This is a genomic window from Salipaludibacillus keqinensis (genome assembly GCF_003226325.1).
Lineage (GTDB): Bacteria > Bacillota > Bacilli > Bacillales > Salisediminibacteriaceae > Salipaludibacillus > Salipaludibacillus keqinensis.
Genome location: NZ_PDOD01000005.1, coordinates 172,151 through 229,821, shown reverse-complemented (window position 1 = coordinate 229,821; position 57,671 = coordinate 172,151). Strand labels below are relative to the sequence as shown.

Here is a 57,671-nt window from a genome sequence, read left to right as displayed (position 1 = left end):
CTGATTGAAGATGAAATACTGCTTCCAAGACAATCATGTTCTTTTTTCCAATAATGCTTGTTCGGTAATCAAGTCCGAGCTCTTCTTTCTTGAGTGTAAGCAATTCGCCATCCTCACTCACGGCAATGACATGATCAATGACATCTTTCACTTCTCCACCGTAGGCGCCAGCATTCATCACCATAGCACCTCCAATGGAACCGGGAATGCCACAGGCAAACTCTAACCCTGATAATCGGTGATTTAAGGCGATCTGCGAAGCTTCTTTAATATCTGCTCCACCTTGAGCTTTGACCTTTTCTCCTGTAACAGTGATGTCCGTTAAGTTTTTCATATGCATGACGAGTCCTCTTACACCGCCATCACGAACAATCATGTTCGATCCATTTCCAAGAAGCATAAATGGGATCTCGTATTCATTTTTCAATCGAACGATCACCGCTACTTGTTCATACGTTTCTGGTAAGACAAACAGATCTGCTTTGCCACCTATTTTCGTCAGAGTATGGTGGCTCATCGGTTCGTTTCTTAAAACGATATCTTGCGGGCAGATCTTTATTAATTCTTCATAAAGTTTATTTAAGTTCATATAGTTTCCCTCTTTACCTTTGAATTTCAATTTATATTCTACATTATAAGAAGGAAAAACGAAAAGGTTAATTTTTCGTACCGTGTTGACATATCCTACCTTTACGATTTATACTTCTCGTGAAAGAAATAAATAATTCCTCGTTAGGTGAGGCTCCTGTATGGAGACACGCTACTGCCCAAAAACGTCCAAAGACGCCAATGGGTCAACAGAAATCATCGACATAAGGTGATATCTAACGTAGCTGGACGTTGTCCTATGCCATACAGTGCTAAAGCTCTACGAATGGAGGCAGAAGCATGATGCTAGTTCATTATGGCTTGTTTAATTTGGTCTTTCACACCTTCATTCACAATGAAGGTGTTTTTTATTTTTAAACAATGCCACCTAGCAATGGTGAAATCATAGAAAGGAGTGATGCGGAATGGACTCGGCTCCCGATCCCAGGTTTAACAATGTGAAAAAAGTAAAATTAACTAATAAAGGGACACCATTCGCATGCTCTTTTGGATACATGGTGCTTCCCTCTTAAAGGAGGCTCTAGCCATGGTGAAATTAACAGAACAAAACCGTGATCAGTACGCTGAATCCGTTTTAAAATCATTAGATTCTGAAAATATCCAGCAATTCCGGCAATTATTCTTTGAATTACATCCTCAAGATCAATTAGATGTCTATTTAAGCATGAGTGAAACTCAACGTAAAAAGATTTATGAATTTCTTTCGCCAGATGAGTACGCTGAAATCTTTGAAGAGTTGGAATTAGAAGATCAAAAAGAGTTTTTGCAAGAACTAAATGAACATTACGCACAAGATGTGATTTCTCATATGTCAACTGACGACGCCGCTGACTTTCTAGCTGAAATTCATCAAACAAGAGCTTATGCCATTATCGATGGCTTAGAAGAAGAAGAAGCCAAGGACATTAAAGAGCTCCTTAGTTACGAAGAAGAAACAGCCGGATCAATCATGACGAAAGACTTCGTTAATTTAACTGCCTCTTCTACCATTCGAGAGGTAATCGATCTTCTGAGACATGAGGGGCCGGACGCAGAAACGATCTATTATTTATATGTAGTAAACGACAACCACGAATTAGTAGGTGTTGCATCATTACGAGATTTAATCACCGCCGAACCTGACTCATACGTGAAAGATATTATGAGCACTCGCGTTGTGTCGGTTAAAACGGGCGAAGACCAAGAGGATGTCGCCGCACTATTTAAAAAATATGATTTCCTAGCCGTACCTGTTATTACAGAGCAGAAAAAACTCGTTGGTATTATTACAGTTGATGATATTCTCGATGTTATGGACGAAGAAGCATCAGAAGACTTAGATGAATTTGCCGCTTCACGCGGTGCGACTGATTTGAAGATTACTCCCTTTAACGCAGCCAAAAAACGAGCACCATGGATTATTCTATTGATGTTTTTTGGGATGATTTCAGCAAATATTATTGCCCAATTCGAAAAAACATTGGAAGCTGTCGTATTATTGGCTGGATTTATCCCGTTGATTATGGGCTCTGCCGGAAATGCAGGGACGCAATCCCTGGCTGTAGCTGTCCGTTCACTTGCTTTAGGGACCTTAGAGAAAAAAGGCCTCGGCAAAATGATTCTTCGTGAATTTAGCACAGGGATTTTATTAGGAACTATTTGTTCGGTGGTTTTACTCATTATTATTCCATTCATGCACGGAAGTTATTTTTTAGCCTTTATCGTGGGGCTCTCCATCTTTTTATCTTTGAGTATGGCTACCGTCATTGGTACCGTTGTACCGTTGATTATAAACAAACTAAAACTAGATCCCGCCATCGCATCTGGTCCATTTATCACCACCGTCAATGATATTGTCGGATTAATGATTTACTTTACAGTTGCTACTGCTATGTTAACGTATTTATGATCTTCCTCTTGGTTTATAGTGAAGACAGCTTTTTATCATAGTGTATTAGCTACTAGATTGCTAATCTGAATTTCCCCTTATGATATAGTGTAAACAACTAATTCGAGAATAAATGAGGTGTTCCTTTTGTATACTGTGTTCTCAACGTTTGATGTACCGCCAGAAAAAGCAGATGAAGTCATAGACATATACAAAAACCGTTCGAAAATCGTTGACGAAGCGCCAGGCTTTGTTGACTTCTTTCTTTTGCAAAACGACAAAAATGCCGGTGAAATCACTGTTCAACTATTATTCGAATCAAAAGAAAGCTATTTAGAATGGGTTCGTGGAGAAGATTTCAAAAAAATTCATGACTTAGAAAAAAAATATCCAGACCAAGAATTAGCCAGTATTATTCCAAAAGTGGGCCAATATAAAATCGTTGCTAGGTAAATTATAACTAATGAATTCATAAGAAAGGGCCGACTTTGATTAGTCGACCCTTTCTAATTTATCCGAATATAAATAATAAAATAGACACAGTGAAGCAATAAATTGCAAAGTATAATAATTTACCCCGTGCCACCACATCAATAAATACTTTAATGGCAAAAACCGAAACAATCAATGAGGACACAAAGGCGATGATATACAAACCTAAGAAATCATTGGACACAACTGTTTCTACAATCGTTGACGTTTCTAAGACTAAACTCCCTAAGCTAACCGGAATAGATAAGAAGAAAGAGAATTTAAGGGCTGTTTCAGCCTCTACTTTTCTAGCAAGAGCCGCTACTACAGTAGCTCCGGATCTGCTGATTCCAGGAGCCAAGGCTAATGTTTGAGCCAGTCCAACAATAATGGCGTCAGCATAGGTAATTCCATCATCGTTTTTATGACCTTTCAAGTTCCGAATCAGCCATAAGGCCGTCGCCGTAATCATCAGCGCAATCGCTACATAATAGATGCCTGTTAACTCTCCCCCAATAAAATCTCTGAAGAGCCCTCCCACAACCACGGCAGGTATCGTTCCAACAATTAATAACAAAGCCAACCGGAAGGAAGTTTTCGTTTTATCTGACGGTTTTCTTACGTGGTTTAACGTATCCCTGATCATGTCTAATAAATCCGTTTTATATACAATAAACACCGCAAGTAACGAGGCTCCATTTAGAAAAACCTCAAAATGTAAATCAGGAACATCGATCCCAAAAAAGTAGGAAACAATCCTTAAATGACCACTGGAAGAAACAGGAAGAGGCTCTGTGGCCCCTTGGACTATTCCGAGAAAAATATATTGCAAAATATCAATTAAATCCATAAACAAACCCCTTTTTAACCATGATGAATCTATATATATTAATGATAAATTTAAAGCAGATTTTATCTTAACACACTTTTCTTAAGTACGCGGTTACACCCTAGTAAATTTACAAGGTAATTGTGGTGAAACTTCGTTTCTGAGCTTCCTATGGTTATATTAAAGAATTTAAATATCTCTCCTTTGAGATAAATCTAAAGCAATTACACCCTATAACTTTCACCGTTCGGACTCCTTACCTTTACAGGATGGCAATCAATCAAATAGATGAAAAATGCCGTTTAACTACCTTAACAGCAAAATATTTCACTACATCCCTTCTTCCTCCAGCCTATTCAAATATTATAAAAATCCCCACCATTTTCAGGTGGGGAAATCAATTAACACTCTTTATTTAACAAATTTCGTTGCAAATGCTGTATAAACCGCTGGCACGATCACGACCGTCAGTACTGCTGAAAACAGTAATCCGGATATAATCGAGATAGCAAGTGGCACAAACAATACATCGCCACTAAAGGCTACGGGCGTTAACGCTCCAATCGCCGTAAAAGCAGTTAGTAGGATCGGTCGTAATCGAACTCGTCCTGCCTCTACTACAGAATCTTCTATCGACATTCCCTCGGCTCGTCGTTGCTTTATAAAGTCGAGAAGTACAATCGAATTCCTTACGACAATCCCTGCCAAGGAAACGATGCCCATTAATGCCATGAAACCTAGCCCTGTCTGAGTCAAAAACAATCCAATAACCGCTCCTGCTCCTGCAATATGAACGGTACTCATGACCAAAAACGGAATGGATAAAGAGTTAAATTGGATCGCCATGACAATATAGATCAAGAACAAGACAACTAAGAACAGGGTAAACAGTTCAAGAATGAAATCAGTTCTTGCTTCAGTTTCGCCCCCAAGACTCACTGTGTAATCACTGCTGACAGATTCACGAACATCATCTGTTATCGCTTCAATCTCAGATTCCAACACGTCATCATTATCATTGGAAGGAAACACTCTCACGGTAATTGTTCGAACGCCGTCTTCACGTAATATTTGAGGAATTTCTTCCCCTTCTGACGCCTCTAATAAGGTGTCCAATTCAATCAATTCAGGCGGTCCTCCAGCGTCATCTCCACCTGCTTGGCTTGGTAAAACAATATCAGACAAGTCTAATTCTTCGTTTTCTCCTACTTTGTCTAACGCTAGTTGAAGATCAATAGCATCTTGCGCGGTTCGGAAGGTCATTAACGGAATACCGTCCGTTCGCAAACCAATTTGTTCACTAATCTGATTCATCGTAATGCCATTTTCCTCTAGTTCCTCACGAATCGGTTCATAAACGACAGTGGGACGGAGTGGACCCATATCATCTAGTACCGTGCCACTTTCAGGCAATTCACCAATGCGTTCCTGAAGTTCATTACTAAGATCAATCAACGTTTCCACTTCAGGTCCTTGAAGTTTGATGGCAATAGGCGCACCTACCGGCGGTCCTGATTCAATTGTCGTCAGTTCTATCTCAGCTTCTGAAAATTCTTCTTGTAATGGTTCTGTCCATCGAGAGATTGTTTCCACGGCTGATTGCTGTTCGCGATCCACACGCAGCAATAAGTTCCCCGTTTCCTCACTACTGTTTGAGATCCCGTCACCGAATAACGGTGGGAGACCTTCCCCGGCATATATCGCCGTCTCAAAAATATATTCATCTTCTGATAAAACAAAGTCTCTCATGTCTTGCAACGTGGTTTCAGTCTCTTCAATGGTGGTTCCAGCTGGCATTCTCACTTCAACAGTAACCTCTTGCCTGTCGGTGGATGGGAAAAATTCCACAGGAATAAAGGGAATCAAGCCATAGAAACTCGTTGTCAAAACAAACCCCACAATGGCTACTTTCCACGGATGACGAACGACACGACGCAAGATGGAATCACTGTACCAATTGGATAAAGAGTCAAACTGTTTACCGAATACCCCATCCTTAGGAGCACGCCTAGACTTGTTCTTTTTACGCACTTGCTTCTTCTGACGCCATGCTAAGAAAATGGGAACAAAAGTTAACGCTACGATGGTAGATGCTAAAATTGTCATAATTAACACGGTTGGCAACGCACGGATGAAGTCACCATTGCCCCCGGAAATAAATACAAGCGGTAAAAAGGTAAATACGATCGTCAACGTCGACGTGATAATCGATACGCGAACTTCTTTACTTCCTACAAGAGCTCCTTCTAATGGAGACAACCCTTCTCGGTATTTATTCCGGATATTGTCTCCCACGACAATCGCATCATCCACTAAGATCCCCAATGCGATAATCATTCCAATGATCGAGATCTGATTTAAATCTACATCGAAAAATGGCAATGGAATTAACCCTATTAAAACAGCTGTCGGGATTGCGAGCGCGACAATAACTGCTGAGGACACATTCAGTCCGAGAAGTGTCACGACAACGACTGATAAAGCAGCTAACGCAAATGATAACGCTAAGTCTCCGAAGATCTCGTCGACGATCGTTTTTTGTGTATAAAATAAATCTAATTCCATCTCAGCAGGGAGTTCTTCTGCTAAACTCATGACCCTTTCATCTACGCGGTCATGAAGATCAGGAATATTGACACCACTTCCAGGAATGACGGTAAATGACACCGCCGGCTCTCCTTCATAAGTAATTAAGTCTTCAGGTGTGTCAGTCGTTCTTCCTACTTCTGCTATATCTTCTAGGTACACCGGGTTATCTTCAGGATCCAACCCAACGAAAATAGAGCCAATCTCCTCTTCTTCCTCCAATGTCATAAGAGCCAATTGGACATTCTGATTATCTACTTGCTGAATCCCTAAAGGTTGAGTGTTAAGTTCTTCCTCGATCGCTTGAATGACGTCGGGAAATTGCAATCCATTACTAAACATCTCTTCTGAATCTACATCAATGAGGAAATGTTGGTCTGGAAAACCTTTTACTACTGTGCTATCTACCCCTTGGATCGACTCCACTTCGTCTTGCCAGTCATGGAGGATATCTTTTATTTCATACAATTCTTCTCGGTCCTCATATAAAATATGATAGCTAGATAATGCACCTAAACCTGCTGCTTGTGAGAAATCAGGTGTGACCGCTTGATCTGGCAGCTCACTTTCAGCGCGAGAAACGGCTTGTTGAATCTCTGTGAAAACGTCATTTTTATCTGCTCCATCATCCAACTCAATCGTTATGTTGGAAAATCCTGATGTAGAAACGGAATTCATGTCACTAATCCCATCAATGTTCTCGATTGCATTCTCTAATGGAATCGTCACTTGCTGTTCTACTTCTTCAGGTGTTCCGCCTGGATAGGCCGTGGACACGTTCCCAATATCAAATGAAAATTCAGGAATCTCCCGCTGCGGTAATTGAAATAACGTTAATACTCCCACCACCACTAGGATAAAAACAAACATCATCGTAATTTTAGGACTTCGTATAATTGCTTGGAACATGCTGTCCCCTCCTCATTTATGACACTTGTGTCATTTTCATTCAAAAAAAAGTTAGTTTTTTAAACCTGTCATTAATAATTGATAGACTTCTTCCACCCATTGACTCTGGCTTGTATGATTGATGGGAACTTGAATGGTCGCCATCACTAAACCCACCATCGTCTTCATTTGAATATCAGTACGAAGCTCTCCTCGTTCCTGACCTTTCACCAAAGTACGTTCAATCTTTAGTTTCATTTCCGTAAACATCGCAAACATTTTCTTAATATTTTCTTGCACTTGAGGCGTGGCATGTTGATCTATATAGGGCATAATTTGAAGCATTTGGTGCATATGAGCATACCTAGACCAAAGATGAATCAAATATTTTACTGGCTGTTCTTCCATCTCTGCCTGTCCCATGTTCTCTACTACTTTCTCAAGGAGATGAACCATATACGCAGTGATCAGTTCTTCTTTCTTTGTGTAATAATTGTAGATCGTACTTCTGGCGACCCCCATCTTTTCAGAAAGGGCTTTGAAATGAAAACCTGCATATCCTGACTCTAATATAAGCTGTTCAGTTTCATGGAATAACTGCGCTTGGTCTATCGTTTTTTTACGGCTCATGCTTTGTCTATTCTCCTTTACTCATCAAACCTTTCCTGATTTTTGAAATGACTCGATATCGTTATATACCCAATATTATATCAAACTTAACATGTTTGTATAATATTTTTTTAACTTTTGTTTAATCGCTAAATTAACAAAACATTTTTACTATTCTCCTTTTGAGCATTGTTATTGCTTCAATCCCAAGTTACATGCTATGTTTTTTATGCACTAAAGCCTATATTTTAAGAGGAGGAACATCATATCATGAATTTTTTAGCAAAGCATATTCGAGGGACGTTTCTACTATCCGTTCTTTCGATGACATTTATACTTACGGCGTGTGGAAACAACGAAAATAACGAACAAGCTGGGGAAAATGACGAACCTACTCGTTGGGATGAAATTCAAGAAGAAGGGGTGTTGGAGGTAGCTACTTCTGGAACGCTCTATCCAACATCATTCCATTCTGATGAGACAGACGAATTAACAGGATTTGAAGTTGAAGTCACTCGTGAAGCCGCGGACCGTTTAGGTCTTGAAGCAGAGTTTACTGAAATGGGCTTTGACGGTATGCTCACGTCAATTAATAATGGACAAGTAGATATCGCCGTCAACGATATTGATATTAACGAAGATCGTGAAGAGCGCTTCTTGTTTACGGATCCTTACAAATTCTCTTATGGCTCGATGATCGTTCGTCCAGATGATTTTTCAGGGATTGATACTCTTGAAGATCTTGATGGAAAACGTCATGGTGGAGCGGCAACAACGATTTACATGCAAATCGCCGAAGAGTACGGAGCTGAAGGGGTTACTTACGAAAATGTGACCAATGATACGTACCTTCGCGACATTGAAAACGGACGTCTCGACGTCGTTATGAACGACTATTACTTACAATCACTGGCTATTGAAGCCCTTCCTGAAATTGATGTGGCCATCCATCCTGATTTATTTTATCACCCTAATAATCAGGCGATGATCATGAATCTAGACAACACAGAACTTCAAGAAAATCTAAACGAAGTCATCAATGAGATGCTTGAAGACGGCACCATTCAGGAACTGTCTGAACAATTCTTTGGCGGTCAAGACGTGTCTGAAGAGCCAGACATCGATTTTGCAGACGAAGAGTAAAGGAGAATCACGATGGGAGATATTCAGTGGGAATACATCTTTGATATTCAATTAGCGATCGAGTCCTTTCCTTATATCATGCAGGGGATATGGTACACCCTTTTCATCTCGCTAGTCAGTATGGTGATTGGTCTTGTGATCAGTTTGTTTCTAGCGATTGCCCGAGCATCTGAAAAGGTTTGGTTTCGTTGGCCTGCAAGACTGTATATCTCGTTCATGCGGGGAGTTCCCATTCTGATCATCCTATTCTTGCTTTATTTCGGATTTCCGTTCATTGGGGTTGAATTCAACGCGGTTACAGCTGCTGTGATCGGTTTCAGTTTAAATAGTGCCGCTTACATGGCCGAAATTAACCGTTCGGCGATTTCAGCAGTACCAAGAGGCCAGTGGGAGTCCGCTCAATCTCTCGGATTTTCCTATTGGCTTATGATGCGGCGCATTGTATTACCACAAGCGTCCCGGATTGCCGTTCCGCCTTTAACAAACGTCTTGCTGGACTTGATCAAAGCGTCTTCTTTGGCGGCAATGATTACTGTTCCGGAAATATTCCAAATGTCCCGAATTGTCGCCGGACGAGAGATGGACTATATGACGATGTTTATCTTAGTGGCGCTGATTTACTGGGGAATTTGTTCAGTCATGACCGTGCTTCAGAATTACCTAGAGAAGCGATACGAAAAATATGGTGATATTTAAAGTAAAATGGCAAATAATATGACACTATTTTTTCCAATAAAATATTCATTATATATTATTTAAAAAGCTTTAGAGAAGCCTTCTCTAGAGCTTTTTTAAAATATATCTGAAAATACAGTTTTCGATTTCTCTTAAACTATGTAAATTTTTCGTAAATTTAGTTGACTTTAGTCTCTCAATCAACAATAATTTTACATGGAAGGACACATAATCGACAAAATTATGATGATGCTTTCTAAAAAATAATTTATATAAAAAGTGGAGGGTTTAAGCTTATGAAACGTATGGGTTATGCATTAGTTTTAGGTGGGGTTATGTCAGCTTTAGTTGCTTGTGGTAATGGGGACAACGAGAATAATAGTACGAATGTCAACAACACAGGCGGTAATGACAATGCTGTAGAGGACAACAACGACGATAACAATAACGAAGCATCCGCTACAGATGACGTGGACGAGCTAGTTATGGGCTTCATTCCGTCCCAGGACGCGTCTGAAATAGCTACTACTGCTGAACCATTAGAACAATTCCTTTCTGAAGAACTAGGTGTGGACGTTCGAGCAGAAGTTATGGTTGACTTCAGTGGCTTGATTGAAGCAATGAGAACTCAACAAGTTGACATCGGTTTCCTTAATCCATTCGGTTTTGTACAAGCTGAAGATCGTGCAGACGTAGAAGTTATTTTAAAGTCTATTCGTAATGATAGTGACTCATACGTGGCTCAATATACAGTACCGGCTGACTCTCACTTAGAAGACATAGATGATTTGTTAGAAGAAGAAGGTTTAGTTTGGGCTTTTCCAGATACCCTTTCAACTTCTGGTTATCTCTTCCCAGCAAAACAATTGATGGACATGGGCATTGAAAACTTAGAAAACCACTTCGAACAATTAAGTGTTGGTGGTCACGACAATGCAATGATGCAACTGCTTGACGGTCAAGCTGACTTTGCAACTACTTTTGAAGATGCACGTGATACATTAGCTGACGAATTCCCAGACATCCATGATGATCTTCGCGTCATCGGCTATACAGATGAGATTCCTAACGACACAATCTCTGTAAGAAGTGAATTATCTGATGCCCTTAAAGAAGAAATTACAGAGGCATTTATGAGCCTAAACGAAAATGAAGAAATGCTTGAAGTCATGCATGAAATTTATACTTGGGACGGCGTTGCCATCGCTGAATCCTCTGATTATGACATTGTTAGAGACGTATTCGCTGAGTTCGAAGACGACCTTTCTAACTAATAAATAACCTAATTAAACTTTTTTAAAACGTTTTTATCTATAATAGAAGGTGTCTGTCGTCACTGAGAGTGGTATTCACAGTTGCCGACAGTCCCTTCTTCTTTTGTGTTTCCGGGCTGAAAGTATTCTAAATGATAAAAGTTACATAGTGGGAAGGTGACCAGATTGATCGAATTTAAGAATGTATCGTTAGTCTATCCTAACGGGCACCAAGGTTTAAAAAATATTAATCTCAAAATCAATGACGGTGAGTTTGTCGTTGTCGTTGGAATGTCCGGTGCTGGAAAATCGACGTTAATTAGAAGCATAAATCGTATGGTAACTCCTACTGAAGGCGAATTACTATTAGACGATCAAGATATACTCTCTTTTAAAGAAAAACAGCTAAGAAAATTACGAACGGAAGTCGGTATGATCTTCCAAAGTTACAACCTAGTAAAACGTATGTCTGTGCTTCGCAATGTCATGGCTGGTCGACTAGGTCATACAGGTACTCTTCGCAGCATGCTGGGATTATTCCCCCAAGAAGATCTACAATTAGGCATGTCAAACCTTGAACGAGTTGGCATTCAGGAAAAAGCCTATGTACGAGCAGATCAGCTTAGTGGCGGTCAGCAGCAGCGTGTAAGTATTGCACGTGTGCTCACCCAGCAACCTAAAGTCATTTTAGCAGATGAACCCGTAGCAAGTTTGGATCCTCCAACATCTCATAAAGTCATGAAAGACCTACGTCGAGTAAGTAAGGAAGACAACTTAACTACCCTTGTCAATCTTCACTTTATCGATATGGCTCAAGAGTATGCTGATCGAATTATTGGTTTGCGTGATGGTGAAGTGGTCTTCGACGGACCAATCGATCAGGTAACAGATAAGACTTTTGAAGAAATTTACGGTCGTCCGATCAAAGAAGATGATCTTCTCGGAGGAGATGAGAGCTAATGTCGAACAAGGATATCGTTCAACCATCCGCACAAAAGCGCCATCCTCTCACTCCTAAAGGGTTCAAATGGTACTTAGGATCAGCACTATTTCTCGTTGTAGGATTATATATTCTTGCTGCTTATCAAACGCAAGCGTTTCCTGACCGGGTTATTGAAGGGTTGCCCATCATGTTTTACTTCGTAGTGGATGACTTGTGGCCTCCAAACTGGAGTTACCTGCCTCGTGTTGCTATGAGTTTATTAGAAACATGGAATATGGCTCTTTTCAGTACAACATTAGCAGCCATTTTTGCTTTACCGATGAGCTTTTTAGCAGCCAGTAACATCAACCAAAATTCTTATTTTTATCAATTTATCCGTAATTTTCTTAACTTGTTACGGACGATCCCTGAGATCATCCTTGCTGTGTTGTTTGTCGCTCTCGTAGGTATTGGTGCTGTTTCAGGTATTCTCGCGTTATTTGTCTTTTCACTTGGAATCTTAGCGAAATTAGTCAGTGAAACGATTGAAGCAATAGATCCAGGTCCAGTGGAAGCCATTAGAGCCTCAGGAGGAAATGTATTCCAAGTGATCACATTTGGCGTTATGCCACAAATCTTGCCTCAATTTGCTTCTTATTCTCTATACGTGCTAGAAATCAACGTGAAAGCCTCCGTTGTTCTTGGTTTTGTTGGTGCTGGTGGTATCGGGATCATTCTTCGTCAGCAATTAAGTATGTTTAATTACGATAACGTGGCAACGATCATCTTTATGACATTTTTGACGATTACAATCATTGACTTAATCAGTAATCGCGTAAGGGAGCGATTAGAATAATGAGTACACAACCAAAAGTATCCTTACGTAAAGCAAAAACCAAAAAATTTAAAGTTTATTTTTACACTACCTTGTTGATCTTAAGTGCTTTTTACATTGTTGCATTTTCTACGACATCCTTTTCCGTTTCAGGATCGTCTGCCTCCCCTTTAGAAACTTTAAGACGAATCTTCATCGTTCCTTTAACAGATATGGACTATATCGTTCAATTCCCGGTCTATATTGGGTTTATGATGGAGACTATCTTCATTGCCTATGCCGGTGTGACGGTAGCAACGATTTTGGCCATTCCGGTTGGTTTTCTTGCTGCACGTAACATGACGAAACGATTTTCATACTTTGGGAAAGCTCTCTTAAACGGAATACGTGCAGTACCAGAGCTCATCTTTGCGATCATCTTTGTAGCCGCTGTCGGAATCGGGCCTTACGCTGGTGTGCTTGCCATTAGTATCAATTCAATAGGAATGTTAGGGAAATTGTATGCAGAAGTGATTGAATCCATCGATACAAGCAATGTGGACGCGATTAAAGCAAGCGGTGGAAACAGAATCCAAGCAATGTGGTACGGAGTCCTTCCGCAAGTTTTACCTGAATTTTCATCTTATTCGATTTATCGGTTTGAAATTGATGTCCGTGCCTCGACAGTATTAGGTATTGTCGGCGCTGGGGGTATTGGTGCCCCACTAATTTTAGCTACCTACCAGCGAAACTGGGAAGACGTGGGGATGATCTTGATCGTCGTAGTCGTTTTCGTTAGTATTATTGATTTAATTAGTGGGAAAATCCGCAAAAAACTCGTATAAACTCAAGAAAATTCACGAGCCTGACTCGTATGGAAACATGAGAAGATGAGGACCCGTTAGTGGACCTCATCTCTATTTTTATAAAAAGGGGTATGATTTATGGAGTATCAAGAAATTTACCGCTTAACTAAAGAGTGGGCTTATGAAGCCGGGGAAATATTAAGAGAGGCTGTCTCACAAGAAATCACGGTAGAATATAAGACATCTGCCGCTGACCTTGTTACAGAAAAAGATAAGGAGATTGAAGCCTTTTTCGCCAATAAAATTAATGAAACCTTTCCACATCATTTTCTATTAGGAGAGGAAGGGGTGGCATCTAATCAAGCTGATTATGATCCCCATAATGAAATAGTCTGGCTAGTGGATCCGATCGATGGAACGACCAATTTCGTTCATAATAAACGTAACTTTTGCATCTCTGTCGGTGTATTTGATCGAGGGCAGCCTATTGTTGGGGTTGTATACGATCCAATGGCTGATCAATTGTTTCACACACTTAAAGGTAATGGGGTCTTCATAGACGATGAATTTATAAAGCCTTCCACAATGGCTCCGACTTCTGAACAAGCCTTGATTAGTATGAATCATTTATGGTTAGCTCCAAATGAGTATCTTCATGAACAACCTCTTCAAAAGATGGCAACAGATATTCGTGGTTTTCGGTGCCTCGGGTCTGCCGCACTTGAACTGGCAAACGTAGCAGTCGGTCGATTAGATGGAGCGATTTTCATCGGACTTGGTCCATGGGACTTTGGAGCTGCTTATGTCTTGTTGAAAGAACAAGGGATTCACATCACTACGGTGGATGGTGAACAAATCGATGTGTTCCATCCATCCTCAGTATTAACTGCCAAGAAGGAGTTACACCACTCCATTCGATCCAACTATATTCGTACGAAAAAATAGGATGGGAACATTTTCTGGAATTGCGTTCTGCGCTTTAAACCGTGAAAGGACTGAGACACGAAATGAAGAAATTATACATATTTGATTTAGATGGAACCCTTTACGAGGGGAAAGATCACTTTGATTATTATGCTCAGTTGCTTATGAATGATGTCCCCCTAAGTAAACGTTCTTCGTTCATGGAAGACTATGAGAAAATGAAAGCTGGAGATCATGTGGTAGCCATCGGCAAAGCATATGACGTGAAACGAGACCTAGCTGTCACTGTGGACCCGATTACGCTTACTGTTGTGGAAGCTCACAAGTGGAATGGTCAAAAAGTAGAAAATATCGAAAGCATTTATGGAAACAAACCGGTTCAGTTTGATTTTGAAGAATTAGTTGCTATCGGGGATGGTTGGTGGCTTCCATTTGCTAGCGCCAAGCATTACGGTGTAGAAAATTGTCACCCACGTTATATGCAAACGAAAGAATATATGGTCAGTGACCAGTTTAGCTTAGATGCCATCCCAGGTCTTCGAGAGTTTCTCTTACATGTGCAAAAAACGGATCACATTCTTTTAATGACGAACAGTGATAAAGAAGATGTTCTTCGTCTGCTTCACGAGCTAAATTTAACAAATGTTTTTGACCATGTGATCTCATCGGCAAAGAAACCTTCCCGTACGAAGGAATTTTTCAAGGAGCTACAAGGTATTTACGATCTTCCATATGATCGACTTGTCTCTGTCGGCGACAACTTCTTAAATGAAATTGCTCCAGCGTTATTATTGGGCATGCAAGCTGTCTATATTTCTGAGCATCCTCATAAAACAGAACACAAAAATCTTCTTCAAGTTCCTAGCATCACTGATTGGATGGAGCAAATGGAGAGATAAGCTCTCACTGGGCGAGCAGGTCGTGAATTTTCCGATCTGCTCGCCTTTTATGTTCTTGGAATACACTTTGATTTGTCATTTGAGAATAGGAGATTAGGTTTCGTGAATGGCCTCGTGAGTTTTCAGCATATCGGTAGAAAATTGCGGGTATAAGATAGAAAAAGAGTCGATAAATGCTTTTATCGGTAGAAATTTTCGAGCGCCGCTAGAAAATGAGTCAATAAAAGAGTTTATCGGTAAAAATTCTCACGTCCTGCTAGAAAAAGTGTCGATAAATGCTTTTTTCAGTAAAAACTCTCGAGTGCTCCTCGTAAAAGAGTCGCTCGTATATATTTCCATCATTTGCTTGGAAATTACTTCTCTAATCGTCCCCATTTTTAAAGCCACCTTCCGAATGGAGAACTTGACCAGTAATCCACGCCGATTGTTCACTAGCGAGGAATAGTGCTAGTTTAGCTGCGTCTGAAGGTTCTCCAAGACGGCCTGTCGGAAACCTTGGTAGCAATTCTTTTTTGACTTCGTCGTTCATCCAGCCAGAATTAGTCGGTCCAGGGTTTATCGCATTGATCGTAATTCCCTTAGCCGCCAAAGACGAAGATAACGTGTAAGTCAGCGTTTCAACCGACGATTTCGTCAACACATACGACAGCTCTTCTGGCATTTGTCCTCTCGACCAACCGGTAGTAATATTGATAATTCTCCCTTCATTTTTTGAAAATGACTGAACAAATTTTTGAGTTAACAACGTCACAGCTCGTACATTAATAACGTAATGTTGATCTAGTTTTTCAGCTGTAATCGTATCGATATTATCGTTTACTGAGAAGCAAGCATTGTTCACAAGAATGTCCGGGGATGACCCGAAACGATCTTTGGAAAAATCATATAATACGTCAATCGATTTCGTCTCAGTTAAATCTAGTTCCACCATTTCACACTTTACCCCGAATGATTCCATTTCTTGTTTAATCGTTGAAGGTTCGTCTTGTCCCACTCCCCAGGGCATAGTGTCATCGTAATTCGTCCAGTATGTAAACAAAATATCTGCACCGTTTCGGGCAAATTCTCTGCATATAGCCGCGCCGATCCCTCCCGTTCGGCTTACGCCTGTAACTAGAGCTAACTTTCCTTCCAATGCTTTCATCTCTACATCCACTCCTTCAATAACATATTCGACACTTTCGATAGGAAGCCCCTTCTTTCGGGAACAAAAAAACAAGATAGACTATGTCCACCTTGTTTTTTCATCTATTAAGATAATGCGCTCGTTAATTGAGGGACGATTTGCTTTTTCCGAGACACGACGCCTTCTAGTGTCGCTTGGTTGTCATCTAACTTTACATTGAACGCTTTCTCAACAGCGTCAGTCTGATCTCCAGCGGCAACAACTACTGAATCGTTTGCTAAAATGTCTGTGATAACTAAAACAAACATACTTAGTCCTTTATCAGAAATAACTTTTTTCATCGCTTCTTCCACATCTGTTTTGCGATCGAGAACATCATTTGTATCGACGACGTTTACTTGAGCCACTTCTACCTTGTGCTCCCCCATCGTGAACTCTTTAGCATCTAATGAGATGAGTTGCTCCACTGTTTTTCCACTCATATCGGCTCCTGCTTTAAGCATTTCTAAGCCGTACTCGTCCATATTTAAGCCGGCCGTTCCTGCTAGTTCTTTTGCAGCTGCAACGTCTTCATCCGTGCACGTCGGTGATTTAAATAATAATGAATCGGATATGATGGCAGACACCATTAATCCAGCGATTTCTTTCTTAATCGTTACACCATGCTCTTTGTAAAGCTTGTTCAAAATGGTCGCTGTACATCCTACAGGTTCCGCTCGGTAATAAAGGGGGCCTTCTGTCTCGAAGTTGGCAATGCGGTGATGGTCAATAACTTCAAGAACCTTTACTTGATCAAGATCCTTCACGCTTTGCTGTCTTTCATTATGGTCAACTAAGATGACTTGTTCTACTTCATTAGCCACTGTATCAACTTGACGTGGGGCATCTACACCAAAATAATCAAGGGCAAATTGCGTTTCTGCACCAACTTCTCCAAGTCGAACTGGCTCGACGTTCATACCTAGTTCTTTTTTTAAATCAGCATACACTAATGCTGAGCAAATCGTATCTGTATCCGGGTTTTGATGTCCAAAAATCAACACTTTATCGTTACTCATCCTCCGACACTCCTCTAATTAATCAGTTCAATACGACTTATTTTATCATGTAAAAAGGGTGCCTGCCAACGGCAAGACATGATTGGTTGTTGCTACAAATGAAAAAAAGAATTATACTCACTTTAAGTAAGTAATTAAAAAATTGTTTCAAGGAGGTATTTTTCATGTCTTTTCATGATCAACCTGCAACATACATTCGAGAAGTCTCTTTACTCGTAAAAAATATTGAACGATCCATTTCCTTTTATCATGAATCACTAGGGTTGCAAATCCTTGAACAAACAGATCAATATGCTGTTCTCTCTGCGAACGGATCGACACCCTTAATTCGTTTAGAAATGCCTGATTACGTCAGCGAGAAACAGCCTCGCACAACCGGTTTGTACCACTTTGCCTTGCTCCTTCCAAACAGAACGGAACTAGGCAAGTTATTACAGCATCTAATTGATCAACGATACCCTTTGCAAGGAGCGTCTGATCATCTCGTAAGTGAGGCCGTTTATCTATCCGATCCTGACAATAATGGAATTGAAATTTATACAGATCGGCCTCCGAGTGAATGGGAGTGGGAAGATGGGCACGTTAAAATGTCCGTGGATCCACTTGACGGTGATGGAATTCTCGCTGAAGCAAAAGGACATGAATGGACTGGAATCTCTCCACAAACTGTCATGGGTCATATTCATATACAGGTAGCCAATTTAAATGATTCACAAATCTTTTACTGCGATGGCCTTGGATTCGATGTGGTTAGTCGCTTTGGCAACCAAGCCTTGTTTATTTCAACCAACAGCTATCATCATCACATCGGCCTAAACACTTGGGCCGGCACAGACGCCTTGCCTCCTGCAAAAAACAGCACAGGAATTCATTGGTTTGAAGTGGTGTACCCAAGCTTGAAAAAAAGACAAATAGTCCTTGATCGATTGAAGAAGCTAGGTGCTGTAGTTGAGCAAATAGAAGATTATTTTTTTACTGTAGATCCGTCTGGCAATAGGGTCAAATTGGTGGTTGGGTAAGGTGGGAGTAATAGCTTATTCTAATGAGCTATTGTTTTCGGCTGATTCCTCCCGTTTACGTCCTGATTCATGGCGTCATGCTACGTGGGTGCTGCGCCGGTAGCACCTACCTAGCATGACCCATCCTGCAACCTTTCATTTCCTGTTGATTCCTCCCATTTTCGTCCTGATCCGTTAGGTCATGCTACGTGGGTGCTGCGCCGGTAGCACCTGCTTAGCATGACCCGTCCTGACCCTGCGCACAAAAGCCCGCGCTCGCTTTGCAGCTAGCACGGGCTCATCATCAGCAATAAGAATTACACACTGAAATATCGTCCTTCAGGGTGGGCGAATACCATGGCGGAGACGCTTGCTTCTGGTTCCATCATGTATTCATCCGTTAATTGAACGCCGATTTGGCTTGGATCAATCAGACCGAATAGCTTTGCCTGGTCTTCTAGGTTAGGGCAGGCAGGGTAGCCAAATGAGACTCGTACACCTTGATATCTAGCAGAGAATCGTTCTCGCATAGTGAAATCAGGTGAATCAGGAAAACCCCACTTGTCTCGCATTAGCTGATGAACACGTTCGGCAAATGCTTCTGCTACTTCCAAAGCGACAGCCTGGATTAAATGACTATCTAGGTATTCACCAGCTTCTTTTGCTTCCTCAGCTAATTTCCGTATCCCTTTTCCTGCAGTGACCGTGAGAAATCCGACGTGATCCATGTCACCACTGTCGACAGATCGTAAGAAGTCCGCTAAACAAAGGTACGGCTCTTTTGTCTGACGAGGAAAACTGAATCGCTCCAACACACGGCTATGGTCTTTAGGGTCATAGATAATTACGTCGTTCCCGTCGGATTGGGCTGGGAAAAACTGATACATGCCATCCGCGCTTAGGGATCCATCTTTTTCCGCACGGGCAATGAGATCGTTAGCTTTCTCAAGAAGTTCCAATGTTTTTTCATCCCCTCGTTGTAAATTACGCTCAATATTTCCTTGGATGCCTAAATGTTGGCCAAGTAATGTTTGCATGTTTACATACGGATGAAGATGAGATAATCGATAATTTTTCAACACATGTTGGTTGTAGTCCTCAGGTTGAAACAGCGGTGCATCCTTCGCTACATGGGATCGAGGCAACTCAAGAGTAGCCGTGGCTGTTTGCCCACCTCCACCTTTTCCATCACCGTTTGCTTCAGCCTCTCGTAGTTGCTTCTGTTTTTCTTGATGAGCGATGATCAACTGTTCGCGATCGTTCGGCCTAGCCAGTTTATTGGCAAGGTCAAGGCCGTTCATGGCATCTTTTGCGTACAGCACGAGTCCCTCATATTCTTTAGAGATTTTGTTTTCCGTAAAACGGCGAGTTAGCGCTGCTCCACCAACTAGGATCGGGATAGAAATCCCCCGTTCTCGTAAATCATTCGCTGTCAAAACCATTTGCTGAGTAGACTTCACTAATAAACCAGACAGACCAATGGCATCAGGATCTTCTCGCTCGACAGCTTCGATTAATTCATTGGCTGTCACTTTAATTCCTAAATTGACAATTTGAAACCCATTGTTTTTCAAAATGATCTCCACTAAGTTTTTTCCAATATCGTGGACGTCGCCTTTTACTGTGGCGAGGAGAATTTTTCCTTTCCCTCGATCGTCTTCTTTTTTCTCCATATGAGGCTCCAAGTGTGCCACAGACGCCTTCATAGCTTCGGCACTTTGCAGCACTTCAGCCACAATCAATTCATTGTTATTGAACAACTTGCCGACCTCATCCATGCCGTCCATTAACGGGCCGTTGATAATTTCAAGGGGTGTATCGTATTTGTTTAGCGCTTCATCTAAATCTTTGAAAAGTCCTTCTTTCGTACCTTCAACTATATAGCTGGCGAGTCGTTCTTCCAAGCTCATCGTGGAAGCTTCAATTTTCTTTTCTGGTTTCTTTTCTCGGTAAAAGGCTGTAAATGTAGCCAGCGTTTCATCATTTGTATTAAAAAGCAGTTCATCTGCCAGCTTTTTTTCTTCGTCTGAGATAGAGCCATATCTCTCCAGTTTTTCCGTATTAACGATGGCGTAATCAAGTCCTGCTTTTGTGCAGTGATACATATACGCTGCATTCAGCACTTCTCTACCTAAAGGGGGCAAGCCGAACGAGACGTTGCTGACGCCAAGCACCGTTAAACATTCTGGCAGTTCCTGTTTAATGAGCCGGATCCCTTCCACGGTCGCTTCAGCGGAACCGATATATTGCTCATCCCCAGTTCCTACCGGAAATACTAACGGGTCAAAAATCAAGTCCTGACCTGGAATGCCGTACTTATTCACGAGTAAATCGTAAGACCTTTTCGCTACTTCCAACTTTCGTTCAGCAGAAACAGCCATCCCTTCTTCATCAATCGTACCTACAACGACTGCGGCGCCGAATCGTCTGATAAGCGGTGCGACCGCCTCGAACCTTTCTTCGCCGTCCTCTAAATTAATGGAATTAATAATCGCTTTGCCTTGAGAATAAGTTAACGCCTGTTCAATGACTGCTTCATCGGTTGAGTCAATCATGAGCGGGACTTTGACTTTGTTAATGACGTGCCCTAAAAATTGTTCCATATCTTCCATTTCTTCGCGGTCAGGGTCTGCTAGGCACACATCGATCACGTGAGCTCCACGTTTCACTTGAGCACGAGCAATTTCAGACGCCTCTTCAAACTTTTCTTCGGCAATCAGACGCTTGAATTTCCTCGATCCAATAACATTCGTTCGTTCACCTACTAACAGAGGTCGCATAGAGTCGTCATACACTAACGGCTCAATTCCTGATACCGTATGGGGATGATTATGAACCGGTTTGCGCGGCTCGTACCCTGCCAATGTGTCCGACATGACACGAATATGTTCAGGGGTTGTGCCGCAACACCCTCCTACAATATTAAGCCAGCCTTTTTCAGCGAAACCTTTTAGCTTTGCAGCTAATGACTGCGGAGACTCGTGATAGTGACCTTCTTCGTCTGGGAGACCAGCGTTTGGATAACAATGAACATAGGTCGTCGATAAGTCCGACAAGGAGCGAAGATGATCTTGCATAAATTCAGGGCCTGTTGCACAGTTTAGCCCTACCACCGTTGGCTTCATGTGCTCGAGGGAAATATAAAAAGCTTCGATGTTCTGACCGGCTAACGTCGTCCCCATTGGTTCGATGGTACCCGAAATAATTAAAGGAACATGGACATCTCTCTCGCTTGTTACCTGTTCAATTGCAACATAGGCAGCTTTTACGTTTCTCATATCTTGACTCGTTTCAAGGAGCAGAAGATCGACGCCTCCATCAAGAAGACCCTCTACTTGCTCGCGATAGGAGGCTGTCAGCTCCTCGAATGTTGTTCCGCCTGTAACAGACAACGATTTCGTAGTTGGTCCCATGGCTCCTGCAACAAAGCGTGGTTTCTCCTCAGTAGAGAATTTACGAGCTTCCGTTACAGCTAATTGGGCTGAGCTTTTATTCGTCTCATAAGCCAGATGCTGCAAATCATAATCGGCTAATACGATATTCGTCGCTCCAAAGGTATTCGTCTCGATAATATCTGCACCCGCTTCTAAATACTCTCGGTAAATCTTCTCGATCACATGCGGAGAGACGAGGTTCAAATATTCATTACAGCCTTCGTAAGCTTCACCGCCAAAATCCTCAGCTGTTAAATCGGCATTTTGCAGCATTGTTCCCATTGCTCCATCCAAGACGAGGATTCTTTCTTTTAATGCTTGTTCAAAAGGTGACTTTCCCATGTTGACCGTCCTTTCTTTCTACAGCTTGTTGATCTGCGTTCACCTAAACGATGACTGTGCAGTAATATTTTTATCCATTGTGATAATGTGTTTTGTAAGTTCTACTGTCATGCCATAACGTAAAAATGGGGTAATTAAGTAGATTCCAGGGAAGTGTTCCATTGCCGCATCTGCTAGGCTTCTCGCTAAGGCTAACCCTTCACGTTGGCTAGCTTCTCTATCACCGTGATGCTTCGCCATCGTTTGACGTACCTCTTCAGTCAAAGAAATACCTGGTACTTCATGGTGCAGAAACTCCGCGTTCCGACTGCTTACAAGAGGCATGATTCCTACATATACAGGAACTGGAAGATGTTTTGTCGCCTCATATATTTCTTCAAATCTCTCTTCACTGTAAACGGGCTGACTCATAAAGTAGTCTGCCCCAGCCTCTACCTTTTTCTCCAGACGCATGACTTCCCGGTCCAACCGTCTAGCATTGGCGTTAAAGGCTGCAGCCACAGTAAATGAGGTCTTCGCGCCTAAGTCTTTCCCTGAAAATGAGATTCCTTCATTGAGCTGCTTCATTAGGCGAATCAAGTCCATGGAAGCCATGTCAAACACGGAACTTGCTCCAGGAAAATCACCAACCTTAGCTGGGTCCCCTGTGATTGCTAGCACATCATGAATGCCAAGGGTATGAAGTCCGAGCAAATGAGATTGCAAGCCAATCATGTTTCTGTCGCGACAAGCCACATGAAGAAGCGGTCTTGCCCCTACTTGCTGTTTAATTAAAGATCCAAGAGACAAGTTATCAATGCGTGCTGATGCTAATGAATTATCTGCCAACGTAACGGCATCTACTCCAGCATTTTTTAATGCTTCCGCTCCTTTCATGAATTCAGGAGCATGTGACAGAGCTTTCGGAGGGTCTAGTTCCACAATGACCGATCGTCTCTTCTTAGTGAAGCCAGGAAGGCTATCTTGTACATTCGGTGTGTTCACGACGACAGAAGGAGTTCCCTTTTCTTTCACTTCTTTTTCCGTTATAGGGATTAAGTTATTCTTATCAACGGCTTCTCGAATCGCCTTCACGTGTTCAGGTGTAGTGCCACAGCACCCACCGATGAGATGAACCCCTTGACTCACCAATGACTCAGTCATATCACCGAAGTAAGTTGGGTTTGACTGGTAAAAGAACCGTCCATCACGTACATTGGGTAAGCTGGCATTCGGATAAACACAAAGAGTGGCCTTTTCTAACAACGGGACCTCTTCTAACGACCTAAGCATATGATAAGGGCCCATTCGACAATTCAAGCCGACTACATCTGCTCCTTCAGATTCAAGAAGCTTCAGAGCTTCGGCTAACGACATTCCTCCTTGCAGAACGCCAATGTCTCCTAGTGTCACCTGAGCAATAATAGGCTTTGTCGTCTTGGAGCGTAAATAACGCACCATCTGAGTCAGTTCTTCCACGTCATAGAAAGTTTCCAGCAAAAATCCGTCCACTTCCGTTTTCAGCAGGACATCGGCCTGTTCAATTAAACTATCTTTAATATCTGCCAAATCAAACTCTTTGTGAAGAATGCTGCCAACTCCACCGATCGTAGCGAAAACATACGCATCGTCACCAGCTGCCTGTTTCGCTAATTTCACTGCGCTAGTATTCAATTCTTGTACACGGTCTTCGAGATGGTAGCGACTCAGTTTCAAAGAGTTTGCCGCATACGTATTCGTTTGAATGATGTCGGCACCCGCTTCAATATATTGCTTATGCACCCGACGAACTTGTTCAGGATCTGTGACGTTTAACTCTTCAAAACATCCATCTATGCCTTTTTGATAAAGCAGGGTACCCATGGCTCCGTCACCGATGAGAATGCCTTCTTGAATTTCTTGTTTAAAGCTCATGACAGTACTCTCCTTCCATTATTATCCAATTCTATTAAACGCTTGTTTAAAATCACCGATTAAGTCTTCTACATTTTCCAGTCCGACGGAAAGTCTTAATAATCCGTCCGTAATACCTCTTTTCGCCCGTTCATGAGGCGGCATAGCCTCGTGGGACATTTTCGCCGGATAGGAGAGAATAGACTCCACTGCCCCGAGACTAACCGCAAAAACAGGGATTTCCACGGCTTCTACCACTTTTTTAACTGCGGCCCGATCAGCGAGTTCAAATGAGAGAACCGCTCCTGCACCATCCGACTGTGACCGATTCAGTTCGTAACCGGGATGATTTTTTAATCCAGGATAGTAGACTTCCTTAACCGCCGGATGACCGGTCAACCATTGAGCAATCTTCTCTGCAGAGTCAGATGAAGCGTTCATTCTTGTATGCATTGTTTTCATCCCGCGCATGATGAGCCAGCAGTCATTTGGTCCGAGAATTGCCCCAAAGCTGTTTTGTAAAAACTTCATGCTCGCAGCTAAATCAGCCTCTTTTACCACCGCAAGTCCAGCTACCACATCGCTGTGTCCTCCGATAAATTTCGTGGCACTATGCACGACCACGTCCACACCTAAATCAAGTGGACGCTGTAAGACAGGTGTCATAAACGTATTATCAAGCACAGTCAGACAATCGTAGTCCTTAGCTAATTGAACAATCTCCCGGATCGGTGTAATCTTCATCGTTGGATTCGACGGGGTCTCCATATGAATCATCTTCGTTTCTGGCTTGATCGCTTGTTTTACTTCTTCTACGTTAGTCATATCTACAAATGTATGATCAATCCCATGACGAGTAAGTACTTCAGTTGTAAAACGAAATGTTCCTCCGTAAACATCATCAGTGATAACGAGGTGATCTCCCGTTCCAAGCATCATAAACGTAGTGGAAATCGCCGCCATACCAGATGCAAATGCAAATCCATCTGTACCATTTTCAAGTTCAGCAATCGTATCTTCCAATGCTTTTCTTGTGGGATTGCCAGATCTTGCGTAATCGTAATCACCAAAATTGTCTAACCCTTTCTGATGAAACGTCGACGCCGGCTGAATGGGAACACTCACCGCTCCTGTCGTGGCATCGGTTTTATTTTTGTGGTGCAATAATCTTGTTTGGATACTGAACTGATCGCTCATTATTTGCCTCCATTCAACTGCGCTACTTGATTTAATGCCTGTTCTATATCTTCAATTAGGTCATCTGCTGATTCGATCCCTACTGAGAAACGGAGTAGACGATTGCAAACTCCTAGAGCATTTCGAACGTCTTCAGGCACATCGGCATGCGTTTGAGTAGCTGGATAGGTCATTAAACTTTCAACCCCTCCTAAACTTTCCGCGAATGTAACCAGTTTCAGATTTTGCAAGAAAGGATTCACCCAATCTTCGTCTTTCACTCGAAAAGCCAGCATCCCTCCCCTACCTGGATAAATGACTTCCAAAATCGCAGGATGATCCTGTAAAAACTCTGCGATCTTCAAAGCATTTTGCTGGTGTTTCTCCATGCGAAGGGTCAATGTTTTCATTCCTCGCATCACAAGCCAAGAATCTATTGGAGACAAGACAGGTCCAATGCTATTGAAAAAGTAAAACAGTCGCTCAGACAGCTCTTCTCCTTTCGACACGACGAGTCCAGCAATGACATCGTTATGTCCTGATAAGTATTTGGATGCGCTGTGAATGACAATGTCTGCCCCCTCTAAAATAGGTCGTTGCAATAAAGGGGTGTAAAAGGTATTATCTACGATCAATAAAAGGTTATGTTCTTTAGCTAATTGGCTGAATGCTTGCAGATCTGCTTCGTGCATCAACGGATTTGTCGGTGTTTCAATATACAAAGCTTTTGTTTTCTCTGTGATCTTATTCTTGAAAAATTGCAAGTCACGGGCGTCTCCATATTGAAATGACAGCCCCCACCTTCGCCAACCTTCTTCAAACAGTCGGTATGTGCCCCCATATAAATCATTGGAGGATAAAATTTCATCGCCACTCTGAAATAAAGAGAGAACCACTTGAATCGCAGCCATCCCCGATGAACAGGCAAACCCTCTATCTCCCCCTTCTAGATCAGCAATCGCCTCTTCCAACAGTTGCCGAGTGGGATTGCCTGTCCTAGAATAATCAAATCCCGTAGACTGACCGATTCCCTCATGACGATAAGCTGTGGAACAATAAATCGGAGCACTTACTGCTCCTGTGGTCGAATCACTTCGATTTCCTATTTGAACGAGCTTTGTTTCCAGCTCCTGACTGTATTTACTCATTTGTCCTACCCCTTCCAGTTTAAACTGATCATGTCGATGAAAAACAAAAAACCTTCCTCTTAAAATAAGAAGAAGGTGTAATCGAATGTGTACGAGTCTCCTCCTTATCTTTACAAGCAGCATTGCCTGCAGGAATTAGCACCTGACCCTGATCGGGCTGGTTGCTGAGATATCAACGGGCCTTTCCCTCCATCTCTCACGATAAGAATATAATCTTTCCGAATATTCATTTTTTATGATTGTTCCCCATTTTAGCTGATGTTCACACGATGTGCAACTGTTTTCCGTTAATTTGTTAAAGGATTAGTTAAATCCCATGCGGCAATACCCGGCTCGAGGTTATTCGAGCCGGGTTTTTATAAGGAAGTTATTCATCATTTCAATTATAAAGTGGATCCCTCAAAGTTTCTTGGATTTTTCTCAACAACATGCTCCTTTGACAGAGCTCTTCATTTAATTACGGGAATATGAATTTCACACTCTAATTCTTCATCTAATAACTTATCAAGTGAGTAGAGCTCAATTTTAATTGGAAGGTCATCATATAAATCTACTTCTTCTGGTTTTAATGGTGTTAAACCCTTGTCCTCGATAATCTGTACAAGTTCTGTATAAGTGTCTTTAATTTGATTGTTTTTGTCATGCTTATAAATGGCGTACTTTCCTTCTGGTAAAACACATCTGGCCATGCCAGCAGGAACTTCCTCCCCTTGTTCAACTTCCCATCCTGCGTATTGAGTGAATCCACCTCTCCGATCATGGAAGGAGACCCCTATAAATTCCGTTTCATTGATTTTCCCTTTTATTTCTGTCATTCGACTTTTAACTTCCTCGATCATTTCACGCAGTTTGCCCTTACCAGCTTCTTCAAACGTCCCTTCCCACTGAACTCCAACGATTAGCCTTTCTTTCATTCCCCTTACTTTCATGAAAGTTCCCTCCTCAAAAGTTACAACTAACTTGATTATCCCATCATTATCTACTTCTTCTCCCTGCCTCAAATTCCCTTTTTTCTATATCTACTTTGAAAATAAATATTGAAATGCTCGTTATTCCTTCTGTTTGAGGAAGAATAGCGCTCTCTTCCCGCAAATAACCCTCCTATCTTTCTGAAGAATTTAAAATCATTCATCTTGGTTTTCTCCTAACCCTTTATAAATCTACCATTTTTTATAAAGGTAATTTTTTCAATTGTCAAAATTAAAAGTTTTTTGAGCAAAAAGGTTTCATTTATTTTATATCGTGGTATTATAAAGTTGTACAAAGGTTAAACACAAGTTGCACAAAGGTTTAGTGAAAAACGAACCTTAGTCATTCTTTCACGTGTTTACCAAAAAAATATTAAGGAGATGATTGGTTTGAGGAAGATGAAGTGGTTTGCATCAAGTTTAGCCGTTATGTTGGTATTAGGGATGTTCGCAGGTACAGGATTAGCTGACAGTCACGATTATGATGAAGATGCGATGGTTCGTGTTTTCCATGCTTCTCCTGATGCTCCAGAAGTTGATGTATATGTCAATGGTGAAGCAGCAGTTGAAGGTGCTGCATTCAAAGATATCACGGATTACTTAGAAGTACCCGCAGGTGATCACGATGTTGCGATCTTCCCAGCTGGTGAAGGTGGAGAAGGGGATCCTGTTATCGAAGCCACATTATCTGTAGAAGCTGGACATGCTTACACTGTAGCCGCTACAAATCTTTTAGACTCTTTAACTTTGGAAGTTATTCATGACGATAATACAGTAGATGAAGGAATGACGAAGGTTCGTGTAGGTCACTTGTCTCCAGGAGCTCCTGCTGTTGATGTTGGTCTAGTAGGTGGAGATTCTTTATTTGAAGGAGCTGAATTTTTCGCTGTTACCGATTATATGGATTTAGAGCCCGATACGTATGACTTAGAAATTCGTGCTGCTGGTACTGAAGATGCCGTTTTAGACTTATCTGGAACTGAACTTCAAGCAGACATGGTTTACTCTGCCTTTGCTGTCGGTGCAGACGCTGATGAGCTTGATGTCGTGTTAGTAGCTGACGAAGCTCACCATATGCCTTCTGAAATGCCGCAAACTGGGATGGGTGGAGCTTCACAATCTAATAACGTTCTTCCATTACTTTTAACCATCGTTGCGGGTGGAGCTGTACTAACTGTATTTTTTCGCAAAAAGCTTGTTCCACAAGCATAAACTCTTAAGATTAGGCCTCGTTGTCTCTATGACCTTCATTCTTACTGCCTGTGTCGCTGAGAATGAAAGCAGTCAGCATGACACAGACAACGAACCTCAAGTGATGGAGGTCAGCGAAACAGAGGTACTCTCTGAGGAGTTCTCTTCTGATGAACATGTAGAGAAAAATGGGGAGACGATAGAAGAAGTTGAGCAGACAGAAGAAACTACTGTAGCAGAAACGAAACCAGTAGAACCTGTTTACAGCAGTAGCTCGCAAGGAATCATTCCCTCAATGATTGAAATCCCCTCCATTGAAGTGGAAGCGGAAATCATTCATGTAGGTTTAGAAGATGATGGTGCTATGGAAGTTCCAAATGAGGGCGATCTCGTTGGATGGTTTAACCGAGGAGCCAAACCTGGTGCTAAAGGAAATTCTGTACTAGCTGGACACGTAGATGACCGGACAGGTCCTGCCATCTTCTTTGATTTAAAAGATTTAGATGTAGGCGATGATATTATTATTACGGATGAAGATGGTACGGTGCTAACTTTTCAAGTGAAAGACCGTGAAATATATCCTTATGATGATGCACCAATCGCGAAGGTGTTTGGTCCATCCTCTTCTAGAAATTTAAATCTCATTACGTGTACCGGGGAATTTGATCGAAATCAAGGAACCCACAGGGAAAGATTAGTCATTTTCACCGAATTAATTGACGAAACGCCAGCCTAAGAAGGGCTGGCGTTTTTCTTAGGAAAGTAAATGGTTATACATTAAATATAGAACTGTTTGGTTTCATATCAAACAATAAGTCATATACTTCTCATGTACAAATGCCTCCATAAGTAGCCCACTGACCGTCTATACATACTTTAGCTATTCCTTGCACATGTTCAGGTTTAGCAAACTGAATATTGATCATGTATTTCACTGCCCCCCTGAGTAGTAAGTCGCTTCGAATGTCACCATCTGATCTTGCCGATTTGGATATTTTCCAAACATATAATCTGCTGAAATATGAATTTCATCGAATCCAATTTTCATTAATATTTCTTTAAATTCATCAACTCCATACCACCTTAATGGAAACCTCTCCAACTAAAGAAGAGAAAGACTCCATTTTCGCCACTCTCACATGCGGCTCTAGCCCTCTTTTGTTACCATTTACCTTGCAGAATCTCAACATTTCTTCTGATATGTCAAAACCATCGATAGAAAATCCCGCTTCTAATAGAGGAATAAGTATTCTTCCCGTTCCTGTAGCAGGTTCTAAGATTGGACCTTCGCAACTGGCCAATCTTTCTTTGTAATATTCAACATCCCCAAAAGAATGACCAATCGGCTTATCCATATCGTACACTTCTGAAGAAAGCGAACTATAATAACTAAGCATCCTTTCACCACCCTGTCCATTTGTCATTATTTTACCATGTCCACGTTTACCGTGATGATAAAAGTGGAAAATGAATATCAACTATCTACAGGAGGTGCTCACCTATGCCATGGGATACTCATGATTACCCCGATTCTTTAAAAAACTTAGCTACACCCGTTCGAAAGAAAGCGATAGACATTGCTAACGCCATGCTAGATGAAGGGTACAAAGAAGGACAAGCCATCCCAATAGCTACCAAGCAAGCGAAAGAATGGTACGAAAATGCAACGGAAAAAGAAATAAATGAGATAAAATATAGAGGAAACGAAGAATTGAAAAAAAGAGATGATAAAGATAAACAATCTAACTCCCGCCCGGAGTTACTGGAAAAAGGAGAACACGTTTTTCCTCATGAAGAAGGATGGGCAGTTCAGGCAGAAGATGGGAAACAACCTTCAGATGTTTTTGATAAAAAGCAAGATGCTATCGAGAGGGCAAGAGAAATCGCTCAAAAGAAAGAGACACACCTCGTTATTCATAAAGCAGATGGGTCCGTCCAAGATAAACAGTCTTACGAAGAGAACAACTGATGGATCATCAAAAAAGGACCAGACTTAGGCAAGTCTGGTCCTTTTTATCGTATGATCATATGAAACTAATACATTTCTTTTGGAACTTTTAAGTACTTTTCATGAAACTGGGTCGCTGGAAGGGCCTCATCGAAATAAAAACCTTGAATCACTTTGACTCCGAGCTGCATCACTCGGTTTAATTGCTCTTTAGTTTCGACTCCTTCAGCAATTGTGCAAAAGCCAAGACGTTCAGAAAGGAATATCATCCCTCGAATGACTTCTTCATTTTTAATATCTTCCGTTATCGTGGAAATAAATGACCGATCCACTTTGACAAAGGATGGTTGAGCTTTCGTCAAATGAACAAGGGTGTTAAACCCTGTACCGAAATCGTCTAACGATAATAAAATTCCCTTTTGTTCAATATGATGGACTAACTCAGACCATGTATCTAAATCAATTTGATCCCTTTCCGTTATTTCGTAAGTAATTTTATCAGGCGGCACAGAGTAAGACTTTATCATTTTATCTGTTGTTTCTATTAATAATGGATCTTGAAATTGTTCTCCCGCAATGTTAATCGCGATATTTGTTAAGGGCGTACCGGAAGATTGCCATGCATATTGTTGTTCAAAAAGGGTCTCTAGCACCCACCAACCTATATCCGTTATCATCCCTTCCTTTTCAGCACGAGGAATAAAATCTCCTGGAAAAATCAAACCGCAGTCAGGGTGGTGCCACCGGATCAGTGCTTCAGCAACAAATAGTTTATTTTCTTTCACATGAATCTGCGGCTGATAATATAATCGAAATTCGTCTTGTTTGACGCTCTTTCTATTTCCGCCTTAAAGGCTTGATGGTCTAATCGATCAAACGGACGACTTGAAAACCTATCTGTCTCCAAAAACTACACACCTCCTGATAAACTAACAAACAACTAAAAATTCTCTTAATATGTAATCTCTTTAATTTCTTTATAGTATATTTTAACTATTTTATCTAAAGTTTGTCAGAATATCATTGATTGTTAGTTCGAATGACCGTTAGGAATTCATTGTTCGTTCAGATTGACTGGCGAGTCTGTATAACTTTTTAATATGAGGATGTTTCTAATGGGATTGTCTCCCCACTTTTTGAAAGCTGCTAGCACGGCAAAGAGAACTCACTAAACACCTAATAACTGTTGCCTTTTACGAACTATGCTCGTTGTTGTCATCTGAATCCAAATCGTTGTCTATAAAAGAGCCTCTTTTTTTCTCTGTTTTCATACCTAGTTCTTTCTTGATTGATCGTAGCTCTTCTAATATTTGTTTCGTATTCATCCAAGCAGCGATAGATCCAATGATCGCTAATAGTACAAGAATAAATAACACAGCATTTAAGAGATCGCCCAACACTCCACCTCCATTGTAAGAACCTTTTTAATCAAAACTACTTCCTCAGCATCGTCAAGTCAAATCTAGGGACAAGTCCCTCCTCTGCCGCCCGGCCCAATAATGATTCAATCGCCGCATAACCATCTTCGCCTAATTCTCTAGTAAATTCATTTACATACAGGTTTATATGAGAACGAGCCACCTCAATGGACATTTCCTGAGCATGATCCATGATATATGATGTAGACTCTTCAGGATGTTTCCAAGCATAGTCAACGGATTGTTTTACCCATTCTGTAATCTCTTCTTTCTGCCCTAACGTTCGTTTGGCGATAATTGCCCCTAATGGAATTGGAAATCCTGTATCTTCTTCCCACCAGTCTCCTAAATCAACTAACTTACTGAGACCATATTCTTTATAAGTGAAACGTGCCTCATGAATAACTAGTCCGGCATCTACTTTACCTTCTCGGACTGCAGGCATGATCTCATGAAAAGGCATCACAACGATCTCACCCACTCCTTCTGAAACCTTCTGCTTTGCCCACAATCGAAAAAGCATATAAGCCGTCGACTTGTCACTAGGAACTGCTACTGTTTTTCCTGAGAGATTCTGTGCCTCATTTCCACCATTCTTCGTCAACACTAGAGGTCCACACCCACGCCCTAACGCTCCTCCACAAGGAATCAAGGCATAGTCCTCTAGGACATAAGGTAAGGCGGCATAAGAGATCTTCATGACTTCCGGCCCTTCCAAGTCTTGTGCCCAGTAGTTCGTCTTATCAATATCAGCATAAGTCACTTGTAAATTCGGCGCCCCATCAATAAGGCCATGTACCCATGCATGAAACACGAACGTATCATTAGGACACGGAGAAAAAGCAATATTCATTTAAAAAACCTCCTTTAGAATATGGCTGACTTTCGATAAGGACGTCAGCGCTTCATTTAGTTTCCACGCACCACGATCACGAGGCCCTACGAGATTTGAAACACTTCGAATTTCCAGGCAAGGGATGGTTCTAAGGCTAGCGGCCGTAGCTACTCCTGCACCTTCCATGGCTTCAGCTGCAGCACCTTTATATTGCTCCTGCAACCGGACAAGAGTTTCGTCTGTTCCTGTGACTGTTGATAAGGTTAAAATCGGTCCTCTATGAACAGGCACGTTGGTGTTTGTTTCAATCCCTGCCACAATCTTCTTTGTCCAAGTTGTATCGCATGACCATCTGGATTGACCAAAGCCTAACTCTTCTATTGGCTTAAACCCTGTTGGAGATTCGGCTCCTAAGTCTGCTGCTATGATTTCTGAAGCAACAACAATCTCTCCAACAGTTGCTATACCAGGAATTCCACCCCCGACCCCCATATTAATGACCACATCATACGAATCCTTAGAAAGTATTTCTGCTGTTTTTGCCGATGCTGACATAGGCCCTACACCAATCGTTTCTATATGAAATCTTTCGTCATCTTTCAAGGCTGACTGTATGGCTATTTTTTCAGCTTCTACAGATGTCACAACCAAAATTTTTTTAACTACCATGTTCAAAAGCTCCCTTAAATATCATATGTTTTCCATTAGTTTATCAATCTCTGCCAAAAAACTAAAGGAAGCAGTTGGTCATGTAGAAATTAGAAGTTATTGGAATGTATAAAAAGACGTTAGAACTAATGAAACTTAGGGTAAAAGATTTAAGAGTTTGTAGTACTTTTTATGTTATAGTGATTTAGAGTGTATTTAGTTGATTCTTGAAGCATTTAGGAGGTTAAACTGTGAATGAACTGATGTATCTGTCGTTTTTTGCTGCCATTGTCTTATATATCGGCATTCGAGAGCGAAGTATGCTAGAACGCAACATAAAACGAATCCCATCTAAAATACTAGTGAACGGGGTCAGAGGGAAATCAACTGTGACTAGATTAATTATGGGAATCGTTAAAGAAAATAAACAAAGAGTCGCCGGAAAAACGACCGGAACTTCCCCACGGTTGTTTTATTGGGATAAAGAGGATGAAGAACCAATTACCCGGAGTTTACAAGGGGCAAACATTTCTGAACAAAAGATGATGGCTAAAAAAGTAGCCAGAAGAAATGTCGATACATTTGTAACAGAATGTATGGCTGTAAATCCTGAATACCAAGACATCTTCCAAGAGCGTTTTGTTCAGGCAAATATCACCATAATCACCAATGTCATGGAAGACCATTTAGATGTGATGGGTCCGACCGTTGACCAGATTGCCGAGGCGTTCGGGAGAACCATTCCTCACAACGGCTATTTAGTCATCCCCCCTACCACATACCAACGTTACTTCAAGAAAATTGCCGATCGTCGAGGAACAAAAATTGTCGTAGCCGACGCCAGTCAAATAGAAGAAAGTTATTTAACTCAATTTCCTTTTATGATGTTTGCTGAAAATGCTGCTATTGGCCTTGCTGTTGCTGACATTCTCGGGATTGATAAAGACGTAGCACTTAAAGGTATGCTCAATGCTCCAGTCGATCCAGGTGCAATGAGAGTCCACCAGTTTGGGAAACAAAAAGCTCCCAGTTTCTTTTTCAATGGATTTGCGGCAAATGATGCCACATCTACCATTAACATTTGGAATAAAATTCAGGAGCAGGACTATCCTTCCGACAATAAAGTTGTCATAATGAATTGTCGTGACGACCGAGTGGATCGTACAATCCAATTTGCTGAAGATGTCCTTCCAAAATTGAACATGGACACTCTTATTTTAGTAGGAAAAGGTGTATCACCGATTGTTAAAGCTTATGAAAACGGTCAACTTCGAGTAAACAATTTGGTCAATCTTGAAAAACAATCGACCGATAAAGTGATGGAGAAAATTAACCAACTGCCGAGAAACAGTGTAATTTATGGAATTGGAAACATTCATGGCGGCGGTGAAGAACTTGCTCATGCTATTGAACAGTTGGAGCTTGAAGAATCTATCCACTTGACTGACTATGAATCCCAAGAGACCCCAAGACGGGTATCATCTAAAGAAAAACAAAAAGCTTATGCTCAGTCACCCTCTTAAATAAAGAGGTCAATCAAGATTAGAAAGATTTATTTTAAGGATATAAGGAGTTGGCGGACACGTGTTTGGTACAGATTTATATATAGCCATAGTTATAGGTGTATTACTTTCACTGCTTTACGCAGAAAAAACGGGTATTGTTCCTGCAGGATTAGTTGTTCCAGGATACCTTGCCCTCGTATTTGATCAGGTAATGTTTGTTGTTGTTGTTGCCATGCTTAGTTTACTAACATTTTTGATTGTTACTCAAGTTATTGGTAGAATCACAGTCTTGTATGGTCGCCGTAAGTTCGCAGCCATGCTGACCGTTGGGGTGCTTCTCAAAATGGCCTTTGACTTCGGATATGGATTACCGATGGTAGGTCCCCCCTTTGAAACAATGGAACTGAGGGGGATCGGTGTCATCGTACCCGGACTGATTGCTAATTCCATTCAGAAACAAGGTGTTCTCCCAACCTTCTCATCAACGTTTGTGATTTCCTTTTTCACGTTTGTTATTATTTCAATTTATCACTTGTTTTAGAGTAGGAGCGTTTATAAATGTCTAAAGAATTAACATTTAAAGAAAAAATGAAGTTGATGCAGATCCGTCACCGGGAAAAAGCTCTTATACATTCCTTCATAGCGTTTGGCATTTTAGCGATTCCCTTTTTTGGCAGTCAGTGGTTTTATTCTGCAGACGTCCCTTCTGATACAAGACCTGACAATGTTGAATACAGAATGTCTATGGTTGGGGATATGATGATGGGCAGGCATGTGCATGATGCAGCCGTAAGAAGCGATGAGCATATTGATCGTGTGTTTAATTATGTCAGTCCCTTCTTTCATGAATCCGATTACGTGACTGGGAACTTTGAGTCTCCTATATTGGATCCAAATCATGAAAGGTATGAGGAGCCAGACGCTCCAGATTTCGCTACATTGAAGTCTGATTCGGAATTATATAATAAAGACATTCACCTTTATGCTGAACCTTGGGCAATTGAAGCCCTTGAAAACGCAGGTTTCGATAGTGTTAGTCTCGCCAATAACCATACCCTTGATTATGGAGACTTGTCTCTGAACGATACACTAGAACATTTTGCTGATTCTCCAATACAAACTCTTGGAATCGGTGATGCTATCAATCTATCTGAAGACGAGAGAGAGGCCGGTGCGGTTGACGCAGCCGACGTGTCTTTCTTCGATATTAATGAGGATACTAGAGTGGGTATTATTGGGTTTACTGAAGTAAGAGTACGAGGTTTTGACGCAAGAGAATATGTAGGCGGAGTTTTAAGTTTTTATGAAATAACTGAGGTTCGAAATAGGATTGAGCAGGCTAAACTTTCTGAAGAAGAAGGTGGCGGAGGGGCAGATATTGTTATGGTCCATGCTCATTGGGGAGACGAATATCAAGTAGGATATAATGATAACCAAGAAGAGTATGCTCAATATTTTACGAATGCTGGAGCAGATATCATTATCGGCCATCACTCTCATGTTCTTGAACCTATTACAACTGTGACTAGTAGTCTCGATGAAAACCATAAATCTATTGTAATGAACAGCTTAGGTAACTTTGTTTTTGACCAAGGGTGGACGAGAACAAAAGAATCAACATTAGCTCAGCTCGACTTTTTAGACGACGGTTCGAAGCAGCTGTCTTTCATTCCGATGACTATAGCAGACAGCCAACCTCGTGAAACATCAGGCTTGACGAAGTCCTATCAAGATTTCCGAATCTTCCGTACGTTAAGGAAAGAATTGGAAAATAACGAGTGGTCTGTGGAAGATGGGCGATTAATTATCGATTTGGATGAAGCTGGTATTTTGGAAGGAGTGGACCTCACATCATGAATTACAAAGGGTATTTGAAAGTCACTCACCTTCTAGCAGGAGTTATCTTTATCGGTTTAGTAGCTTGGAATCTCTATTTCGAAGGGGAATTTGATCAATATCGCGAGCCTTATTCAGGAAGTGATTTTCAAGATCGCCAAGTCGATTCGGTTAGTGTCGGGCAAGATACGTCAGAAAACGTAAACAACAATAATGCAGAGAACAATTCGAATTTAAACAATGATGAAGAAGCAGCGATAGAGGAAGAACGGGTTGGTGTTTACGGTGTCAGCTCAATCCATCCACTTGCAGCCGATATTGGTATGAAAATTATCGAAGACGGTGGAAATGCCGTTGATGCTGCCGTGGCTGTATCCTTTATGCTTAATGTCGTTGAGCCTTATGGTTCTGGTATTGGCGGAGGCGGTCTCATGCTCGTTCACGATCCAGAGCAAGGCGCCGTCACGTATGATTATCGTGAAGCTGCACCTCTAAGCGGAGGTCAATCCTTTGCTGTACCTGGTTTAGTAAAAGGAATGGAAAAGGTTCATCAAGAACTTGGTTCTGGACATGAAAATGCTAGTTGGGATTCTTTGCTTGCTCCTGCGATCGAAGCGGCAGAAGAAGGGTTTCAAGTGGGCGAGGTTTTACACGAGCAAATAGCTAACTCCACTAGATATGTACAGTTCGATGAGGAAGATGCTCATATTAGAGAATTATACTACCCTGAAGGTCAAGCGATCCAAGTGAATGACACCTTAGTACAACAAGAGCTTGCTGATACATTAGCAGTTATTCAAGAGAATGGGGCGGCAGGTTTCTATGAAGGAGAAATAGGAGATATTTTACAAAATAGATTTGAATTTACTTCTGAAGACCTCACCTCCTATGAAGCTCAAACGACAGAGACTGTATCTGCTGAATTAGGTAGTCAAATTGTCCATGGCGGTCCTTCGCCTTCTTCTGGAACGGTCGTCGTACAGGCCTTGCAAATGGCTGATCAATTTGACTTGCAGCAAGTATTAACTGATGAAGAGTACACTGAACTTCAAGAAAAATTAACTGAAGATGGGATCACGGATAGAGATGCACAGCTAGGTGATCTAATGAACTACGAAGAACACCAACATCAATATATCCACCTGATCACTGAAATTACGAGAGCGACTTATTCAAGTAGATTAGACACGTTAGGTGACCCTGAGTTTGAAACAATCGACCACTCTGAGTTTACCACGAACGAAACGGTTGAAACTCTGTTGCAGCAAATTTACGATAACAATAATCAAGCGTCAGCTGGAGAAACTGCTCATTTATACGATTCTCCTGGAGAGCAAAAAGATTCTAGACTGACAACTCACTTTGTCATTGTGGACAAAGAAGGCAGGATGGTTTCAGCAACACATTCTCTCGGACAATTTTTCGGTGCGGGACGATATAAGAATGGGATTTTCATCAATAGTCAAATGGAAAACTTTAGTGATAATCCAGAATCTCCTAATTCTTACGAACCTGGTAAACGTCCTCGAACGTTCGTGGCTCCAATGATCTTTGAAGAACAAGATCAAGCCGTTCTTGGTATTGGTTCACCAGGTGGACGACGTATTCCTGCTATGGTCTTCCAAACAATCATGCGCTACCAGCATGGACTGAATGAAGATCAGGAAACCTTGAGTTTACAAGAAGCGATTCAGAACCCTCGTTTCTATACGGAAGATGGCGTTGTTCACGTGGAAGCAAGATTAGAAGAGGAAGTGACTACCCTCTTAAGAGGCATGAACTATTCCGTACTCGAGCATGGTTCTCCTCTATTCTATGGAGGGATTCAAGGTCTTGGTGTTGTTCTTGATGAGAATGGCCGTGTAGAAGGTATGTATGGCGGCGGTGATCCTCGCAGACGAGGGTCATGGCAAATTGAAGTAGAAGAATAATTATTATATATGATAAACCCCGCTATGAGATTTCATAGCGGGGTTTATTGTATTCATCCAATTTAAACACTACCTTGAAGATACCGTTTATAGCTTACATAATTTTTATTTCTCCATACAAATCAGCTTTTCCTGAGGGAAAGTGACATAACATCGATCGCCGACTTTCCATCGTAGATTTGCCTCTTCTTGATTAACTTCCTCAATGTGTACTGAAAGGCTACCAACGCGCACTGTATGTTTAAAAGATTTAACTCCTTCGGTTATATGTAGAATTTCTCCAGGAAAACAGTTATCGTCAGTGCCTTTCCAAGTCGTTATTCTGACGTCGTCACTACGAATCCCGATATGAGCGAGGTTTTCTACTTTTTGCTTCTTTAACTGAAAAATATGTCCATGTGTATTTACCTTGATCGATAATCCTTCTTTTTCCCAAGAGGAGACCTTAAATACGTTCTCACAGCCAACAATTTCTGCAGCTTTCTTAGATGCAGGAATCTTTAACACGTCTCTTCGATCCCCTTTTTGAATGACCTCTCCCTCATTCAACAGCATGATTGAATTGCACATGCGAAAAGCTTCTTCAATGTTGTGGGTAACGAGAAGCACTACACCGTGGAACGTTTCATCAATGATTCTTCGCAAATCTTCCTCTAACGAATGACGTATATGTTGATCTAATGCTGAGAACGGTTCGTCTAATAGTAAAAGTTGTGGTTCGGTAATCATCGATCTGGCTAAGGCAACTCGCTGCTGTTGACCCCCTGACAACTTGGATGGATGACGATCTTTATACGTTTCAAGTTGAATCGTCTTCAGCCATTTTTCTACCCGTTGGTTCTTCTCGTGTTTAAGCATCCCTTTTAAACCATAGGCAATATTTTGTTCGACGGTGAGGTGAGGAAACAAGGCGTAGTTTTGAAACAAATAACCTACTTTTCGTTGTTGTGGTTTCCAGAACGTCCGGCCAGAATCATACCACGTTTGTTGATTCATGGTTATCTTCCCTTTATCCGGCTTCATAATTCCTGCTAGAGATTGAAGGGTTAGCGACTTGCCGCATCCAGATGGGCCAAGTATTCCAGTAATCCCTGGATTCGCTTGAAATTCAATATTTAATTGAAAGGAGTTGTATGATTTCTTTATGTTTACATCTAGCATGAGGTATCATCCTTGTATCACTCTTTTTTCCAAACGGTTAATAAAGTACAGAATCGTCAAAGAGACGAATGTCATAATTAAGACGAGTGTATTGGCTAGTGCCCGATCTCCTGCTAAGAGAGCATCATATATGGCAATAGGCATGGTCATCGTTTCATTTGGAATGCTTCCTGCTATCATTAGCGTTGCCCCAAAATCGCCTAAAGCTCTTGCGAAAGTGAGAGTAATTCCAGCTACAATCCCTCTCCACGCTAATGGCATCATAATTGTAAAAAAAATGTTTAGCTTCGTTCGACCAAGAATCTCCGCTGAATGAATAAATTCTGGCTGGATTGAGGCAAAAGCGGTCTTTGATGATTTAATCATAAAAGGAATTGAGACGACAAGAGCGGCTATCACAGCCCCCGTCGGTGTAAATACAATGGTCATTCCAAAATATTCTTCAAGAAACCTACCTATAGGGCTATTCCTGCCAAGTAACACAAGCAAATAATAGCCAAGAACGGTCGGTGGAAGAACAATCGGAAGCGTGATAATCGTATCCACTATATCAGACAGTCGAGACTTGGATCGATTTAAGTAATAAGCGATAGGTAAGCCAATAATAATAGCCAAAATTGTAGCAGTCAATGAAACTCGCAGGGACAAGAACAATGGGAATAAATTAATCTCTCCCATTTGTTATTGTTCCCCCGGCACGACAAATCCGTACTTTTCCATAATCTCTTTTCCGCTGCCTTCCTGAATGAAAGCAATGAATTCTCGCCCCTCTTCTTCATGCTCTGTTCTCTCGATTACACCAATGGCCTGCTCCAATGGTTCATGCAACTCCTCCTCTAACAACGTGAAAGAAAGCTCGTCTTGTTGTGCTTTAAATAAAGATAAAGCTATAATTCCGACTTCTGCATTCCCTGTTTCCAATTGAGTCAGCGCATCCGTAATATTTCTGCCTAAAACTAACTTCCCTTCTACCTCTTCCCAAACCTTAGCAGATTGCAATGCCTGCTTCGCTGCTAAACCATAGGGAGCATGATCAGGATTGGCAATCGATATATGTCTAATTTGATTAGAAGTTAATTCTTCTATCGTATCTATATGTATATCTTCATCCTTCATAGAGGCGAGTCCAATTCTACCAAAGGCATAGGTTTGCTTGGAATCTTCCAAGATATCACCACTTTCCACTAACCTGTCAATAAAAGATACATTGGCGGCCGCAAATACGTCAAACGGCGCACCGTTTTCTATCTGATCAGCAAGTTGTCCTGTAGAACCAAATGAAAAATTAACTGAAACACCACGTTCCTCTTCAAATAAATCAGCTATTTCATTGAACGCCGGCACTAAGTCAGACGCGGCAGCAACGGTAATGTCAGTTGATTCTGTCTCCGATTCAGCGCACCCGGTCATAATCCCTACTAGAACCAAACCAGAAAATAATAATTTGTTCAATTTGATACCTCCACTACCATTTCTCTCTCTTCTCTTTGTTAATTATATCATGAGAATTGATCGTCTCCCATTTCCTCACATAATCAAGTATTACAATAAATCGAATTTATCCCATTATCGTCTTTCACTACAGTGTAATTTTGAGATTGTTGTTTAAAATAACTCATTTTCGGTTACCCCATAGTGTATAGAGGAATGACTGAAAATAAGGAGGACGTATGTATGCTTTTAAAATACTTTTATGATGATGCATTGGCTCAAGCTTCTTACATGGTAGGCTGTCAAAAAACCGGTGAAGCAGCGATCGTTGACCCATCAAGAAACATTGATGCTTATTTCGACACAGCTGAAAAAGAAGGATTAACGATTACGAAAGTCTTAGAAACACATATTCATGCAGATTTCGTATCCGGGTCTCGTGAGTTAGCCGAACGTGCATCGGCCACAATCTATTATTCATTAGAAGGTGAAGGAGACAGCAGTGCGGAGTATTCATTTGACTCTTCCCTTTCAACACATGGAGTTCGTGATGGCGACGAAGTGAAGATTGGAAACGTCACCTTTAATGTCCTTCATACACCAGGACACACTCCCGAACACGTTAGTTATTTGTTAACCGATGGTGCAGCGTCAGACCATCCACTGGGAATGTTTACCGGAGACTTTATTTTTGTAGGTGATGTCGGGCGCCCAGACCTATTAGAAAAAGCAGCAGGAGTGAAGGATTCAGCTTCTAAAGGTGCGAAAGATATGTTTCATTCTATTGAAAAAGCGAAAAAAATGGATCCAACCCTTCAAATATGGCCAGGACACGGTGCTGGAAGTGCTTGTGGAAAATCGTTAGGATCTATTCCAACGACAACACTCGGCTACGAAATAAACACAAATCCTGCGTTTCAATTTGATAACGTAAACAGCTTTAGTGACTTTTTATTAGATGAACAACCAGTGCCCCCGGCCTATTTCGCAATCATGAAAAAAGTAAATAAATATGGGGCTCCACTCCTTCGGGATCAAAGAACGCCTCTCCGATACGGGAGCAATGTAAAGAAGATCAAGCAAGTATTAGATAGTGACACGACCGTTGTCGACTCCCGTAGTAAAGAGTCTTTTGCACAATCTCACATTCCAGGTACGCTTAACATTGCCTATGACTCATCTTTTACGAACTGGATCGGATCTTTAATTTCATATGATAAACCATTGTTTTTCATCGCTGAACCTGAACATTTCCCTCAGATTGTGGAAGCAATGAACGCCATTGGTTTAGACACAACTGAAGGATTTTTCACTCCATCGATTGTGGAAAGCTTTGAGAAAGAGCATGGAACCGACCAATATGACGTCATCTCCCCTGAAACAGCCATGAACATGCAAAAAAATGGCGATCTTCAGATTCTCGATGTGCGAGAAGACCACGAATTTGAAGCTGAGCATGTAAAAGACGCCAAGCACATGGTATTAAATCACTTACCAGAAAAGGGCGATCAACTGGCTGATCACACAATGGCTTTATATTGTGGCTCAGGAGCCCGTTCGGCCATTGCTACAAGTATTTTAAAAAGCAAAGGATACGATGTTAAAAATATCAAAGGTGGATTTATGCGTTGGAAAAAAGAGGAGTTACCTACTGAGTCATAACTCGCTGCTTAATAAGGCTGTCTGATTTCAGACAGCCTTATAACCAGGGGGACTATAACCAGGGGGACGGTTCTTGCGGTTAAAGTGCAGCACCTACGTAGCGCGTGACCCAATGGATCAAGACGAAAATATGATTAATCAAGAGGAAATAAAATTGCTAAATTAGAGGGCGCCCCAAAAGGTTTTACTTTTGGGGCACCCTCTTACATTTTTCAGACAAATATATTTTTTAACCTGATGGATCTATAAAACTACATATGATTACCTTGGAATAGGTAGGCGTGCTAGACGGATCTAGAGGCGACCAATTAATATGAACTACAAAAACCTCACCGTCGCCCCTTAAAAATTCTGAATGTTCACAAAATAGACACATTATTTTTCTGATAAGCGGGTATAGATAGAATAAGAGTAATGTTAACACCGTAGGAGACTCAATCACTTGGTTGGTTCCAAAAATGAACGAGACCTGTTCGAGGCTTATTCTTAATCATCCATTAGATCAAGAAGCGTGGTCAAAGAAGTTTATACATTTGAGGAAGTGTCGCTTACCTTGCTTGGTGATTGCATAATATCAAGTTAAAAAAGCACATGGAGAATGAATAACTGAATTGAACCCCAGTTTTCGAACCAATGAGTAAGAGATAATACTTCTACGGAAGCAACTCACTTTCTCATCTGTTAATGAAATCATGTGAGCCCTGTCCAAAGTGAAGGGACAATCAAACGAAACAGAATGCAGAAGTGACATGGTTGAGTCCCCTCTGGTGTTAACGAGAAACATCCCCGGTAGCATAAACCGGAGATGTTTTGTTTATTTTTCATGTAATTTTACTTGCAATTCTTCATACCACTCTTCAGTCTCTTGAGGGTTCTTTGAATTGATAATGATAAAATCATCTTCCTGTTCGATTAATAAAAACGGTGTCTGATCAAGATACACGAACAAAAGTCCATTTCCTAATCCATCTAGTCGAAATCTTCCTTTTGCCCGGTCGTAAAAAGAAAAACCGTTCATTTTCATCTGAATATTAGGGAGGTCATCCATTAATGTCGTCGAAGTCACTTCCTCCAAGTCCCACTCCACACCATAAGATCCGTCAATCATTACTTCGGTTTCTGTGAAGATAATGGTATTCGAGGATAAACCAGCATAAAATACAATAACTAGAATGATGCTTGTGAAAACCAACGTTCCACTCAAAAAAAATGCATTACGTTTCCTTACTCTCTTCAAATCCAATTTGTTTGCATAAAGTAGATATCCAAATAGATAGACAATCATGACAAACCAAGAAATTTCAATCACGTAAGGAACTCCAAATCCAACTAAAATAAGTCCTATCACCAGAATCCACCCTGTGTTTATAAAGCCCTTAGCAATTGTTTGTGGGAAACCATTGCTAATCAGCTCGCTCTGTTCCTCCTCGGATTTGTTCGAAAACCCTGAAATTAACCCATACATTTTCTTATTTAGAATGAGAAAACCAAAGAGAAAAAATAACCCCATCATAAATAACTGAATGATCATTAGGAAAATCATTTTCATCCACCTCCCTACCACCAATATCTTTTCAACTAGTTCTACCTTAATTATATAACCATACTCTCTCATTCAGAATACCCCAATTGTGATCTATATCACTGCACCGTATCCTCTTTGTGCTATACAATGTTAACATAGTGCATATATCACATTACTTAAAGGAGATGACCCCACCATGGCAACTTTATACGAAAAAATTGGCGGTGAACCAGCTATTCGAATAGCTGTTGAAAAATTTTATGATAGAGTTTTAGCAGACAATACGGTGAATCACTTTTTTATTGAAACAAATATGGACAAGCAGCGTGACCATCAGACAAAGTTTCTTTCCTATGCTCTTGGAGGCCCAAATCAATATGGAGGAACAAGCATGGAAAAGGCTCATGAGGGTATGAACATTCAGCCTGAGCACTTTCAAGCTATTGCTCATCATTTGCAACAGACTTTAGAAGAATTAAATGTTGCTGATGAAGATATTGCTATAGTCATGGAGAAGATAGGTGGTCTAGCTCCACATATTATTGAAAAATAACACGCACAGAAAGAGGAGGTCCCAAAAGTTTTTACTTTTGGGACCTCCTCTAATTTAGCAATTCTATTTTCCTTTTTATTCCTCTTGTTTTCATCCTGATCCGTTTGGTCATGCTAGATAGGTGCTGACCTGGTAGCACCTGCTTAGCACCATCCGTCCTGAATCCTTTCATTTCCTCTTGATTACTCTCGTTTTCGTCCTGATCCGTTTAGTATTGCTACACTATATTTAAAATAAACATAAAAAAGAGGTGTCTCACCAAAGCTGCTTATGACAGCCTTTGGGACACTCTCTTTTTTTATGCTTCATATCTTTGATTGAATAGATTTTTTGCGTATAATCCGTAATTTAAAGAGGAGCATTTATCGCTAGGAGGTTCAGTAAGCTATATCCCTTATTCATCAATAGTTATTACCTACTGCTATCTTGATAAATCCTTACCATCTGAGCAAATTCTGCAGCCAATTGCTCTCGTACGTTAACGGGCTCGATCACTTCGGCATCTTTTCCAAATGCCCTAACCCAGCGAAGAAATTCTTGGTGACTGTGGACCGTTACGGTTAATAGTAAGGAACCGTCTTCCTGCATCTTCCGTTTTGTCTCTACATGATACTCCCCTTCAAGGACATACCGAGCTACCTTCTCAGAGAAACGAACGATAAATCTTGTCTCATCGTCATCGGCGATAATCGACCAGCGATGAGCGAGAAAATCGTCTATGTTAAAAGACTTTGGCAACTTAAACTTTTCCTCTGATACTTTTACTTCTTGAAATCGACTTAAACGAAAGACTCTAATGTCATGTCGGAAATGACAATAAGCTACAAGATACAAATGCCCTTCACGAGGAACTAAATAATATGGATCTAACCGTCGTTTTGTTTCTTTGTCTCGATGAATGGCGTAATATGAAACATCTATCGTCACATTTTCTGTTATTGCCTTGATCACTGAAGGCATAATTTTTATTTGAGCCGAGTCCCTAGGTCTTGCATGAAGCCTGATCCGTTCCCCAAGTCCCCCACCATATGAAGAAATCCCACTACCTGTTTGCACGAAACTCATGACTTTTTCCAATCCTTTACGGTAGGCATCATGAAAAGGGTGTTCACCAGAGGTGATTCCCTCAGAAAGCATTGGAAACAACGTTAAAGCCATCCACTCTTCTTTTGTTAATCTGCTTCCTGTCTGTACTGGTTGGTAAAGTAATTTATAACCTTTTCTTCCTTCATTCTGATAATAAATCCCTAACTCCTCCAAGGACTTCATGTCCCGATATATACTTCTGACAGACGTTTGACAATGATCAGCTAATTCTGATGCGGTAGCTGTTTCCCGATTCGTTAAGTACTGTAATATGTAAAATAACCGTTCTGCACGAAGAAATCCTTTGTTTTTAGCCATCTTTGAGCCTCCTTAACCCTACTATGACTTCATGATACCATCAATCCAATAAACTGGAAATTTCATATACAACTAACCTGCAAAGAATCAATCCTTTGCAGGTCATTCCTATTATTCAGTTAAATCACTTGCTTCCAATTTCCAGATCGCCTGACCGCTCATAAACGGATCTTCAAATATGAACTCGTAAAAATCTGCTTCTTCTACATCGAAAGCAATTTCTCCAGCCATAGTTCTGTCAGATCCCACTTCTCCGTCAAGACTTCCTCGAGTATCAACCATGAAGTCTATGCCTTGCGCGTATCCATCTGGATCAACCAAATCCATTTGCAGCATCGTTGAAACGTTCGCTTCTTCATCTGTTTTGTTCTCAATGCTAACGTCTAGGATAATAAAGAAATCATTTTCAGGAACTTCCCAATCGCCATCGCCTTCATACTTCCGGGCTTCTTTCACAGTCACATGTAGTCCATTAAAATCAACAGTCTTTCCGATTCCTAAGTCTTTCTCTTCTACGACTTCTTCTTCATTTGATTGAATCTCTTCTTCCACTTCCTCATTTGATTCTTGAGTTTCATCATCACCATTGTTGTTTGAATTCTCCGCTGCTTCCGCTGACTCCTCTTGACCATCTTCTTGATTAACCGGCTCTATTGATGATTCTTCGCATGCCGATAACACTAGGACAACACCTAAACTAATTAATATCCAACGTACTTTTTTCATCATGCATCTACCCCTTTTTTTGTATTACTTACAATTCTTAGTTTAAAGAGATAGGTGACAGTAACTGTCAGGGAATAGAAGTTTGCATGAAGAAATTTATACCGTAAGCATTCGAGCCAGCAAAATTAAATAAGAGCCCCCAATCGCGACAACACTAAGCAATAGAAAAATTTGAGTTCTTTTTTTAGAAAAGGGTTTGAGGTGATCGCTTGTATACCAACCAGAAAACTGTAATTTATTGCGATAGATGATGGTTATAAGCAGTAAAATTCCTGCTGTTTGCAGCAAAAAGAACACTGTAGCTATATTTGTGCCCTCAATAAGCTCAAAGCCTCCTAACGCTTCTATGAGGAAAGTATTCAAGAAACTGTACCCAAACAATAGAATAAATAGGATGAAAATAATCCGGAACAACTCCAAGATAAAATGAAATGTTTTTTTCAACTGACGTCTTCCCTTCGTTTAATAGTCCCCCCTATTGTAATAGAGTCAAGAGAAATTAACTAGGAAGAATAGGACGTTGCGGTATAGGGTTTCAGATAAATCGAAAAGAGTATCAAATCGTGGCGGAGTGTTTACTTTGCTTCCCGATGGCAATTCCTTATATACTTTGATTAATAACTTTTTAATTCTACATATTTGAAAGGATGATTAGATGGACTTTTTCGAGCACAACATTGATCGTTTCGGTACCTCTTCTGTGAAATGGGAGCGGACAAAAGAAGTGTTTAAAACAAACGACGACGTCCTACCATTGTGGGTGGCTGATATGGATTTCCGCCCGCCAAAAGCTGTCACCGACGCTCTTCAACAAAGAATGGAGCACGGGATTTTCGGATACACCTTTGTTGGTGATTCTGTCAATGAAGCAATTACTGCTTGGATGAGTAGCCGACACGATTGGTACATTAAACATGATTGGATTTCTTATAGCCCCGGCGTGGTTCCATCCATCGGTAAAGCGATCACCGCTTTAACCGAACCGGGTGATAAAGTTCTCGTTCAATCACCTGTCTATCCACCCTTCTTCTCGATGGTGAAGGCCAACAATCGTGAAGTCGAAAACTGTCCGCTAGTTAAAAATGAGGAGCAATATGAGATTGATTTCGACGCCTTTGAACAGTCATTGAAGAATGGTGTCTCTATGTTTTTGCTTTGTCATCCTCATAATCCTACTGGGAGGGTTTGGACAAAAGATGAACTAACGAAAATGGCTGACCTTTGTTTGGAAAACGATGTCATCATCGTCTCTGATGAAATTCACTCAGACCTTTTATTCAAACCACATAAACACATTCCTATGGCATCATTGTCTCCTGAAATTGCAGATCAAACGATTACGTTAATGGCCCCTAGTAAAACATTTAATTTAGCAGGTCTACAATCATCTGTCATCATTAGTTCCAATGAATCCTTTCGTAAAAAAATCGCAGCTGTCGATCAACAGCAAGGTTCTTTTACGTTAAATACATTTGGTATCATTGCTATGGAAGCTGCCTATCGACACGGAAAGGAATGGCTAGATGATCTGCTTCGCTATTTGGAAGGTAATATACAAATAGTTAAAGATTTTCTAAATGAACAACTTCCTGAATTGAAACTGATCGAGCCACAAGCAACGTACTTACTGTGGATTGACTGCCGGAAGCTAGGTCTTTCTGACGCGAAGTTGAACCACTTATTCGTTGAAGAAGGTAAGGTAGGATTCAATCCTGGGACTAGTTTTGGTAAAGGCGGCGAAGGTTTTGTTCGAATGAACGTAGCTTGCCCACGAAGCACACTTTTGGAAGGGCTTGAAAGAATGAAGAAAGCAATAAAGCCTTAACGATAAATCCGCAAACCTTGTGCTGGTTTGCGGATTTATTGTGTATTTTATAGGAAAAACGGCTTCCCAGTTATTAATTGGACAAATTCATCATAATGTAGACATAGGATGAGAAAGTGTACAAGAAGTACAGTCACGTGGGGGCAGGCAAGCTTCTCTTTTCGTTTGCTTGCTTGTGTTTGTATGAATTACCATACCGTTTTTTACTCGCTATCTGAATAGATATGTTTGACCCGGCCCACTTGACCATCTTGCAAACGCACCTTGATCCCGTGGGGATGATTTGGAGACTTAGTCAATAGGTCTTTGACCACTCCCCTTGTTACTTTGCCGCTTCGTTGATCTTGCTTTAATACGATATCGACTTCGATACCTGGTTTAATGTTGCTTCGATTTTGTCCGTTCATGTGATATAACTTCCTTTCTTTTTCCAAAAACGATGTCTTTTTGCTAAGTCATCCTGCATGGAATCTTCTTGATCGTTTTTTCGGTTCCGATTTCAACTTTACGGGAATGGTAATACAAACACAAGAAGAGTTTATTTGGTCGGTGTGTATAAATGAGATCCGTAGCGAGGAGGTGTAACGTGCTTAAACTTTTGGTAAAACGCTTTAATGAACATGGATTAATTGACTTAGGAGCACAATGCGCTTATTTTTTCCTGTTGTCTTTATTTCCATTCTTGATCTTCGTTATCAGTTTGCTCTCTTTTTCTCCATTTACGTTCAATGATGTTTACCGTCTGCTTCAGATCGCTTACGTTCCTCCAGGTGTGTTGGATGTCATTGAGAATCAATGGGAGGTTTTGACCAATAATCAAAATACCGGGATTCTCTCATTAGGATTATTGTTTACCCTTTGGACTGCGTCTCTTGCTTTAAATTCAATTTTACGAGCACTTAACTTAGCTTACGATGTAACAGAAAGAAGGGGCTTGGTCTTGGCAAGGCTCATCTCGATTGGACTTACAATTGGCATGTTTGCAGTCGTCATTATAGCCCTAAGCTTACAAGTAGTCGGTTCATTCTTAAAAGACTATATCGCCATTGACTTCTTCATTTTTGACGCTGATCTTTTTCGCTGGCTATTAAGTACGGCAATCATTTTTTCTGTTTTATTAATTCTTTATTTAGTCGGTCCCAATACAAGGCTAGGCATAAAGGAAGTTTATTTAGGGGCCATTTTTGCGACGATGGGATGGCAACTGACTTCCTTTGGCTTTTCCATTTATTTGAACAGGTTTGCAGATTATTCAGCAACATACGGAACAATTGGTACGGTCATTGCCTTAATGATTTGGTTCCATCTTTCGTCCATCATTATCCTCATCGGCGGAGAAATTAATGCCATCTTAAAAGAGGAACATGATCGTATTTTCAGATAAAAAGGTGAACTAAGCCGCTTATTCCCTCCGACTTAAAGAGAGAAGCCGTCCACTTTGGATAGCTTCTCCCTTTTTTATCTGATAGCCTTAATGGAATATGACAATCCATTCTCTTCTTCTAGATCACATAAAAATAAACACTTAGAAAATGAGCGAGACTCCCCACTAAGATAAATAAGTGGAAGATCTCGTGATAACCGAAATGCTTAAACGTTAGCCATTCAGGTTTTGATCCGTAAATCACCCCACCTAATGTGTAAAGCACTCCCCCTGCAACGAGCAGAGCCAATCCTTGTGCTACAAGAACTTCTGATAAAGGAATAATGAACAACACAATCATCCAGCCCATGGCAATATATAAGCCTGTAGAAAGCCATCTTGGACACTCAAACCAGACCATTTTAAATACGACGCCAACAGCTGCAAACATGGATACGATCCCGAACAATGTCCAACCTGTAGTTCCATTTAAAGCAATTAAGCAAAAAGGAGTGTAAGTTCCTGCAATGAGCACATAAATCATCGAGTGATCCATCCGTCTAAAAAAGGCAATCACCCGATCCTTGGCCATTACCATGTGATACGTTGCTGATGCCGAGTACAACAAAATCAAACTAACGCCAAAGATCAGTACAGCCGTTAATTCAAGAGGTGCTGCCCCATCCATTGAAACCTTCACAACCATGGCAATAAGCCCGACAAATGATAACAAAGCTCCAGCTAAATGTGTCAATCCATTCACTGGTTCACGAATAAAAGTGTTCATTTGAATCCCCCTATAACATCAAGTAGTTTTAATAACTACTTATAAGTATATAATAACTACATGTAATGGTCAACGTTTACTAAGATCCAAAAAAATCGTATAATAAAGAAAAATCCATAACAGTCCTATCGGAGGAAAATGATGAAATCATTAAATGAGTTACTGCAAAATTTACGTTTAGACAATCAAGTGGCGATCGAAAACATTCCTGATCTGGATCTTTACATGGATCAAGTGATTCAACTGTTTGATAAAACATTCGCCGACTCTAAGCGTCATGACAATGACAAAATCCTTACGAAAACAATGATTAACAACTATGCGAAAGGAGGCCTGCTCCTTCCTATCAAAAACAAACGATATTCTAAAGATCACGTCATGCTACTCGGACTAATTTATGAATTAAAAGGAGCATTATCTATCAACGATATTAAAAAAATTCTTACTCACATTAATACTGAAACAAGCGAAGATGGGGCTGATATTGAAGACTTCTATTCTCGATATCTTCACCTTTCTTCTAGTAACGCTTCCGAATTTTCTGACGAAATGAATAGACACCTCTTGAAAGTTACAGAACAAGTAAAAGATATTGAAGGAGACGAATATGTCCAGCAAGTGCTGACGATCCTCTCGTTGATTAACATGAGTAACCTTTACCGTAAGACTGCCGAAAAGTTAATTGATCAATTGCCATCAATTAATTAATATCGTGTCTTTCCAAGCCCACTATCTATAAAACAGTCAAAAATTGTGGCTACCCTTGATCTTTAAGTTAAATCCCCGTATGATTGAATTGTAAGCAACTCCCAAAAAAAGGAGATGATTTATTTTGGGAAATAGTTATATTAATATCAATCCCTACGATAACAGATTGAATGTGAAGATCGAGGGTTCTTTTTCAAGGCAAGACACGCGGGAATTTTTCAAGGAGTATAATAAAGAAATTCATTTGATTCCCGTCTCAGAGTACGACATCGAAGTAGACTGCACAGACTTAATTATAGAGAACGACGAACAAGTCCCCCTTTTGGAAAAAATATACCACACATTCAATGAAGATGGATTTAATAAAATTCTCTTCATTGTTAAAAAGTCCTCCGTCTCTTACCAACGTTCCTTCATTGAATCAATTAAGAAGGTTCACCTGCCACAATTTCAGTTAAAAGAAGTGTAGTAACTGAAAACACATCAACCGCCCTTTTCTTTCCAACACCTCAGAACACTTTTATAGTCCATGAAGCCTATTTTTACCAAAACATTTAAAAATAAGTTTAATATTTCTTCTTTTATGGAAAAGAACAACCATAGTCAATTAAAAAAATGATTATGGAGGAATGAAGATAATGAGTTTAATTTACAAAGAATTTCATAACGACGAAGAAGTTGTTGGATCCGTTTCATCTTTAAAAGAGAAAGGAATAGATGCTGAAAACATTTACGTAGTAACTCATGATGATGACCGTACAGATCGTGTAGCTGACAATGCTGATGCGAATACGATTGGTCTAAATGAACAAGATTTTGGTACTGCAGCTAAAAACGTTTTCCGTAAAAAAGGTGACGAGTTACGAGCTAAGTTTAATGAAGTCGGATTTACGCAAGAAGAATCTGACGCTTTAGAGGGTAAATTAGATGAAGGTAAAGTCATTGTTGTCGTGAAAGATGCGCCAGTAGGCGTGGACTTTTAATCAACCGATAATAATATTTCCAGATAATAGAATGAACGAAAATGAAAAACCAAGCTGGGGTTTCCAAGCTTGGTTTTTCTATGTTTATGAAAATCAGATTACACAGCTCGATTGGGTAGTTTCCATTTATAATACACCGAACATAGCCGTAAACTTACAACTGCTGCCACGATAAATAACACTTCAATAGGACCCGTCAACCATCCTAATCCTACGGTGATACCAGGAATTAGAGTCCAAGCGATATAAATTTCTTTCTGTAGGAATAACGGTTTGCGTCCAGCTAACATGTCCCGAATCATTCCGCCTCCTGTACCAGTTAGCGCCGCCGCTGCAATACATGCACTTAGTGGATGCCCCATGGAATAAGCATAGAGTGCTCCTTGGACAGAAAAAGCACCAAGACCAATCGCATCGAAAAAGACACCTCTCCTAAGTAAAGTCCAACGAACAATTCTCGGAAAGACAAAAGCCAAAGTCATCACAACAAAGGCAACGGTAAATAATGTTCCTTGCTCCCAAAGCTCAGATACAGGAACTCCTATGAGTAAATTACGCACGGCACCTCCGCCAAATGCGGTAATAAAGCCTAGTATATATACACCCATGAGATCATAACGCTCTTCCATTGCCACGAGTACTCCGCTAAGTGCAAAAGCGATCGTGCCTATCACATTCAATACTTCCCACACAATAACTTCCTTCTTTCTATTTCTCATACCTGCCCCGTTTTAGAACAAGTATTCCTACTAGATTCCAAACACTTTTCAAGTTTAGGGGAAGATCGCTAAATGATCAAGAAGAAACGCCTATTCTCCAATAATAAATTCGTTTTAACATTTCAAGTTTACTGGGAAAATGATGTGGGAACAGCCAAAGTAGAGTTAATTATTATAGAAGGAGTGTTTTTTAATGAAAGAATACACAGTAAGACCAAATAAAGATGCCGATGCATGGTTTGTAAAAATCGAAGACGTAGCACCTGAGCAAGACTACGACAAGAAAGTAGATGCAGTTGAGGCAGGCAAAAAAATTGCTGAAGAAAACAAACCAAGTCGACTAGTCGTTTACAATCATTTAAACGAAGTGGAAGACGAGCATAACTTTAAATAAGAACATTGCTAAGCATGACCAATCTGTTGGTCATGCTTTTGTTAATATTCCTACTAATGCTGGTGATTTATTTGAAAATGTATTTCTCGAAAAATCTCCGTAAACATTCCATGAATGGAACGGTGATTCTTGAGCTAACGTTTCAAACTGAGCTCGTTTTAATGGGAAGAGAGTAGTCTCGTTATCATAGGTTTCTTTTTTACCATCATCCCCCTCCACCGTTAATCTCATTTGAAACAATAAATCATTTCCTTTTAATTGATAATGCCTTTGAAAATCGAGTCGTTTTTCCTTGTTTTTAATAATTGGCAGTGCAGTGATCTTCTGTGCGTAAATCCTATCGTAATTAACGATCTGTATGATAAATGTGCCTCCTGGTTTCAACAATTGGTATGCGCCTTCGAAGACCTGAAGCATTTCATCAAGATTCTGTAAATGAGCGAAAGAATTTCCGATGCAATAGATTCCATCCATTTTATTGAAGTTAGATTGATTCAGCTGTGTCATATCCTGACTTTTCACTGTGACATGAACAGATTGATTTTTCGCTTTTTTCTTCATTGCTTCAACCATCACAGGATTCAAATCGGTCGCCGTGACATCGTACCCCGCTGCTCCTAGATATAGTGCCTCGTTCCCAGTACCAGCTGCTAAATCCAACAACCGGGCCTCCCGATGCAAAGGAATTTCTTCTTGGATACAAGTAACCGCTTTTTCTTTAGTCGAAAAAATATCGTCATAGTATTTACTTAACATGGTATAGAACTCCATCTTACCGTCCTCTCTTTCCTATTTGATCATGATTTTATTTCCTAATTCAAAGAATGAAAACACTTAGATTTCGAGGTTTATTACACTTATAATTCGTCCATCTCTTTGTTGACATTTGGACATTTTCAAAGAAACTGAATGCTTATGTATCGGAACTTAAGGGTGAATTATTCTTCAGTTGGCTTGCATTCCTCCTCTAATATTATCACATACAACTAAAAAGCAGAGGGTCTTTTTAGCCTCTGCTTTTCTTGTTCACTTAGTTTGATTAAGACCAATCATGTTTGATTTTGATTTCCTCACCGTCAACATCTTCAATATCCAACGATCATGACCCATCAGATCAATCGTCTTTGCTTACTTTGTATACTAACCGATGAAAATGAAATAAGGATAATAGAAAAACGAGTATTATTAGGATTTTAACCAGGCCAGGGTTCTCTACAGAACCTCCATGAACCACCCTACAAGTCGCTTAGGGTTTTTACGTTTATAACATTATAGTGCTTTACATATAGATTTTGCTTTCAAAAAGTGCAGAATGACATGGGCAGCGACTCTACTCGTCATGTCCCGAATATCTACCGTAGGATCAATTTCAACGATTTCCAAGCCACCTACCAACTTTAGTGAGCCTAAATAGGATATGCCTTCAAACAATTCACGGGTATCCATGCCCCCTGGTCCGATCGCAGGACAACCTGGTGCTTGGGACTGGTCTACCACATCCATATCTAGCGAAACATATACCGAATCCACCCTCGAGACTAAGTCGGCCATTGCCTCCGACAATATTTCTGTTATTTTCCGCTCCCTCACATCTTTCATCGTATAAATTTGACCTCCTTGCTCTTCTACATATCTACGATACGTTTTACTATTGGAAAAATCCCGAATTCCAACTTGAACTAAATTTTTTCCTTCAATGACCTTTGATTCCAGCAAACTTCGAAAAGGTGTTCCATTTGTCGGTCCACCGTCTTCCAAGTTCCTAACGTCGTGATGAGCGTCGAACTGAATAACCCCGACTGTTCCTTTGTTTTCTGCATAAGCTTTAATCGCTGGAAAGGAGACTGAATTATCTCCTCCTAGTACAATGGGTAGCCAGCTTGGATTTGCCCGAAAAATACTTGTCACCGTCTCGAAAATACGCTGTTGAGACTGAGCGATATCTGTCATATGCATCTCAACGTCCCCAACATCATACAGAGGAACTTGAGAAATATCTATATCTTCTTCAATGGCATACGTAGTGAAAGCACCTAAAGCATTTCTGATCGTTTGAGGCGCTAAGCAGGCACCAGAGTGACTAATCGAAGACTTGGATAAAGGTGCCCCTATCATGCCCGCTCCTTCTATTTGGCCCTTGTCCTTCTTGTACTCCTTTATGATCTCGCTAACTTTAGTTAAATAACGATCCTTGAATCCTGCACCGGCTTCTTGCAAATAAGGATGATCAGCCATAGATCTTCCCCCTCTGGTAGAGGATTCTTCCTTTTTTTATGACAGTATTCACATGATTGACTCCGTAATGATAGGGAATGTACTTGTAGTTCGGCGCATCCCAAATCACCACATCTGCTTTTCTACCCATCATAATTTGCCCTGCTTCTTCGCTTTTTCCAATAGCATGAGCCGCATTTACCGTCACAGCATTCCAGATTTCTTCAGGGGACATTTTCAGTTGCAAAGCAGCGATCGTCATAATTAATTGTAAATTTTCTGTCGGCGAACTCCCTGGATTAAAATCAGTAGCAAGGGAAACAATCACCCCTTCATCGATCATTTTTCTCGCTCTAGCATACGTATGTTTTCCTAAGTAAAAGGTGGTTCCTGGCAGCAACACCGCTACCGTACCTGATTGGGCCATTTTTTTAATTCCTTTATCAGTGGATCCGACCAAATGATCCGCTGATACTGCTCCCAATTCAGCTGCCATTTCCGTTCCACCTAACGGATCAATTTCGTCTGCGTGGATTTTCAATCCAAATCCGTACTCTTTCGCCTTACTTAAATACTCCTTGGACTGTTCCACAGTAAAAACACCAGTTTCCGTGAAAATATCGACGTAATCCGCTAATTGTTCCTCTTTTACTTGTTGGAACATTCCCACCATCTCTTGTAGAAATTCGTCCGGCTTGTCTCGGTGAGATGGTGGAATAGCGTGTGCCCCTAAAAAGGTAGACACGACGTCCATCGCGTGTTTCTGTTGAAGCTTCTTTGTTACACGAAGCTGCTTTAATTCTGTATCTTCATTCAGTCCGTAGCCACTCTTGATTTCAGCTGTTGTCGTACCGAGAGATAGCATTCGATCGAGGTAAAACGTTGATTTTTCAAACAGTTCCATTTCAGAAGTCTCACGAGTGGCTTCTACCGTAGATAAAATGCCTCCTCCTTGTTTTAAGATATCCAAGTAAGGCACTCCTTGCTGCTTTAAAGCCATTTCGTGTTCTCTGGAACCGCCAAAAACAGCATGAGTGTGTGGATCTACGAGACCTGGTGTGACAAGTTTTCGCTCGCAATCAATGATTTTCGCCGCCAAAAGATCCTTCTTTTCCTCTTGTTTTCCTACGAAACGTATTTCTCCATCCTTTATTCCTAAAACCGCTCCTTCGATGAACTCTAACTCCCCCATTGCCTTCCCTTTTTTCGGACCTTGAGAGTCCATCGTCAATAATTGCCCTATATTCATCAACACGATATCCATTTGTTCAGTCAAAATCTCCGCCTCCTCTATTCAATTATATCCATTGGAATGATAACGTTTTTCTCCTTGGCTACTTCCCGTGCCTTATCATATCCAGCATCAGCATGGCGGATAATTCCCATTCCTGGATCTGTCGTCAAGACCCGTTCCAAACGTTGATGAGCCAGCTCCGTTCCATCGGCAACGACGACCATTCCTCCGTGCAAGGAGTATCCCATGCCAA

General features: G+C 40.8%; 56 protein-coding genes, 1 pseudogene and 2 riboswitches (2 of these 59 running past the window's edge). Of the genes and pseudogenes, 26 read left to right on the top strand and 31 right to left on the bottom strand.

Translation table 11 applies throughout. The features are described from left to right. Positions 1 to 589: the 5' portion of a UDP-N-acetylmuramate dehydrogenase gene (gene murB, locus CR194_RS17850; RefSeq protein WP_110611572.1), read on the bottom strand. The gene continues 335 nt to the left of window position 1, outside the view; 589 of the gene's 924 nt are visible here — the first part of the coding sequence; the start codon lies at positions 587 to 589; the stop codon falls past the left edge of the window. Between the two features lie 132 nt (positions 590 to 721). After that, positions 722 to 887, top strand: a riboswitch (M-box (ykoK) riboswitch). Positions 888 to 1,135: 248 nt separating this feature from the next. On the opposite strand from murB, the gene mgtE reads away from it, so the two are divergent. After that, complete coding sequence (mgtE, locus tag CR194_RS17845; protein ID WP_110611570.1) at positions 1,136 to 2,497, top strand: magnesium transporter; 1,362 nt, start codon at positions 1,136 to 1,138, stop codon at positions 2,495 to 2,497. A gap of 126 nt (positions 2,498 to 2,623) precedes the next feature. After that, positions 2,624 to 2,929, top strand: a complete 306-nt coding sequence (locus CR194_RS17840) for an antibiotic biosynthesis monooxygenase family protein (protein WP_110611567.1) — start codon at positions 2,624 to 2,626, stop codon at positions 2,927 to 2,929. A gap of 58 nt (positions 2,930 to 2,987) precedes the next feature. On the opposite strand, the gene CR194_RS17835 is transcribed toward CR194_RS17840, so the two are convergent. The 3 genes from CR194_RS17835 to CR194_RS17825 all read right to left on the bottom strand — a co-directional run bounded on the left by CR194_RS17835 (position 2,988) and on the right by CR194_RS17825 (position 7,880). Beyond that, positions 2,988 to 3,797: an undecaprenyl-diphosphate phosphatase gene (locus tag CR194_RS17835; RefSeq protein ID WP_110611566.1), complete on the bottom strand. Its 810-nt coding sequence runs from the start codon at positions 3,795 to 3,797 to the stop codon at positions 2,988 to 2,990. A 390-nt stretch (positions 3,798 to 4,187) separates the two neighbouring features. After that, positions 4,188 to 7,271: an efflux RND transporter permease subunit gene (locus CR194_RS17830; RefSeq protein WP_110611564.1), complete on the bottom strand. Its 3,084-nt coding sequence runs from the start codon at positions 7,269 to 7,271 to the stop codon at positions 4,188 to 4,190. 51 nt (positions 7,272 to 7,322) lie between these two features. Beyond that, positions 7,323 to 7,880, bottom strand: a complete 558-nt coding sequence (locus CR194_RS17825) for a TetR/AcrR family transcriptional regulator (RefSeq protein ID WP_110611562.1) — start codon at positions 7,878 to 7,880, stop codon at positions 7,323 to 7,325. Positions 7,881 to 8,129: 249 nt separating this feature from the next. On the opposite strand from CR194_RS17825, the gene CR194_RS17820 reads away from it, so the two are divergent. The 8 genes from CR194_RS17820 (at position 8,130) to CR194_RS17785 (ending at position 15,295) form a co-directional block, all read left to right on the top strand. After that, a complete protein-coding gene (locus tag CR194_RS17820; protein ID WP_110611560.1) occupies positions 8,130 to 9,002 on the top strand; it encodes a transporter substrate-binding domain-containing protein in 873 nt (290 codons plus the stop codon). A 12-nt stretch (positions 9,003 to 9,014) separates the two neighbouring features. After that, positions 9,015 to 9,698 (top strand): amino acid ABC transporter permease, encoded by a 684-nt coding sequence (locus tag CR194_RS17815; RefSeq protein WP_110611558.1) that lies wholly within the window; start codon positions 9,015 to 9,017, stop codon positions 9,696 to 9,698. A gap of 275 nt (positions 9,699 to 9,973) precedes the next feature. After that, entirely contained in the window at positions 9,974 to 10,951 is a 978-nt protein-coding gene (locus tag CR194_RS17810; RefSeq protein WP_110611556.1) for a phosphate/phosphite/phosphonate ABC transporter substrate-binding protein, read from the top strand. Between the two features lie 165 nt (positions 10,952 to 11,116). Continuing rightward, positions 11,117 to 11,890, top strand: a complete 774-nt coding sequence (gene phnC / locus CR194_RS17805; RefSeq protein ID WP_110611554.1) for a phosphonate ABC transporter ATP-binding protein — start codon at positions 11,117 to 11,119, stop codon at positions 11,888 to 11,890. Beyond that, positions 11,890 to 12,708, top strand: a complete 819-nt coding sequence (gene phnE, locus CR194_RS17800; RefSeq protein ID WP_110611552.1) for a phosphonate ABC transporter, permease protein PhnE — start codon at positions 11,890 to 11,892, stop codon at positions 12,706 to 12,708. The genes phnC and phnE (CR194_RS17800) overlap by 1 nt, the downstream gene beginning before the upstream one ends. Continuing rightward, positions 12,708 to 13,511 carry a phosphonate ABC transporter, permease protein PhnE gene (gene phnE / locus CR194_RS17795; protein WP_110611550.1) on the top strand — a complete coding sequence of 268 codons (804 nt, stop codon included), beginning with the start codon at positions 12,708 to 12,710 and terminating at the stop codon, positions 13,509 to 13,511. Before phnE (CR194_RS17800) ends, phnE (CR194_RS17795) begins: the two co-directional genes overlap by 1 nt. Positions 13,512 to 13,610: 99 nt before the next feature. Further along, on the top strand, positions 13,611 to 14,417 hold the full coding sequence (locus CR194_RS17790) for an inositol monophosphatase family protein (RefSeq protein ID WP_110611548.1): 807 nt from the start codon (positions 13,611 to 13,613) through the stop codon (positions 14,415 to 14,417). 62 nt (positions 14,418 to 14,479) lie between these two features. After that, positions 14,480 to 15,295, top strand: a complete 816-nt coding sequence (locus tag CR194_RS17785) for an HAD family hydrolase (RefSeq protein WP_110611546.1) — start codon at positions 14,480 to 14,482, stop codon at positions 15,293 to 15,295. A 361-nt stretch (positions 15,296 to 15,656) separates the two neighbouring features. Here the strand turns inward: CR194_RS17785 and CR194_RS17780 are convergent, their stop codons facing one another. Then, positions 15,657 to 16,439: an SDR family oxidoreductase gene (locus tag CR194_RS17780; RefSeq protein ID WP_110611762.1), complete on the bottom strand. Its 783-nt coding sequence runs from the start codon at positions 16,437 to 16,439 to the stop codon at positions 15,657 to 15,659. A 107-nt stretch (positions 16,440 to 16,546) separates the two neighbouring features. Then, positions 16,547 to 17,479, bottom strand: coding sequence for a manganese-dependent inorganic pyrophosphatase (locus tag CR194_RS17775; RefSeq protein ID WP_110611544.1), 933 nt, complete (start codon positions 17,477 to 17,479; stop codon positions 16,547 to 16,549). A 164-nt stretch (positions 17,480 to 17,643) separates the two neighbouring features. On the opposite strand from CR194_RS17775, the gene CR194_RS17770 reads away from it, so the two are divergent. After that, positions 17,644 to 18,498 carry a VOC family protein gene (locus tag CR194_RS17770; protein ID WP_110611536.1) on the top strand — a complete coding sequence of 285 codons (855 nt, stop codon included), beginning with the start codon at positions 17,644 to 17,646 and terminating at the stop codon, positions 18,496 to 18,498. Positions 18,499 to 18,794: 296 nt separating this feature from the next. Here CR194_RS17770 and metH read toward each other — a convergent pair whose 3' ends face one another. The 5 genes from metH to CR194_RS17745 all read right to left on the bottom strand — a co-directional run bounded on the left by metH (position 18,795) and on the right by CR194_RS17745 (position 27,378). Continuing rightward, positions 18,795 to 22,253, bottom strand: coding sequence for a methionine synthase (metH, locus tag CR194_RS17765; RefSeq protein WP_110611534.1), 3,459 nt, complete (start codon positions 22,251 to 22,253; stop codon positions 18,795 to 18,797). Positions 22,254 to 22,292: 39 nt separating this feature from the next. After that, positions 22,293 to 24,146, bottom strand: a complete 1,854-nt coding sequence (locus CR194_RS17760; protein ID WP_110611532.1) for a bifunctional homocysteine S-methyltransferase/methylenetetrahydrofolate reductase — start codon at positions 24,144 to 24,146, stop codon at positions 22,293 to 22,295. Positions 24,147 to 24,167: 21 nt separating this feature from the next. Further along, a complete protein-coding gene (metC, locus tag CR194_RS17755; protein ID WP_110611531.1) occupies positions 24,168 to 25,325 on the bottom strand; it encodes a cystathionine beta-lyase in 1,158 nt (385 codons plus the stop codon). Continuing rightward, the gene (locus CR194_RS17750; RefSeq protein WP_110611529.1) at positions 25,322 to 26,449 is read right to left on the bottom strand and encodes a methionine biosynthesis PLP-dependent protein; all 1,128 of its coding nucleotides are present in this window, start codon (positions 26,447 to 26,449) and stop codon (positions 25,322 to 25,324) included. The genes metC and CR194_RS17750 overlap by 4 nt, the downstream gene beginning before the upstream one ends. 101 nt (positions 26,450 to 26,550) lie before the next feature. After that, positions 26,551 to 26,657, bottom strand: a riboswitch (SAM riboswitch). Positions 26,658 to 26,898: 241 nt separating this feature from the next. Then, a complete protein-coding gene (locus CR194_RS17745; RefSeq protein ID WP_110611527.1) occupies positions 26,899 to 27,378 on the bottom strand; it encodes a GyrI-like domain-containing protein in 480 nt (159 codons plus the stop codon). Positions 27,379 to 27,816: 438 nt separating this feature from the next. Here CR194_RS17745 and CR194_RS17740 point away from each other — a divergent pair, with 438 nt between their 5' ends. Beyond that, the gene (locus tag CR194_RS17740) at positions 27,817 to 28,629 is read left to right on the top strand and encodes a DUF4397 domain-containing protein (protein WP_110611760.1); all 813 of its coding nucleotides are present in this window, start codon (positions 27,817 to 27,819) and stop codon (positions 28,627 to 28,629) included. A 28-nt stretch (positions 28,630 to 28,657) separates the two neighbouring features. Beyond that, positions 28,658 to 29,344 carry a class F sortase gene (locus CR194_RS17735; RefSeq protein WP_233254412.1) on the top strand — a complete coding sequence of 229 codons (687 nt, stop codon included), beginning with the start codon at positions 28,658 to 28,660 and terminating at the stop codon, positions 29,342 to 29,344. A 195-nt stretch (positions 29,345 to 29,539) separates the two neighbouring features. Here CR194_RS17735 and CR194_RS17730 read toward each other — a convergent pair. After that, positions 29,540 to 30,005: pseudogene (locus CR194_RS17730) on the bottom strand (class I SAM-dependent methyltransferase). Between the two features lie 104 nt (positions 30,006 to 30,109). Between CR194_RS17730 and CR194_RS17725 the strand changes: the two are divergent. Further along, on the top strand, positions 30,110 to 30,577 hold the full coding sequence (locus tag CR194_RS17725) for a DUF2188 domain-containing protein (protein ID WP_110611523.1): 468 nt from the start codon (positions 30,110 to 30,112) through the stop codon (positions 30,575 to 30,577). A 65-nt stretch (positions 30,578 to 30,642) separates the two neighbouring features. Here CR194_RS17725 and CR194_RS17720 read toward each other — a convergent pair whose 3' ends face one another. The 5 genes from CR194_RS17720 to CR194_RS17705 form a co-directional block, all read right to left on the bottom strand. Continuing rightward, a complete protein-coding gene (locus tag CR194_RS17720) occupies positions 30,643 to 31,341 on the bottom strand; it encodes an EAL domain-containing protein (protein WP_233254411.1) in 699 nt (232 codons plus the stop codon). Beyond that, positions 31,338 to 31,463: a hypothetical protein gene (locus tag CR194_RS20765; RefSeq protein ID WP_269845729.1), complete on the bottom strand. Its 126-nt coding sequence runs from the start codon at positions 31,461 to 31,463 to the stop codon at positions 31,338 to 31,340. The genes CR194_RS17720 and CR194_RS20765 overlap by 4 nt, the downstream gene beginning before the upstream one ends. 286 nt (positions 31,464 to 31,749) lie before the next feature. Next, positions 31,750 to 31,953, bottom strand: coding sequence for a hypothetical protein (locus CR194_RS17715; RefSeq protein ID WP_110611519.1), 204 nt, complete (start codon positions 31,951 to 31,953; stop codon positions 31,750 to 31,752). Positions 31,954 to 31,990: 37 nt separating this feature from the next. Further along, a complete protein-coding gene (locus CR194_RS17710; protein WP_110611517.1) occupies positions 31,991 to 32,827 on the bottom strand; it encodes a 1,4-dihydroxy-6-naphthoate synthase in 837 nt (278 codons plus the stop codon). Further along, positions 32,828 to 33,478 carry a futalosine hydrolase gene (locus CR194_RS17705; RefSeq protein WP_110611516.1) on the bottom strand — a complete coding sequence of 217 codons (651 nt, stop codon included), beginning with the start codon at positions 33,476 to 33,478 and terminating at the stop codon, positions 32,828 to 32,830. A 242-nt stretch (positions 33,479 to 33,720) separates the two neighbouring features. Between CR194_RS17705 and pgsB the strand changes: the two genes are divergently transcribed. The 4 genes from pgsB to CR194_RS17685 all read left to right on the top strand — a co-directional run bounded on the left by pgsB (position 33,721) and on the right by CR194_RS17685 (position 38,729). Then, positions 33,721 to 34,980, top strand: coding sequence for a poly-gamma-glutamate synthase PgsB (gene pgsB, locus CR194_RS17700; RefSeq protein ID WP_199228204.1), 1,260 nt, complete (start codon positions 33,721 to 33,723; stop codon positions 34,978 to 34,980). Between the two features lie 61 nt (positions 34,981 to 35,041). Next, positions 35,042 to 35,503 carry a poly-gamma-glutamate biosynthesis protein PgsC gene (gene pgsC, locus CR194_RS17695; protein WP_110611512.1) on the top strand — a complete coding sequence of 154 codons (462 nt, stop codon included), beginning with the start codon at positions 35,042 to 35,044 and terminating at the stop codon, positions 35,501 to 35,503. A 17-nt stretch (positions 35,504 to 35,520) separates the two neighbouring features. After that, positions 35,521 to 36,819 (top strand): CapA family protein, encoded by a 1,299-nt coding sequence (locus CR194_RS17690; protein WP_110611510.1) that lies wholly within the window; start codon positions 35,521 to 35,523, stop codon positions 36,817 to 36,819. After that, the gene (locus tag CR194_RS17685) at positions 36,816 to 38,729 is read left to right on the top strand and encodes a gamma-glutamyltransferase family protein (RefSeq protein WP_110611508.1); all 1,914 of its coding nucleotides are present in this window, start codon (positions 36,816 to 36,818) and stop codon (positions 38,727 to 38,729) included. Before CR194_RS17690 ends, CR194_RS17685 begins: the two co-directional genes overlap by 4 nt. A 105-nt stretch (positions 38,730 to 38,834) precedes the next feature. On the opposite strand, the gene CR194_RS17680 is transcribed toward CR194_RS17685, so the two are convergent. Genes CR194_RS17680 through modA form a run of 3 tightly spaced genes read right to left on the bottom strand, consistent with a single transcriptional unit; the run spans position 38,835 to position 41,342 of the window. Next, positions 38,835 to 39,890: a sulfate/molybdate ABC transporter ATP-binding protein gene (locus CR194_RS17680; protein ID WP_110611506.1), complete on the bottom strand. Its 1,056-nt coding sequence runs from the start codon at positions 39,888 to 39,890 to the stop codon at positions 38,835 to 38,837. Between the two features lie 6 nt (positions 39,891 to 39,896). Next, a complete protein-coding gene (gene modB, locus CR194_RS17675; protein WP_110611504.1) occupies positions 39,897 to 40,568 on the bottom strand; it encodes a molybdate ABC transporter permease subunit in 672 nt (223 codons plus the stop codon). A 3-nt stretch (positions 40,569 to 40,571) separates the two neighbouring features. After that, entirely contained in the window at positions 40,572 to 41,342 is a 771-nt protein-coding gene (gene modA / locus CR194_RS17670) for a molybdate ABC transporter substrate-binding protein (protein ID WP_110611503.1), read from the bottom strand. 222 nt (positions 41,343 to 41,564) lie between these two features. On the opposite strand from modA, the gene CR194_RS17665 reads away from it, so the two are divergent. Beyond that, complete coding sequence (locus CR194_RS17665; protein ID WP_110611501.1) at positions 41,565 to 42,983, top strand: MBL fold metallo-hydrolase; 1,419 nt, start codon at positions 41,565 to 41,567, stop codon at positions 42,981 to 42,983. Between the two features lie 814 nt (positions 42,984 to 43,797). On the opposite strand, the gene CR194_RS17660 is transcribed toward CR194_RS17665, so the two are convergent. Further along, a complete protein-coding gene (locus CR194_RS17660; RefSeq protein WP_158282307.1) occupies positions 43,798 to 44,526 on the bottom strand; it encodes a DUF3784 domain-containing protein in 729 nt (242 codons plus the stop codon). Positions 44,527 to 44,704: 178 nt separating this feature from the next. On the opposite strand from CR194_RS17660, the gene CR194_RS17655 reads away from it, so the two are divergent. Next, positions 44,705 to 45,061, top strand: coding sequence for a group I truncated hemoglobin (locus CR194_RS17655; protein ID WP_110611497.1), 357 nt, complete (start codon positions 44,705 to 44,707; stop codon positions 45,059 to 45,061). A 411-nt stretch (positions 45,062 to 45,472) separates the two neighbouring features. On the opposite strand, the gene CR194_RS17650 is transcribed toward CR194_RS17655, so the two are convergent. The 3 genes from CR194_RS17650 to CR194_RS17640 form a co-directional block, all read right to left on the bottom strand. Continuing rightward, a complete protein-coding gene (locus CR194_RS17650; protein ID WP_110611495.1) occupies positions 45,473 to 46,465 on the bottom strand; it encodes a helix-turn-helix transcriptional regulator in 993 nt (330 codons plus the stop codon). Positions 46,466 to 46,576: 111 nt separating this feature from the next. Continuing rightward, a complete protein-coding gene (locus CR194_RS17645; RefSeq protein WP_110611493.1) occupies positions 46,577 to 47,194 on the bottom strand; it encodes a DUF4352 domain-containing protein in 618 nt (205 codons plus the stop codon). 93 nt (positions 47,195 to 47,287) lie between these two features. Continuing rightward, the gene (locus tag CR194_RS17640) at positions 47,288 to 47,635 is read right to left on the bottom strand and encodes a hypothetical protein (RefSeq protein WP_110611491.1); all 348 of its coding nucleotides are present in this window, start codon (positions 47,633 to 47,635) and stop codon (positions 47,288 to 47,290) included. 211 nt (positions 47,636 to 47,846) lie between these two features. On the opposite strand from CR194_RS17640, the gene CR194_RS17635 reads away from it, so the two are divergent. Continuing rightward, positions 47,847 to 49,016: a MalY/PatB family protein gene (locus CR194_RS17635; protein WP_110611490.1), complete on the top strand. Its 1,170-nt coding sequence runs from the start codon at positions 47,847 to 47,849 to the stop codon at positions 49,014 to 49,016. A gap of 203 nt (positions 49,017 to 49,219) precedes the next feature. On the opposite strand, the gene CR194_RS17630 is transcribed toward CR194_RS17635, so the two are convergent. Next, a complete protein-coding gene (locus tag CR194_RS17630) occupies positions 49,220 to 49,423 on the bottom strand; it encodes a YwbE family protein (RefSeq protein ID WP_110611488.1) in 204 nt (67 codons plus the stop codon). 179 nt (positions 49,424 to 49,602) lie between these two features. On the opposite strand from CR194_RS17630, the gene CR194_RS17625 reads away from it, so the two are divergent. Next, positions 49,603 to 50,400, top strand: coding sequence for a YihY/virulence factor BrkB family protein (locus CR194_RS17625; protein ID WP_158282306.1), 798 nt, complete (start codon positions 49,603 to 49,605; stop codon positions 50,398 to 50,400). Between the two features lie 118 nt (positions 50,401 to 50,518). Here the strand turns inward: CR194_RS17625 and trhA are convergent, their stop codons facing one another. Next, positions 50,519 to 51,166 carry a PAQR family membrane homeostasis protein TrhA gene (gene trhA / locus CR194_RS17620; protein WP_110611483.1) on the bottom strand — a complete coding sequence of 216 codons (648 nt, stop codon included), beginning with the start codon at positions 51,164 to 51,166 and terminating at the stop codon, positions 50,519 to 50,521. 141 nt (positions 51,167 to 51,307) lie between these two features. On the opposite strand from trhA, the gene CR194_RS17615 reads away from it, so the two are divergent. The 3 genes from CR194_RS17615 to CR194_RS17605 all read left to right on the top strand — a co-directional run bounded on the left by CR194_RS17615 (position 51,308) and on the right by CR194_RS17605 (position 52,857). Beyond that, positions 51,308 to 51,874 (top strand): DUF1836 domain-containing protein, encoded by a 567-nt coding sequence (locus CR194_RS17615; RefSeq protein WP_110611481.1) that lies wholly within the window; start codon positions 51,308 to 51,310, stop codon positions 51,872 to 51,874. Positions 51,875 to 51,998: 124 nt separating this feature from the next. After that, positions 51,999 to 52,343, top strand: a complete 345-nt coding sequence (locus CR194_RS17610; RefSeq protein ID WP_110611479.1) for a hypothetical protein — start codon at positions 51,999 to 52,001, stop codon at positions 52,341 to 52,343. A gap of 169 nt (positions 52,344 to 52,512) precedes the next feature. Then, the gene (locus tag CR194_RS17605) at positions 52,513 to 52,857 is read left to right on the top strand and encodes a general stress protein (RefSeq protein ID WP_110611477.1); all 345 of its coding nucleotides are present in this window, start codon (positions 52,513 to 52,515) and stop codon (positions 52,855 to 52,857) included. A 98-nt stretch (positions 52,858 to 52,955) separates the two neighbouring features. Here CR194_RS17605 and CR194_RS17600 read toward each other — a convergent pair whose 3' ends face one another. Further along, the gene (locus CR194_RS17600) at positions 52,956 to 53,552 is read right to left on the bottom strand and encodes a trimeric intracellular cation channel family protein (protein ID WP_110611758.1); all 597 of its coding nucleotides are present in this window, start codon (positions 53,550 to 53,552) and stop codon (positions 52,956 to 52,958) included. A gap of 217 nt (positions 53,553 to 53,769) precedes the next feature. Here CR194_RS17600 and CR194_RS17595 point away from each other — a divergent pair, with 217 nt between their 5' ends. Next, entirely contained in the window at positions 53,770 to 53,970 is a 201-nt protein-coding gene (locus CR194_RS17595; protein WP_110611475.1) for a DUF2188 domain-containing protein, read from the top strand. 30 nt (positions 53,971 to 54,000) lie between these two features. On the opposite strand, the gene CR194_RS17590 is transcribed toward CR194_RS17595, so the two are convergent. The 4 genes from CR194_RS17590 to hutU all read right to left on the bottom strand — a co-directional run. Further along, entirely contained in the window at positions 54,001 to 54,726 is a 726-nt protein-coding gene (locus tag CR194_RS17590; protein WP_158282305.1) for a class I SAM-dependent methyltransferase, read from the bottom strand. Between the two features lie 513 nt (positions 54,727 to 55,239). Beyond that, a complete protein-coding gene (hutG, locus tag CR194_RS17585; protein ID WP_110611471.1) occupies positions 55,240 to 56,205 on the bottom strand; it encodes a formimidoylglutamase in 966 nt (321 codons plus the stop codon). Then, positions 56,198 to 57,460, bottom strand: a complete 1,263-nt coding sequence (gene hutI / locus CR194_RS17580; protein WP_110611469.1) for an imidazolonepropionase — start codon at positions 57,458 to 57,460, stop codon at positions 56,198 to 56,200. The genes hutG and hutI overlap by 8 nt, the downstream gene beginning before the upstream one ends. Before the next feature lie 14 nt (positions 57,461 to 57,474). Then, positions 57,475 to 57,671, bottom strand: the end of a protein-coding gene (gene hutU, locus CR194_RS17575; protein WP_110611467.1) for a urocanate hydratase. Its footprint extends 1,468 nt past the window's final position; 197 of the gene's 1,665 nt are visible here — the last part of the coding sequence; its start codon lies beyond the right edge, outside the window; the stop codon is at positions 57,475 to 57,477.

Excerpts from the sequence above, each read along its gene's own strand:
- mgtE (WP_110611570.1), top strand. The coding sequence starts at position 1,136 with ATGGTGAAATTAACAGAACAAAACCGTGATCAGTACGCTGAATCCGTT.
- CR194_RS17835 (WP_110611566.1), bottom strand. The coding sequence starts at position 3,797 with ATGGATTTAATTGATATTTTGCAATATATTTTTCTCGGAATAGTCCAA.
- CR194_RS17830 (WP_110611564.1), bottom strand. The coding sequence starts at position 7,271 with ATGTTCCAAGCAATTATACGAAGTCCTAAAATTACGATGATGTTTGTT.
- CR194_RS17825 (WP_110611562.1), bottom strand. The coding sequence starts at position 7,880 with ATGAGCCGTAAAAAAACGATAGACCAAGCGCAGTTATTCCATGAAACT.
- CR194_RS17820 (WP_110611560.1), top strand. The coding sequence starts at position 8,130 with ATGAATTTTTTAGCAAAGCATATTCGAGGGACGTTTCTACTATCCGTT.
- CR194_RS17815 (WP_110611558.1), top strand. The coding sequence starts at position 9,015 with ATGGGAGATATTCAGTGGGAATACATCTTTGATATTCAATTAGCGATC.
- CR194_RS17810 (WP_110611556.1), top strand. The coding sequence starts at position 9,974 with ATGAAACGTATGGGTTATGCATTAGTTTTAGGTGGGGTTATGTCAGCT.
- phnE (WP_110611552.1), top strand. The coding sequence starts at position 11,890 with ATGTCGAACAAGGATATCGTTCAACCATCCGCACAAAAGCGCCATCCT.
- phnE (WP_110611550.1), top strand. The coding sequence starts at position 12,708 with ATGAGTACACAACCAAAAGTATCCTTACGTAAAGCAAAAACCAAAAAA.
- CR194_RS17790 (WP_110611548.1), top strand. The coding sequence starts at position 13,611 with ATGGAGTATCAAGAAATTTACCGCTTAACTAAAGAGTGGGCTTATGAA.
- CR194_RS17785 (WP_110611546.1), top strand. The coding sequence starts at position 14,480 with ATGAAGAAATTATACATATTTGATTTAGATGGAACCCTTTACGAGGGG.
- CR194_RS17780 (WP_110611762.1), bottom strand. The coding sequence starts at position 16,439 with ATGAAAGCATTGGAAGGAAAGTTAGCTCTAGTTACAGGCGTAAGCCGA.
- CR194_RS17775 (WP_110611544.1), bottom strand. The coding sequence starts at position 17,479 with ATGAGTAACGATAAAGTGTTGATTTTTGGACATCAAAACCCGGATACA.
- CR194_RS17770 (WP_110611536.1), top strand. The coding sequence starts at position 17,644 with ATGTCTTTTCATGATCAACCTGCAACATACATTCGAGAAGTCTCTTTA.
- metH (WP_110611534.1), bottom strand. The coding sequence starts at position 22,253 with ATGGGAAAGTCACCTTTTGAACAAGCATTAAAAGAAAGAATCCTCGTC.
- CR194_RS17760 (WP_110611532.1), bottom strand. The coding sequence starts at position 24,146 with ATGAGCTTTAAACAAGAAATTCAAGAAGGCATTCTCATCGGTGACGGA.
- CR194_RS17750 (WP_110611529.1), bottom strand. The coding sequence starts at position 26,449 with ATGAGTAAATACAGTCAGGAGCTGGAAACAAAGCTCGTTCAAATAGGA.
- CR194_RS17745 (WP_110611527.1), bottom strand. The coding sequence starts at position 27,378 with ATGAAAGTAAGGGGAATGAAAGAAAGGCTAATCGTTGGAGTTCAGTGG.
- CR194_RS17740 (WP_110611760.1), top strand. The coding sequence starts at position 27,817 with ATGAAGTGGTTTGCATCAAGTTTAGCCGTTATGTTGGTATTAGGGATG.
- CR194_RS17735 (WP_233254412.1), top strand. The coding sequence starts at position 28,658 with ATGACCTTCATTCTTACTGCCTGTGTCGCTGAGAATGAAAGCAGTCAG.
- CR194_RS17725 (WP_110611523.1), top strand. The coding sequence starts at position 30,110 with ATGCCATGGGATACTCATGATTACCCCGATTCTTTAAAAAACTTAGCT.
- CR194_RS17710 (WP_110611517.1), bottom strand. The coding sequence starts at position 32,827 with ATGAATATTGCTTTTTCTCCGTGTCCTAATGATACGTTCGTGTTTCAT.
- CR194_RS17705 (WP_110611516.1), bottom strand. The coding sequence starts at position 33,478 with ATGGTAGTTAAAAAAATTTTGGTTGTGACATCTGTAGAAGCTGAAAAA.
- pgsB (WP_199228204.1), top strand. The coding sequence starts at position 33,721 with ATGTATCTGTCGTTTTTTGCTGCCATTGTCTTATATATCGGCATTCGA.
- CR194_RS17690 (WP_110611510.1), top strand. The coding sequence starts at position 35,521 with ATGTCTAAAGAATTAACATTTAAAGAAAAAATGAAGTTGATGCAGATC.
- CR194_RS17685 (WP_110611508.1), top strand. The coding sequence starts at position 36,816 with ATGAATTACAAAGGGTATTTGAAAGTCACTCACCTTCTAGCAGGAGTT.
- CR194_RS17680 (WP_110611506.1), bottom strand. The coding sequence starts at position 39,890 with ATGCTAGATGTAAACATAAAGAAATCATACAACTCCTTTCAATTAAAT.
- modB (WP_110611504.1), bottom strand. The coding sequence starts at position 40,568 with ATGGGAGAGATTAATTTATTCCCATTGTTCTTGTCCCTGCGAGTTTCA.
- CR194_RS17665 (WP_110611501.1), top strand. The coding sequence starts at position 41,565 with ATGCTTTTAAAATACTTTTATGATGATGCATTGGCTCAAGCTTCTTAC.
- CR194_RS17660 (WP_158282307.1), bottom strand. The coding sequence starts at position 44,526 with ATGATTTTCCTAATGATCATTCAGTTATTTATGATGGGGTTATTTTTT.
- CR194_RS17655 (WP_110611497.1), top strand. The coding sequence starts at position 44,705 with ATGGCAACTTTATACGAAAAAATTGGCGGTGAACCAGCTATTCGAATA.
- CR194_RS17650 (WP_110611495.1), bottom strand. The coding sequence starts at position 46,465 with ATGGCTAAAAACAAAGGATTTCTTCGTGCAGAACGGTTATTTTACATA.
- CR194_RS17645 (WP_110611493.1), bottom strand. The coding sequence starts at position 47,194 with ATGATGAAAAAAGTACGTTGGATATTAATTAGTTTAGGTGTTGTCCTA.
- CR194_RS17635 (WP_110611490.1), top strand. The coding sequence starts at position 47,847 with ATGGACTTTTTCGAGCACAACATTGATCGTTTCGGTACCTCTTCTGTG.
- CR194_RS17630 (WP_110611488.1), bottom strand. The coding sequence starts at position 49,423 with ATGAACGGACAAAATCGAAGCAACATTAAACCAGGTATCGAAGTCGAT.
- trhA (WP_110611483.1), bottom strand. The coding sequence starts at position 51,166 with ATGAACACTTTTATTCGTGAACCAGTGAATGGATTGACACATTTAGCT.
- CR194_RS17615 (WP_110611481.1), top strand. The coding sequence starts at position 51,308 with ATGAAATCATTAAATGAGTTACTGCAAAATTTACGTTTAGACAATCAA.
- CR194_RS17605 (WP_110611477.1), top strand. The coding sequence starts at position 52,513 with ATGAGTTTAATTTACAAAGAATTTCATAACGACGAAGAAGTTGTTGGA.
- CR194_RS17595 (WP_110611475.1), top strand. The coding sequence starts at position 53,770 with ATGAAAGAATACACAGTAAGACCAAATAAAGATGCCGATGCATGGTTT.
- CR194_RS17590 (WP_158282305.1), bottom strand. The coding sequence starts at position 54,726 with ATGTTAAGTAAATACTATGACGATATTTTTTCGACTAAAGAAAAAGCG.
- hutG (WP_110611471.1), bottom strand. The coding sequence starts at position 56,205 with ATGGCTGATCATCCTTATTTGCAAGAAGCCGGTGCAGGATTCAAGGAT.